General features: G+C 47.3%; 42 protein-coding genes (1 of these 42 running past the window's edge). 3 read left to right on the forward strand and 39 right to left on the reverse strand.

Translation table 11 applies throughout. The annotated features are described in order from the left end of the window. The 6 genes from ABC831_RS17625 to ABC831_RS17650 form a co-directional block, all read right to left on the reverse strand. Positions 1 to 815, reverse strand: the 5' portion of a protein-coding gene (locus tag ABC831_RS17625) for a hypothetical protein (RefSeq protein ID WP_343249404.1). Its footprint begins 736 nt before the window's first position; the window shows 815 of its 1,551 coding nt (coding positions 1-815); it begins with the start codon at positions 813 to 815; its stop codon lies off the left edge, out of view. A gap of 16 nt (positions 816 to 831) precedes the next feature. Beyond that, positions 832 to 1,293, reverse strand: coding sequence for an RNA polymerase sigma factor (locus tag ABC831_RS17630; RefSeq protein WP_343249405.1), 462 nt, complete (start codon positions 1,291 to 1,293; stop codon positions 832 to 834). A gap of 187 nt (positions 1,294 to 1,480) precedes the next feature. Next, the gene (locus ABC831_RS17635) at positions 1,481 to 2,953 is read right to left on the reverse strand and encodes a hypothetical protein (RefSeq protein WP_343249406.1); all 1,473 of its coding nucleotides are present in this window, start codon (positions 2,951 to 2,953) and stop codon (positions 1,481 to 1,483) included. A 36-nt stretch (positions 2,954 to 2,989) separates the two neighbouring features. Then, a complete protein-coding gene (bcp, locus tag ABC831_RS17640) occupies positions 2,990 to 3,454 on the reverse strand; it encodes a thioredoxin-dependent thiol peroxidase (protein WP_343249407.1) in 465 nt (154 codons plus the stop codon). A 192-nt stretch (positions 3,455 to 3,646) separates the two neighbouring features. Next, positions 3,647 to 4,543: a helix-turn-helix transcriptional regulator gene (locus ABC831_RS17645; RefSeq protein ID WP_343249408.1), complete on the reverse strand. Its 897-nt coding sequence runs from the start codon at positions 4,541 to 4,543 to the stop codon at positions 3,647 to 3,649. A 915-nt stretch (positions 4,544 to 5,458) separates the two neighbouring features. Further along, the gene (locus ABC831_RS17650; protein WP_343249409.1) at positions 5,459 to 6,325 is read right to left on the reverse strand and encodes a DegV family protein; all 867 of its coding nucleotides are present in this window, start codon (positions 6,323 to 6,325) and stop codon (positions 5,459 to 5,461) included. Between the two features lie 160 nt (positions 6,326 to 6,485). On the opposite strand from ABC831_RS17650, the gene ABC831_RS17655 reads away from it, so the two are divergent. Beyond that, the gene (locus ABC831_RS17655; protein WP_343249410.1) at positions 6,486 to 7,040 is read left to right on the forward strand and encodes a TetR/AcrR family transcriptional regulator; all 555 of its coding nucleotides are present in this window, start codon (positions 6,486 to 6,488) and stop codon (positions 7,038 to 7,040) included. Between the two features lie 15 nt (positions 7,041 to 7,055). On the opposite strand, the gene ABC831_RS17660 is transcribed toward ABC831_RS17655, so the two are convergent. The 5 genes from ABC831_RS17660 to ABC831_RS17680 form a co-directional block, all read right to left on the reverse strand. After that, positions 7,056 to 7,739, reverse strand: a complete 684-nt coding sequence (locus tag ABC831_RS17660) for a YoaK family protein (protein ID WP_343249411.1) — start codon at positions 7,737 to 7,739, stop codon at positions 7,056 to 7,058. A 76-nt stretch (positions 7,740 to 7,815) separates the two neighbouring features. Further along, positions 7,816 to 9,354: a phytoene desaturase family protein gene (locus tag ABC831_RS17665; protein WP_343249412.1), complete on the reverse strand. Its 1,539-nt coding sequence runs from the start codon at positions 9,352 to 9,354 to the stop codon at positions 7,816 to 7,818. Further along, the gene (locus ABC831_RS17670) at positions 9,351 to 9,779 is read right to left on the reverse strand and encodes a helix-turn-helix domain-containing protein (protein ID WP_343249413.1); all 429 of its coding nucleotides are present in this window, start codon (positions 9,777 to 9,779) and stop codon (positions 9,351 to 9,353) included. The genes ABC831_RS17665 and ABC831_RS17670 overlap by 4 nt, the downstream gene beginning before the upstream one ends. Before the next feature lie 168 nt (positions 9,780 to 9,947). Continuing rightward, positions 9,948 to 11,729 carry a glycerophosphodiester phosphodiesterase family protein gene (locus tag ABC831_RS17675; protein WP_343249414.1) on the reverse strand — a complete coding sequence of 594 codons (1,782 nt, stop codon included), beginning with the start codon at positions 11,727 to 11,729 and terminating at the stop codon, positions 9,948 to 9,950. Between the two features lie 197 nt (positions 11,730 to 11,926). Further along, on the reverse strand, positions 11,927 to 13,114 hold the full coding sequence (locus ABC831_RS17680; protein WP_343249415.1) for a winged helix DNA-binding domain-containing protein: 1,188 nt from the start codon (positions 13,112 to 13,114) through the stop codon (positions 11,927 to 11,929). A 501-nt stretch (positions 13,115 to 13,615) separates the two neighbouring features. Here ABC831_RS17680 and ABC831_RS17685 point away from each other — a divergent pair. Further along, a complete protein-coding gene (locus ABC831_RS17685; RefSeq protein ID WP_343249416.1) occupies positions 13,616 to 14,257 on the forward strand; it encodes a hypothetical protein in 642 nt (213 codons plus the stop codon). Between the two features lie 173 nt (positions 14,258 to 14,430). Here ABC831_RS17685 and ABC831_RS17690 read toward each other — a convergent pair whose 3' ends face one another. The 17 genes from ABC831_RS17690 to spoIIID all read right to left on the reverse strand — a co-directional run bounded on the left by ABC831_RS17690 (position 14,431) and on the right by spoIIID (position 33,483). Further along, positions 14,431 to 15,702 carry an L-cysteine desulfidase family protein gene (locus ABC831_RS17690; RefSeq protein WP_343249417.1) on the reverse strand — a complete coding sequence of 424 codons (1,272 nt, stop codon included), beginning with the start codon at positions 15,700 to 15,702 and terminating at the stop codon, positions 14,431 to 14,433. Between the two features lie 134 nt (positions 15,703 to 15,836). Beyond that, entirely contained in the window at positions 15,837 to 16,808 is a 972-nt protein-coding gene (locus ABC831_RS17695; protein WP_343249418.1) for an aldo/keto reductase, read from the reverse strand. Positions 16,809 to 16,817: 9 nt separating this feature from the next. Beyond that, entirely contained in the window at positions 16,818 to 17,894 is a 1,077-nt protein-coding gene (locus ABC831_RS17700; protein WP_343249419.1) for a LacI family DNA-binding transcriptional regulator, read from the reverse strand. Between the two features lie 213 nt (positions 17,895 to 18,107). Next, positions 18,108 to 18,647 (reverse strand): hypothetical protein, encoded by a 540-nt coding sequence (locus ABC831_RS17705; RefSeq protein ID WP_343249420.1) that lies wholly within the window; start codon positions 18,645 to 18,647, stop codon positions 18,108 to 18,110. A gap of 87 nt (positions 18,648 to 18,734) precedes the next feature. Further along, complete coding sequence (locus ABC831_RS17710) at positions 18,735 to 19,442, reverse strand: ABC transporter ATP-binding protein (protein ID WP_343249445.1); 708 nt, start codon at positions 19,440 to 19,442, stop codon at positions 18,735 to 18,737. Continuing rightward, entirely contained in the window at positions 19,435 to 20,223 is a 789-nt protein-coding gene (locus tag ABC831_RS17715; RefSeq protein ID WP_343249446.1) for an ABC transporter ATP-binding protein, read from the reverse strand. The genes ABC831_RS17710 and ABC831_RS17715 overlap by 8 nt, the downstream gene beginning before the upstream one ends. Next, positions 20,223 to 21,269, reverse strand: coding sequence for a branched-chain amino acid ABC transporter permease (locus ABC831_RS17720; protein WP_343249421.1), 1,047 nt, complete (start codon positions 21,267 to 21,269; stop codon positions 20,223 to 20,225). Before ABC831_RS17720 ends, ABC831_RS17715 begins: the two co-directional genes overlap by 1 nt. Positions 21,270 to 21,281: 12 nt before the next feature. Then, the gene (locus tag ABC831_RS17725) at positions 21,282 to 22,157 is read right to left on the reverse strand and encodes a branched-chain amino acid ABC transporter permease (protein WP_343249422.1); all 876 of its coding nucleotides are present in this window, start codon (positions 22,155 to 22,157) and stop codon (positions 21,282 to 21,284) included. 82 nt (positions 22,158 to 22,239) lie between these two features. Beyond that, on the reverse strand, positions 22,240 to 23,484 hold the full coding sequence (locus ABC831_RS17730) for an ABC transporter substrate-binding protein (protein ID WP_343249423.1): 1,245 nt from the start codon (positions 23,482 to 23,484) through the stop codon (positions 22,240 to 22,242). 1,316 nt (positions 23,485 to 24,800) lie between these two features. Continuing rightward, positions 24,801 to 25,265, reverse strand: a complete 465-nt coding sequence (locus ABC831_RS17735; protein ID WP_343249424.1) for a C-GCAxxG-C-C family protein — start codon at positions 25,263 to 25,265, stop codon at positions 24,801 to 24,803. 72 nt (positions 25,266 to 25,337) lie between these two features. Further along, a complete protein-coding gene (locus tag ABC831_RS17740; RefSeq protein ID WP_343249425.1) occupies positions 25,338 to 26,942 on the reverse strand; it encodes a DNA/RNA helicase domain-containing protein in 1,605 nt (534 codons plus the stop codon). A gap of 599 nt (positions 26,943 to 27,541) precedes the next feature. Continuing rightward, on the reverse strand, positions 27,542 to 27,922 hold the full coding sequence (locus ABC831_RS17745; protein WP_343249426.1) for a helix-turn-helix domain-containing protein: 381 nt from the start codon (positions 27,920 to 27,922) through the stop codon (positions 27,542 to 27,544). Positions 27,923 to 28,422: 500 nt separating this feature from the next. Next, positions 28,423 to 28,755 carry a hypothetical protein gene (locus ABC831_RS17750; protein ID WP_343249427.1) on the reverse strand — a complete coding sequence of 111 codons (333 nt, stop codon included), beginning with the start codon at positions 28,753 to 28,755 and terminating at the stop codon, positions 28,423 to 28,425. Between the two features lie 470 nt (positions 28,756 to 29,225). Continuing rightward, entirely contained in the window at positions 29,226 to 29,390 is a 165-nt protein-coding gene (locus ABC831_RS17755; protein WP_343249428.1) for a putative holin-like toxin, read from the reverse strand. Positions 29,391 to 29,606: 216 nt separating this feature from the next. Further along, on the reverse strand, positions 29,607 to 31,148 hold the full coding sequence (gene guaA / locus ABC831_RS17760) for a glutamine-hydrolyzing GMP synthase (RefSeq protein WP_343249429.1): 1,542 nt from the start codon (positions 31,146 to 31,148) through the stop codon (positions 29,607 to 29,609). A 255-nt stretch (positions 31,149 to 31,403) separates the two neighbouring features. Continuing rightward, positions 31,404 to 32,780 (reverse strand): MATE family efflux transporter, encoded by a 1,377-nt coding sequence (locus tag ABC831_RS17765; protein ID WP_343249430.1) that lies wholly within the window; start codon positions 32,778 to 32,780, stop codon positions 31,404 to 31,406. Between the two features lie 430 nt (positions 32,781 to 33,210). Next, on the reverse strand, positions 33,211 to 33,483 hold the full coding sequence (spoIIID, locus tag ABC831_RS17770; RefSeq protein WP_343249431.1) for a sporulation transcriptional regulator SpoIIID: 273 nt from the start codon (positions 33,481 to 33,483) through the stop codon (positions 33,211 to 33,213). Between the two features lie 259 nt (positions 33,484 to 33,742). Between spoIIID and nox the strand changes: the two genes are divergently transcribed. Further along, positions 33,743 to 35,077, forward strand: a complete 1,335-nt coding sequence (gene nox, locus ABC831_RS17775) for a H2O-forming NADH oxidase (protein ID WP_343249432.1) — start codon at positions 33,743 to 33,745, stop codon at positions 35,075 to 35,077. Between the two features lie 358 nt (positions 35,078 to 35,435). Here nox and ABC831_RS17780 read toward each other — a convergent pair whose 3' ends face one another. The 11 genes from ABC831_RS17780 to ABC831_RS17830 form a co-directional block, all read right to left on the reverse strand. Continuing rightward, on the reverse strand, positions 35,436 to 36,386 hold the full coding sequence (locus ABC831_RS17780) for a sensor histidine kinase (RefSeq protein WP_343249433.1): 951 nt from the start codon (positions 36,384 to 36,386) through the stop codon (positions 35,436 to 35,438). Positions 36,387 to 36,798: 412 nt separating this feature from the next. After that, positions 36,799 to 37,527: a response regulator transcription factor gene (locus tag ABC831_RS17785; protein ID WP_343249434.1), complete on the reverse strand. Its 729-nt coding sequence runs from the start codon at positions 37,525 to 37,527 to the stop codon at positions 36,799 to 36,801. A 36-nt stretch (positions 37,528 to 37,563) separates the two neighbouring features. Further along, positions 37,564 to 38,199 carry an ABC transporter ATP-binding protein gene (locus ABC831_RS17790; RefSeq protein ID WP_343249435.1) on the reverse strand — a complete coding sequence of 212 codons (636 nt, stop codon included), beginning with the start codon at positions 38,197 to 38,199 and terminating at the stop codon, positions 37,564 to 37,566. Positions 38,200 to 38,211: 12 nt separating this feature from the next. After that, on the reverse strand, positions 38,212 to 39,528 hold the full coding sequence (locus ABC831_RS17795; protein WP_343249436.1) for an FtsX-like permease family protein: 1,317 nt from the start codon (positions 39,526 to 39,528) through the stop codon (positions 38,212 to 38,214). 71 nt (positions 39,529 to 39,599) lie between these two features. Further along, entirely contained in the window at positions 39,600 to 40,877 is a 1,278-nt protein-coding gene (locus ABC831_RS17800) for an ABC transporter permease (protein ID WP_343249437.1), read from the reverse strand. 325 nt (positions 40,878 to 41,202) lie between these two features. Then, positions 41,203 to 41,838 carry a GNAT family N-acetyltransferase gene (locus ABC831_RS17805; RefSeq protein ID WP_343249438.1) on the reverse strand — a complete coding sequence of 212 codons (636 nt, stop codon included), beginning with the start codon at positions 41,836 to 41,838 and terminating at the stop codon, positions 41,203 to 41,205. Between the two features lie 23 nt (positions 41,839 to 41,861). Next, positions 41,862 to 42,380, reverse strand: a complete 519-nt coding sequence (locus ABC831_RS17810; protein ID WP_343249439.1) for a P-loop NTPase family protein — start codon at positions 42,378 to 42,380, stop codon at positions 41,862 to 41,864. A 435-nt stretch (positions 42,381 to 42,815) separates the two neighbouring features. After that, positions 42,816 to 43,493: a VanW family protein gene (locus ABC831_RS17815; protein ID WP_425524603.1), complete on the reverse strand. Its 678-nt coding sequence runs from the start codon at positions 43,491 to 43,493 to the stop codon at positions 42,816 to 42,818. Then, complete coding sequence (locus ABC831_RS17820; RefSeq protein WP_343249440.1) at positions 43,490 to 44,941, reverse strand: Na+/H+ antiporter NhaC family protein; 1,452 nt, start codon at positions 44,939 to 44,941, stop codon at positions 43,490 to 43,492. Before ABC831_RS17820 ends, ABC831_RS17815 begins: the two co-directional genes overlap by 4 nt. 12 nt (positions 44,942 to 44,953) lie before the next feature. Then, positions 44,954 to 45,721, reverse strand: coding sequence for a D-alanyl-D-alanine carboxypeptidase family protein (locus ABC831_RS17825; protein WP_343249441.1), 768 nt, complete (start codon positions 45,719 to 45,721; stop codon positions 44,954 to 44,956). Continuing rightward, entirely contained in the window at positions 45,722 to 46,669 is a 948-nt protein-coding gene (locus ABC831_RS17830) for a D-alanine--D-alanine ligase family protein (protein WP_343249442.1), read from the reverse strand. Positions 46,670 to 46,855: the final 186 nt, after the last annotated feature.

A 46,855-nucleotide genomic window follows, 5' to 3' on the forward strand; every position in this document is an offset into this window, starting at 1 on the left:
CCATCGGGTCCTTCCGACTCTGTACCGCCCCACTCCAGATAATCATCCGGTGTAACCTCACTGAAATTTTTACTCAGGGCAGCCAGATCCTCCATTTCGAATACTTTCAGGGAATTATCCGATACCCTCAGATCGTTAATACTGATCTTTAACTGGTGCCCCGCCACCGAATCGACCCCTTCAAATCTCAGGGTCTCCTTGATCAGGAAGGTCGCCTTTCCGGGTACGCTGCCGTCATCGATTCTGGTAGCCCCGCAATATTGACCCATGGCAGCGCCGTCCAGCTGCAGATATATTTCCCCGAACTGGAACTGTTTTAACTCCTCCGCGGTTTCTCCCGCAAAAGGCTGCCCGTCAAGCGTCTCCACGTCAAAAGCCAGATATAGGGAATTTCCATCGCCGACGATTCCTCTCGCCGTAAAGGATAACCCTGCGTTCTCCGCTTTCTGGAACAGAATACTTCCCGCCTGAGTAAGGAACGGATGATCCGCCTCCACCGGTTCCATCGCCGGAGCGGGGGAACCGCCTGCCGTGTCCGGAGCCGGATTCTGCCCTTCTGACGGCTTCATAAATATATTTTTAAATATTTGATTGAGATTAATCTGTTCCGCCACCACAGGGATAGACAGGCAGAGAACCAATACCGCAGCCAAAACCACCGCGGCCCTTAGCGGGAATCTCCTCTTCTTTTGACCCTGCCGTTCCTGCGGAAGGCTCACTTTGATCCGCTCCATGCGCTCATCAAATCCCTCAGGAACCCGTATGGATTCCCTGGACGCCATATCCTTTATCTTTTTATCTATACTATCCTGCATGAGAACCTCTCCTTTCTTAAATAAGGTGTTTCAGCTTTGCTCTGGCTCTGGTCAGACGTGATTTCACAGTTCCAATGGGAATATCCAGGATCATACTGATCTCCTTTAAGCTCAGGTCTTCGTAGTAAAAGAGGATGGTAACCACCCGGAACTCATCATCCAGAGTATTTACCAGGTCCCACAGCTCATAATGGGAATCCTCGGTAGGGATATCGGTACCGGGCGCATCCTCCAGATAATCGGTCCTCCCCCGTTTCCTGGCAATTCTGTATGACTCATGAACGACGATTTTCATAATCCACGGCCGGAATTTATCAGGATTCTTTAATTGATTCCTCTTTTCATAAGCCTTCAGTATGCTTTCCCCTACCGCATCCTCAGCATCTTCATCATGGTATAAGATTCCTCTGGCTACCCGGAACATGCGCCGCTGGTATTGTTCGATATAATTGCAGAATGTTTCTTTTCCTATATCCATTGGCCCTATCCTTTCCTCTTTGATCTAAGCCTTGTACAATGCTTATACTATATAGACACCCCTGCCATTAGAAAGGTTCCCGCAAGTTATGAATATCTTATTGTATAAATAAATCCGAAAAAAGCCATGGATCTATTCCACAGCTCTTTCCTCTCATCCTTTCAGCACCACCTGCATGAATCAGGTTTTATCCCGGACTGTAATAATTCCAGTGGAGAGGTTCTTTCGTCACCGGATGTTTTCCTGTATGTCCGTAGATCTTACGCAGACACTTACTGATCGCGGACGGGTCCCCGCCGCACCATGCAGCGGCCTTCACCGTACTCTCAAAGATCCGGTCCGGCTCCTCCAGACAGACAATGGGCCTCTGCTTGCAGAATGCGTCGATCCCTCGGCGGATCTCTTCTCTTTCTGCGGCAGACATTCTCTGCCAGCCTTCATAGTCCTGCCAGTGCAGCAGCCGGCCGGTACCCGGGTCTTTTCCTGCCGCCTTCGTGGTGTTCAGGATCTCGCCCAGGTTCCCCGAACTGATACCGCAGAATCTGGCTGCCTCCGCCATAGACGGGAAAACCTGTCCTGTCTCCACGCAGATGATCTGCACCTGCTCATGCCTGACAGGCTGATAATCGCAGATCCCGGCCGCTGTCCCCCGCTTCAGATAGCGGGGCACCGTACATTTTCCAAGCTTCATCTGTTCCGCGATCCGGGCCAGCGGATAACCCTGTGCGTATAGCGCGCACACCTGTTTCACATAAGAATCCAGCGCCTGCCGTTCGCATTTTTCCCAGTCGATCCGTTTCAGATCAAACCGGGCACCCAGCGGGCTCTTGCTTATCATCTCCACCATGTGATCCATTCTGGACTCCCTGCAGTTGACCGTCAGATAAGTCTGGTCGGTAAAGCCGTACCGGTAGGCCAGCTTCCGTTTCAGCCGGTCATTATCGATTTCTTCTTGTTTGGATCTTCCGAACTTTTTGGAAAAATCCCGCTTATCCTCCGCCAGATGCTGCCCGCCGTGGAATTCCACCAGCATGTCCACTCTGCCCGGTTCTGAAAGCGACAGACCAAAATCATAACTCCTGTTGATCTTAACCGGAAACAGATCCGCAGCAGCAACTTCCCTTCTAAAGTCAATAATCTGGCCCTGAACTGCCAGCTGGGCAAAAAACGCGGCTCCGAACTTATTCGGATAGCTCACGCCGTCCTCCAGCTGGTTTAACCGATCCTCCCGCTCCCCTTCCGGCAGCGCTTCCCACGCATCCGCCGCCATCCAGTGCAGCACCTCCCCGGTCACCGGATGAACTCCGGCGCTGTGCTGCAGCCCATGGATACAGCAGCAGATATTCCCGGACTTGATTCCGGCCCATCTGGATGCCTCCATGATAGACTCGAAGACCTTTCCGGGTTCTTCCATGCACACAACAGCCCGTACATGTCCCGTGCGCCCGGCCGCATCCCACACCATCCCGTGCGCATTCAGCCATTGCTCCATTTCATCCGACAGCGCGCGTCCCTCCCGGCCTTTTTTGGCTACCCGGTAGGCGCTGATCTTTCTGCCCAGCCGGTAGCCGTCGATGACCGTATCCATCTTCACATACAGGTCCCCATGTTCCTGATAATAAATCATAGCATAATGCTTAAACTTTTCATCGGGTGTCATGAAAACTCCTTTTTCTTTCGTAATATCCACTGTGTGTCACAAGCTCTCAGAAAGTGTCCCCAGCATCTGTCCAGCATTTTCCGCCGCTTTTACCTTGGTAAATGCCTTCTCTATGATCCCGTTTTCATCTATCAGATAAGTAGTGCGAACCACGCCCATCACTTTTTTTCCATACATGTTCTTCTCTTTCCATACATCGTACAGCTGAACCGCCTGCAGATTTGGATCTGCCAGCAGAGTAAAGGGCAGCTGATATTTCTCAGCAAATCTTTTATGGGAAGCCGCCGTGTCCTTGCTGATACCGATCACCACCGCATTCTTCTCCATAAATTGCGGATACATTTCCGCAAAAGAGCAGGCCTGCTTCGTGCAGCCCGCAGTATTATCCTTACTGTAAAAATACAGTACTACTTTCTTACCACGAAAATCTTTCAGAGACACCTCCTGCCCATCCTGGTCCTGTAACGTAAACTCCGGCGCCTGAATTCCTGTCTCCAGCATAACATATATCTCCTTTCGTCCCGGTGGTGGATAGCATCCCCACTCTTAGGACTATTATAACTTAGGACCTCTATAATTCAAATAAATTTCTAATTTCGACCCGCTCTGCATTTTCCAAAATCGCTCTGTCAAACACAAGCCGGGGCCGCATCCAATATCTCAAGGATGCGCCCCCGGCACTATTCCCACATCTCAGCCTTTTCTTACGGGTCTTAATACTTCATAACCGATCGTCTCAGGAAGCATTCTCTGGTAGTCCTGGCACTCTGTCTCGTTCCAGGAGAAGCCCATCGCAGCCGGGTCAAAATTCCAGGCCAGGTCCTCCACACGGGTCAGCACTTTTTCGCAATCCTGCAGGAAATCGAATGCAGGATGATAAAAGACCAGATAGTAGCTTCCGGGATATTCCCGTATCTCGAATCCTTCCGGGACAGGTCCGGTATAATCATCCGGCACCCCCAGACCGTAGGTATATCCCCTGCTGCCGTTCTCTAAGAACCAACCTCCTGTGTGGCAGGTAACCACCGGATGCATGACGTGGGTCATACTCTCGATCGTTCCGCAGATCTCATCGCAGTTGTGGCTCTCGAAGAATGGGAAATAGGCCTGAACCTTTGCATCCCGGATGGCGATGTATTTGTGGGCGGGGATATACTCGACTCTAACTTTCGCTTCTGTTAAGATTGTTTTTTCCATATCTCTGTCTCCTTGTTCATAATATTCCGGGAAAAGGACTTCTTTTTTCATGGATACGGGAATGGGACCAGGGTTTCTCCGGTATGCGGCCGGTGTACATCCGAACGCATATACAAAGGCTCTCGTCAGAGCTTGCTGGGAGGAGAATCCGTAGTTCAGAGCGATTTCCAGGATGCGCCCATCGGTGTCCCTTAAGGCTTTGGCCGCCAAGCTCAAACGGCGGGCCGCCATATAGTTCTTCAGCGTGACACCTGTGATAGCGTGGAACTGGCTGGAACAGTAATATGGGGAATACCCAATCTGCTTTGACATTTCCATAAGTGTCGGTGTCTCCGTGATGTGCGCGTCCAGCCAATCAATCATCCGCTGTACCGCTTCGTTCCATTCGTACATGTCCGTCCTTCTCCTTTCCTGGAAAGTATAACAAAATACAGAAGCACTTGTTTTATCATAAGTTGTAATATTTAGTTACTATAATTCAGACTTTATTGACTTAGGGCCGGGATTAGAGGGAAGCGGCGGGGGCTTTGGAGCTGTCCGGCTCATTTCGCGGGGGCATATTACTTCGACCGGACCTAAGAACGGCTAACTCCGAAGGCGGGAGAACCTCTTATTGGCAGGGCCCGGAACAAACTCGCCCAAAAACGGCTCGAACAGTGTTCCGGGGGTTCTTTCTGAGAGTTGGGTATAGCCTGGTAACCGGAATGCCCGCAACCGGCTTAATGTATAAGTATGCGGACATTCCGGCTACCAGGCTATACCCAACTCTCAGAAAGAACCTTTCCGGGCCCTGCGAGGTTCTCCCACCTTCTGCGTAAGCCGTTCTAAGGCCCGCTCTCAAGTAATATGCCCCCGCGAGATGAGCCGGACAGCTCCAAAGCCCCCGCCGCTTCCCTCTAATCCCTACTTTATTAACGGCCTTTTTAATTCTTGAACAGTTTACGGAATGCTCCCCATTCACCAAAGCAGGGAAGAACCCTGGGAGACGGGGCGAGCGCTTCTGTTTTTGGGACCCGGGGCGGATACCTGTCCGTTCGCGGGCATCGGGCGGCTGAGCAGCAGCTTAGTGACATCCCGCCGGCAGGCTCAGGATGCGCGGCGGACTTCACGTCCGACGTGCAAGGGCCACTGAACCGGGAACGCGTCATGCGTTCCTGGTGAATTGGCCCGGTTCCTGAGCCTGCAGGCGGGATGTCACTTAGCTGCTGCCAGCGTACAGCCCGCCGCCCGCGAACGGACAGGTATCCGCCCCGGGTCCCAAAAACAGAAGCGCTCGCCCCGTCTCCCAGGGTTCTTCCCGTCCCCCTATTACAGCAAATTACAAGTCACCGCGATTCCCAACGCCCCTTTTCCCACGTGGGTACATATATTCAATGATAACTCATCCATATCAATGGTATAACCGGGGAAGATCTCTTTAAGCTGCTGCTTCCACTCCATGGCTTCCTCCGGAATTCCGGCATAGGCCGCGTGCAGCTTGATTCCCCTGCCTTTTTGCGCCTCGCTGAAGCGTTGTTCCATATCTTTTTGGATCGCGTCCGCCAGGACCTGCTTGGATTTTTTTCTGCCTCTTACCTTGGCGTAGGCGTCTATCTTGCCTCCCTGGATCTGGAGGACCGGCCGGATGTTCAGGATATCTCCGATAGCTGCGGCAGCCGGCGTGATTCTTCCGCCTTTTTTCAGATAACTTAAGGTGTCTACGGTAAGATAAATACTGGATTCCAATGCGGCGGCCTCCAGAATCGTCTGGATTTCTCTCCCGCTCTTTCCCTCTTTTGCCAGCCGCCTGGCATCCCACACGGACTGTTTCTGGGTGACGGAAATGCGCTGGTTATCCACCACATGTACTCTGCCCTCGTATTCACGGCTCAGCGCCAGCGACGTATCGTAGGAACCGCTCAGCGCTTTTGTCATGGGGATGTGAACTATTTCGTCGTATTCTTTCAGCAGGGAATCCCACAGCTCCAGGACGCTTCCCACCGTTGGCTGCGCGGATTTGATATCCCTTCCCTGTTCCTGGTACATGAAAAAATCCTGGCTTTTGAGGGAAACCCCTTCCAGATATTCCTTTCCGTCAATGGTAAAAAGCATCGGGACGATATATACCCCCTCCCGCTCCGCCACTTCTCTTGTAATTCCACTGTTACTGTCTGCAGTAACTGCTATTTTTCCCACGCTGTGTACCTGCCTTTTATCATAAGAATCATTTTTTGTTGCCCGAATTTGGTATTAGGTATATAATATTTTTATCATATGCTGTTACAAATTGTAACATTATGTATAATCAAAATCAAGGCGTTTCGCTTGAACTGTTACATATAAGGGGATTCTGTTTATGAAAGCGAAAAGAAACCAGGCAAATGTTCTGGCAAAGGAATGTATGGTATCCGCGCTCATGCAATTGTTAGAAACCAAACCCCTGTCTGCCGTTTCCGTAACCGAACTGACGGAGAAGGCCGGCGTGTCCCGCATGACCTATTACAGGAATTACCAGTCAAAAGAGGAGATTTTCCAGGACTATCTGGATGATATAGTAGATTCTTACCGGAGTGATGTGGCTTCCTGGCCGTCCAGAGGGAATTATAACGATTACCGGAATCTGCTGCACTGTTTCCGGTATTTTAAGAAATATAAGGATTTTATCCGCGGGCTGATCGACAGCGGGATGGGGGACATGGTTCTGAAAGCGTTGACGGATTACATCGATGAGACTTACTACCAGGAGGAGCTGGGGCAGAAATTCTATTATTCCCTTCAGTCCTTCTCCGGTGCTCTGTACAATATATACCGGGCTTGGATTGAGCGTAACACAATGGAGGAGCCTGAGGAAATGGCGCTGGTTCTATGCGGGATGTTTCAGAATCAGACCGCCGATTCTACAGGTGTTTAAAATTTGCAGGGCGGCTTACAGGTTTTCCGGGATATCTTCTTTGATGAACATCAGGATAAATCCGGCCAATAACAGCACTGCCGCCAGCCAGATCGAACGCTCTCCCAGCCGTATGCTCATAAGTGCGCCCGCAGCCGCCCCTGCGGCAAATATCAGGATTACGAGATAGTAATGCATACTTTTTTTCCTCAGGTTTTTATCCCGTGTGATGTGGTATTTACAGAGCATTTCCGTGGCGCTTCGCATATTTCCGATACACATGGTGGTGGCACAGGGGATACCCCTGAATTTCCGGAAGCTGTTCACCTGCATGGCGCAGGCGAATGACATCATCATATTCGCCATGCCGTTCAAAGACTGAGGAAGGAAGCCGACGGTCAGAAGAAGAAGGATCTCGACCACCAGTACGATCTGGCGCCAGTGTATGCGGCTGTAGTCTTTATACCGGTGATGTACCCATTCGGTAATATAGACTCCGGCCAGGAACGCAGCCAGAGGAACCAGATAGCGAAGGACCAGATCCCAGTTTCCCTGGGCCAGGTTCTGGCCCAGCAGCACGATATTCCCGGTCTGGGCGTTGGCAAATACTTTTCCCCGGCAATTGTAGGAATAGGCGTCCTGAAAACCGCCGGCCAGCGTCAGAAATACTGCCAGAGTCATGGACTCCGACATCTGCTTATGCTTTTTTTCTTCTGTCATAATGTCCTCCTGCGGCGCATTTACTGCGCCGGTTATTTCGGGTATGGGTGCGTCTTGGCTGGATTTTACTTCCTTCTTATTTTGCCTCAATTCTTTGGACTGCAAACTTGCCGGAGATAGCGGCGCCGGGCAGACCGCCCGGAGGATTGATCCATTGGCCCGCTAATATTACATTTTCCAGGCCATTGACCGCTGCCGGGGGATAAGGTTGTTTCGCACTCTTTTTTGTTATGGTAAAGGACTGATAGAATCCCTTATAAGCTCCGCAGTATCTCTCATAAGTAAGCGGGGTCCAAGCGTCCAGCAGCATTAACCGGCCCTTACAGGCCGGGAACCGTTGTTCCAGTTCCAGCCGGATTGCCTCTGATAACTTTGCTTTCTTATCCTGATAGGCCCTACGGTCAAGCGCCAGCTCTTTCCAGTAATCATATAGCTGTTCCGGGCCGCCCATCAGTGTCTGCACGATCTGCTTTCCCGGAGGCGCGAATGACGGCTCATAGGCATATGTCTTAACTGTCAGACGTGTTTTCACTCCCGGCGCAAAACACAGGTTATCACAGTCCAGGATCTGATCGGCCCCGATCGGGTCCTGTTCACAATCCAGCGCAAAGGCGGTCTGAAACGTACTGTATACCGGGTATGCCTCTCTGTCCGCGTACATGCTGCGCATCAGCTCACCCATATAAGTCTCCGGCAGCAGCTTGCCAAAGGTAATACTGGTGTCACAGGCCGGTATGATATAGTCTCCGTATTCTGAGGTACCGTCTGCGAACCGGATACCAACGGCTCTGGCCGTTTTTTTGTTCTCCGCTGCGCCTGTATTTTCCGGCTTTCCCGAAATCCCATTCCCTGCTTTTGTATCCAGAAGAATCCGTTCCGCCTCCATGCCTTCCCGCAGAGTGCCTCCAAGCTCCTGAAACCGCTCTTTCATACGCATTGCCGTGGCCCTGGAACCTCCCTCGGGAATCCCGCCGTCCCCGCCCGCGAAATTACCGTAAGCCATGGGAAAGGAATGTGCCAGGGATTCTTCCGTACAAAAATCCGACAGCATGCAGCGGATCAACGGATGCCGGAACTGGGCAGCCAGGTCCCGGGTATCCATTCCCTTATAGCGGCTGAACAGTTTCAGGGCCGGTGACATGGACTTCATCATTTTGATCCCATCCAGCGCCCGGAACTGTTCCGGAGGTTTATCCGCCGGTATCTGTACTTTTTTCGCCAGCCTGCAGGAATCCATCAGTTTGCTGATGGCGGCCGCGTCTTCGGGTGACAGGGCTTTCATCTCCTGTTCCGTACGGTCAATATCCTGCCACAGGGTCAGCCGCTGGTCATTCAGCCAAGATGTATACATGCGGTCGCTTCTGTGGATTTTTATATGATCTCCCACCGCTCCCACTGTTTTCCATATTTCGTACAAATCGGTTCCGGGCGTGGTTCCCATAAGCCAGTGGATGCAGTTGTCAATATGGTACCCCTTCCGGTCCCAGCCGGTACACTCCCCGCCGGCTATCGTATGTTTTTCGAAGAGGATAACCTCATATCCTGCTTTCGCTGCGTAGATCCCGGCTGTCAGTCCGCTGATTCCGGCGCCGATAATCAGTATTTTTTCTCTCATTTGCCATCCCCGCCTTTCTCCAGGATCTCACGGGCCAGGCTTAAAAAGGCTTCCGCCTTCACCAGCGCGATTCCCTGTCCCTCATCTCCCATCACCATAAGGCTGTCTCCTGATTGGATATCGAAGATTTCACGGGCTTTTTTGGGTATCACGATCTGGCCCCGCTCCCCAACCGTGACTGTTCCGAAGATGTGTTTTCCTTTCGGCGGGATTGGCACCGATTCCTTTTCGGAATCGTGGTTCACCAAATTATCCAGCGTTACCTGATACAGGTTTGCCAGCAGCACGCTGTTGGACAGATCCGGCACCGTCTCGCCGCTCTCCCATTTCGCCACCGCCTGCCGGGATACCCCGACCTTTTCCGCCACCTGTTCCTGGGAATAGCCATGAGCCTTTCGCAGGAAAGTGAGATTTTCTGAAATCATACTTTTCACACCTCCTGCCTTAAGTCTAACACCTTTTCCCGGATTTGCCACCAACAAAAAATACCAGGTTCTGTTAACTTTGGTTGCGTTCCTAAGGATCGCAGAAGCATCTTACCGCAGGGTGGCTGCGCAGCAGTTATGAGGCCTGACCAAACGGACGGGATCTTATCAATATAAAATGTCTGTCAGGAGCTGCAGCATCATGTTCTCTCCTGCAAAGTCCTGATAGTACCTGGCAAGCTCCGGGTTATCCGTCACCAGCCCATCGGCGCCCATGCGGAGGATTTTCTCAATGTTTTTTTCCTTATTCGCCGTCCAGGCGTAGACCTTTTTCCCCTCCATATGCGCCTGGAACAGCATAATGGAAGTCAGGGAGGTCGTCTCCACGCTGTATCCGTCCACGTAACTCAGATCATACAGATCGGAATACAGCAGTGCGGTGATATAAACCGTTCTGATCTCAGGCGCCAGCTCTTTACTTCTCTTCAGCAGTTCCTGATCCATCGACGCAATGATACACGACTCTTCCATATGAGCGGATCTGATCTGTTCCACCGTTTCCTCCACCAGCCCGCGCTCATGGCCAGTGGATTTCAGTTCGATCATAAGCTGTATCCGGCCCTTTGCAGCCTCCAGCATTTCCTTCAGGGTGGGGACCGGTTCGCCCCGGAAATCACTGGAAAATGAGGCTCCCGCATCCAGCCCCCGCACGGTCTTCTCATCCACCTCCCATATATTGGCATCCAGCCCCGTCGTACGCTTCAGATTCGCGTCGTGCAGAATCACCAGCGCGCCATCCCTGGTCTGCTGCACGTCGATCTCCGCCATGTCAGCGCCCGAAGCGGCAGCCGTACGCAGCGCCGCCAGCGTATTCTCCGGCGCGAATACGGCTCCCGCCCGGTGGGCGACAATCTCTGTCTTTCCATCTGTGGGATAATTCATATTTCCTCCCAGTTCCGTCTCGCTGTAGAAGGTCAGCAGAACCAGCGTGGCCGCTATCACTACAGTACGGCGCAGCACGCTTTTTACCGTATGTTCCGTCTTATGGGGCTGCGGCTGTATATCTTCCCGGTAATCGTGATAGAGCGTGATCACCGTGGAACATAGCGCCACTGAGCCGAGCATGCTCAACGCCACAGAACCCATCGCGCTCCATTTCAGATATAGGAATTCAAACAGGCTCTGTCCGCCTCCAGGGGAAGCTTCCAGATAACTCACTCCCCACAGGATCAGAACCATAAGGATAAAACCTATGAGAGCAGCCAGCAGGAAAGCCAGGATACAGGCCAGCAGCCATAACGCCGTCCTGCATTTTCTCTTCTTCATGAGACGGGCATTCCGGTGCCAGGAACCGATGAAACACTCACCGTTCAGAACCACAGCCGGGAAGCTGAACAGTGTAAAGAACAGCAGTATATTAAGCAGCGCCAGAACCAGGACAAACACCGGCAGCAATATAAAGCTGCTCTGGATATAATCCATAATGAACTCCGGAATCCGGAACCCTTTTAGCAGGCTGTTCGTCAGCGGAAATACCGAGAGCCCGATCACCGGCAGCAGAACCAGGACAACCGGCAGGTTTTTATAATGGAACACACGGAGAGAGCGCAGAAACGCCTGTTTCCAGAGGTTCCATACACTCAGATATTCCCCTCTCCAGCCCGCCTCGCAGTATATAATCAGCGCCGTGATCTCGAAATACACATAATACGTGAACAAGATGAGTCCAGCCAGGAGAATCACAAGATTCCAGGGCCGGCTGATCACAGAACCGATATTCTCCTGACTGATAAACGTCACGTTTCCTATTTTAAGAACGAGATTCAGAAGCTCCTCTGTGAGATTCCCCACAAGACTGAAGCCTATAGTTTTGTATAGGATTTCAAAACACAGCAGTGTACTCCAATTTTTAATTCCTGCCCGCAGGCCTGTCTTTATAGTATATTTCATGATTATCCTCACTCTGAATGTTTAACGGTTTTCTTTCAGGACATTTTATTAAGTAGGCCATTTAATCTGGAAGTCATTTATTCCGGTTGATCTTTTATTCCGGCAGCTCTTTTATTCTTATAATGGTCAGAGACACCTGCGTATATTCCATGTTTTTGAAAACACATCAAAGACTGTATGCCCCGCTCCGATTATCTTCATGCTGTGAATGTAATACTGTTTAGCTTAAGCTGCTGAAACAAAGCGTATTTTTCAGCCAAACTCTCTATTTCCTTTATATGTCCATCCTGCTGATCCCATAGGGTGATTACAATATCCAGTCCTTTTCCCTTTTTCCTGGATTTCCACATACCCGCTATTTTCCCCTGGCATAACACAGCGCCGGGATTAGATACGGTCTGCCATATCTGTTTTTGCCGGGTCCTGTCCTCCAGAATCACTTCGCGGTCCTGCAGACCCAGATATGGGTCGTGCCCTCCCAGCAGATGTATTTTCCTATCCGGTTCCGGCGGCGACAAAAGAAGCGCCCTGTCTTCCGACAATATAAACCGTTCTTTCCCCGACAGGCTGACCGGCTCAGTTTCATCTTTAACCGTTTTCCATAACCGCGCTGCCTGCGCCGGGGAACATCCCAGCCAATCCGCGAAGCCTCCCTGTGTGGCCGGCCCGAAGCAGTGGAGATATTTCCTCACAAGCTTATGTCCTGGATCGCCTGCCCCTTCCACGGAATGACCGGTCCAACGCTTGTACGAAGTAAAAGTAGGACTGATTCCTTCTCTTTTTCCAAAAACCACCAGGCCCTTAAAGGCGCAGGGACGAAGCAAAAACGACACTACAGCCCCGCCTACGGTCTGTTTATCAGGGTTTCCATACGGGGAAGGTTGGTTCCACAGTTCCTTTTTTCCCCTGGGCAGAAGCGGCTGCACCCATTCCGCCAAAGTTTGGTCCAGTGCAGTTTTACTTTTCACCACTTCGGCGTCCATTCCAGGCATCACCTGTTCCAACAGCGCCAGCACCTCTCCAAAAGACATCTCTAAAAAATCCAGCGCCAGCTGTATCCCCCGTGTATAAATCCACGGTTCATTCTCCTCCGGAACCAGCCCTGACAAAAAAACGTCACTTTCCAAAGCAGGGAATACCACCGGTGCGCCCCGAAAACTCCATGCCTGCAAAAGTGTTTTTTCAACTTCCAGCATCTGATTCATATCATGTAAAGTACACTCCGCCATCCGGTTATACAGCGCATTTTCCCACGCGCCGGGCGGTGAGTTCTGAAAGCCACAGGCACCAGCAATGTTACGTATATCCTTTTTCGGATACCAGGTGTCCAGATGGTGCGTATGAAGGCGGAATCGACGTATCTGCTCTTTTGTGACTGGGTTCATGAATATACCTCTTTATCCTTTTTCAACTTTTTTTGTTCCAGTAAAGTGATTTATATTTTTTTCCGGGAGCGATCCATAGTGAGGCAGGTGATATTTCACTTCTACATGATAGTTCCATTCTAATTGTTATTTTATCTTCTGCCGTTAAATAGTCATAAATGATCACCGTTTGAACGAATTTTATATTGAAATGAAAAAAATTAATATAAAATGTGAAAGGAATTATTTTGATTTGATTATATATTATATTGTTTTTGACCGCAATACAGCTGTGAACAGGAACATATTTAATTTACCTTTTCATCCAGTTCAATATTAAATTTAAGACTTTTGGAATTAAGTTTTCAGACTTTTGGAATTGTCTCCTAAAACCTCCTAAGGCATGTTATAATAAAAATAAATTTTCTATACATCCGGTTGACATTCTATTTCTATCTATCAGAAAAAATTCTTTACACTCCCGTCAATTCCAATTCTTATCAATCAAACAGGAGGATATGTATGAAAAAAAGTCTACTAATTATTGTCTGCTTCGCCGTAGTAATATTAGCTGGAATCTTTACCGTAACGATCAAAAATAGAAACCGGTTACTGGAACCCGTTCCACAGTTAGTCACTTCGCAAAACCGGAACATGATAGGAAAAATAAACAAGGTGAAAGCAGACACCGGTTATGTCATTAAAGATCCGGAAGGTACGATCGTGGAATCGGAAGGCCAGACCGGCCGGCCGGAAATGAAAAGTAATTTGATCTGCACTTATTATGATGAAGACTTTGAACCATCCGCAATTACAAATATTGAGACAACAAAGGAAGATAATATTTATCAAATACCGGAACTCATGTTTTTCAATTCTAACATCGTAATATTTACACAAAATAACGCGGGTTGGAATTTACAAAAAGGAGATCAGATAAATCTTTCATTTGAAAAATACCCATCTGAAATTGAAAATCAAGCAATTGAGATCGGCGTCCTATATAATAAAGCTTTAAATAAAGGGGAAGTCTTACGGGATTTAGAGGGAACCTATACCTATACTGCGGAAGAACCCGGGGAATATTATTTATATATGATTGGCGGTAGTACGGAATCTATCACACTAAAATCTGGTGAAATAGCTGTTCTTGCCCAAAAATAGCTTCTGTTTTAAATAAAGTAAGGATTATCCTGCACCTGTATCATCAGATCACTTCGATTTGCGCCTTTCCAAACCGGCCGATAGAACCCTTATCCTCATAATCATATCATTCAGCCATACAGAAAGCGGGTGCTGCCCTTCCTCAGGTTACAGCACCCGCACGTCTACCGGTCTCAGGAATTAATCATCACATCCAGAATCACTTCATCTGTAATCCTCATACCCTCCCGGGCAATCATAGCGACCCCTTCCACCGTATCATTCACATCTTCCTTCACGATCCCTTCTCCTGGACTGAACGTCCTGCCGCCGAATGTAAGGTTAATCGCCATCAGAGCCGCTTCCACACTGGACGCAATCTTGGCAGCGCAGGAGGCTTTCGCTCCGTCGCACACGATACCTGCCACATTGGCCAGGGTATTCGTAACCACCGCGCCGATCTCCTCCACACCGCCGCCTAACAGATAGGCGATACCGGCTCCTGCTCCCGCCCCGGCGCTTACCGCTCCGCAGTAGGCGGAAAGCCTTCCGATCTCCTTTTTCTGATATACAGCGGTCAGATTGCTGATGCACAGGGCGCGGTACAGCTGTTCTTCCGTAGCCTTCAGTTCTCTGGCATAGACGATAACCGGCAGCGAGACGGTCATTCCCTGGTTCCCGCTTCCCGAATTGATTACCACCGGCAGTTCACATCCGCCCATTCTGGCGTCGGACCCGGCGGCCGGCATGGCTTTTGCCAGAGCGCTGACATTATCCCCATACATCTTTATCAGCATGGCGCCCACATTGGCTCCATAGGTATGTTTTAACCCGTATTCCGCAATCGTGGTGTTATATTCTATCTGACGTTCCAGTACCGGCTTTACGTCTTCGATCCGCACGTTCTGCGCGAATTCATAGATGGCCGGGATGTTCAGGAAATCCATCGCCACTTCCGCTTCCATCTCTTCCTCGTCGTGAGGTACATCCAGCAGGATTTCCCCATTTTTTTCTATCCGGACGATACCGGTATGGGTATGAATCACTTCCACTTTAGAGGTCTGATCCCCTTTTTGCATTTCCACTACAATATGCAGCTTAGCCGTGGAACTCAGCAGGGCGGCGGTACAGATCCCCTCCTCCATCAGCTCTTTGGTCCGTCTTCTGTGTTCTTCCGTCACATTACTTAACACTTCCAGCTCCAGGGAGGAGTCCCCTCCCACGGCTCCGATCAGGGCGGCCGCCTCGATCCCTTTTAACCCGCCTGTGGCCGGGACTACCACGCCCTTCACATTTTTCACGATATTACCGCTGCTGGAGACGGTGATCTTCTCAGGAAAAGTGCCCAATACTTCCCTGGCCTTCGCTGACGCATAGGCAATGGCTATAGGCTCCGTACACCCAAGTGCCGGAATCAGTTCCGCCTCCAATATTTCAATACACCCATGATAAATTCCCTGTTTCATATTTCCTCCAGTGCCGCATTTACTGCGGCTTATTTCAGGTATGCGTTCTACGCATTTCCTCCAGTGCCGCATTTACTGCGGCTTATTTCAGGTATGCGTTCTACGCGTTCCTCCAGTGCCGCATTTACTGCGGCTTATTTTGCCGGTTTCTGATTGGAATTACCCAGCTGCACTCTTCCCTCATCGGTCAAGGTCGCCCGATAGAGCTCATACCACTCTTCCCGGCTCAGCTCCACATTGCTGGCCGTACAGATATCTTTCAGCCTCTCCTTATTCGTGGTTCCGATCAACGGCTGTATTTTCGCCGGATGCCTGAGTATCCAGGCGATCGCCACTGCGGAAGGGGAAGCGTTCTTTTCTTCACACAACCGATTTACTACCTGGTTCAGAGTCGGATAATTGGGATCACCCATAAAGACTCCGCCGTAGAATCCTACCTGGAACGGGGACCACGCCTGTGCTGTGATACCATTCATCCGCATATAGGTAAGCACCGATCCGTTCCTGTCGATATTATGTTCTTCGTTAAGTTTGATGGAATTCGTGGAATCGATCAATTCCGTATGAGCAACACTGAGCTGCATCTGATTGATGATAAGTTTCTGCTTCAGACAGGACTGCAGATATGCAAGATCCATCATTTTAAAATTACTGACGCCGAAGTACCGCACTTTACCGCTGGCCTGCAGGATATCAAAAGCCTCCGCGACTTCCTCCGGCTCGATCAGAGTATCCGGGTGATGCAGCATATAGGTATCCAGATAATCCGTGTGAAGCCGCTGAAGGCTTGCGTCTACCGACTCCAGAATATGTTTCTTCGTGGTATCCAGATACAGGGTTTTTTCTGCGTCCCGGATCAGTGTACATTTCGATTGAATGCGGATGCGGTTTCTAAGGCCGGGGTTCCTGTCCAGTATCTTTCCAAACACCAGTTCCGCGTCTCCGAAACCGTATACATCCGCATGGTCAAAATAGTTGATTCCTTCTTCTACCGCCGTTAACACCAGGCTTTCCGCCTCTTCAAAGGGTATCCGGCAGTCTCTCATACATCCGAGCGCCAGCTCGGACGCACTCATGGCACCATTTCCTATCGATATCTGTTTCATCTTAGCCTCCTACTCGATGATCATAGTGCCCAGACTTTTTTTAGCTGATTTCAAGGTGGATTCACGGATCACCACTTCCGTCTGTATCGGTAAGACTTCTCCTTTCACCGATTCTTCCTTTGGATTCCGGATGCGTTCCAGCAAAAGTTCAGCCGCAGCCCTGCCATATTCATATTTCGGCATACTGATAGTGGAAATCGCGGGGGATGACACCGCAGACAAGGCGACACAGTCATTTCCGATCAAAGCGATATCCTCAGGAATCCGAATCCCCGCTTCCTTGCAGGCATAGAGCGCTCCCACTGCCATCTGGTCATTGGAAGCGAATACAGCGTCGATCTCTTTTCGCTTCATCAGCAGTTCCTTCATGCAGCGATACCCTTCCAGCACCTCGAAGCGCCCGCAGATGATCAGTTCTTCATCGACGGCCAGTCCCTCCTGCTGCAGCGCCCGTTTATAACCGTTCATCCGCTGACAGGCCATGGGGGAATTCTCCGGCACCGATATATAGGCAATGTGCTTTCTGCCGATTTCCGTCAGATGCATAACCGCCTGGTAAGCCAGCTCATCGTGATCCACCACGACGCTGTCCACATACGGATTCAGGCACGGGACTTCCAGCTGTACCACAGGGATATTGATATCCTTCTTCTTAAGCCTGCTCAGAGATTTCAGATACCCTTCTGTTTTCTTATCCGCACGGGATACGGAAGGAACCAGGATAATGCCGTCGATCCATTGATGAACCAGCGTTTTTACCATCTTCATCTCTTCCTCCACACTGTCCTCGCTTTCCAGTACGTGGACACTGTAGCTGTTTTCCTTGCAGACGTCGCTGACCCCTTTTATCAAATCAATGTAAAAGTTACGTTTTAAAGAAGTAACGATCAGCGCGATCGTATCGGTCTTGGCATTTTTCAGTGTACGGGCAATGGGGTTCGTCGTATACCCGATCTGATGTGCCGCGTCCAGCACCCGTTCCTTCAGTTCATCGCTGACTCCGGCCGAATTATTTAGTACCCTTGAAACTGTCGCGATTCCGACATTAGCCAGTCTGGCCACATCTTTGATTCCTACTTCACTCATTTGTATGTACTCCCTATTTCCATCATTTTCCCCAATCTCTCCTTAAGATCCGTTATCCTCATCAATTCTAAGACAGCCATTCTTCTCCCAAGATTTTGGCCCGATTATACTATTATAGCATATTCTTCTGTTTGGGAATAGCGGTGCACATATTTCTTCCATCCGCTCTGCGAAAGGAGTTAACCCCTTTCGCAGCCGCTTCAGATGATAAATTTAGACAATCGTTTTTTCTTTTAACTTCTCAATCCGGAAATCGCAGTATTCACAGCCTTTTTTCGCGCTGGTGCACAGCCAGTTTCCCTGTAAATCTAACGCATTGGCATGGCCGTAGTCGCCGTAGCTTGCGATATCACACAGATATTCCACTTCTTCGGGCTCAAGTCCCATGTTTTCCCACCCCTGAACCAGGGCGCATTTGCCTGCCATGCGGACGGTAGCATATTCGTCGGTCTCATCGCAGATACAGTTCCCAACTGCCAGAGTGTTGGACACGCCATTGCAGGATACCAGAAATTCAGCCATACCTTTGGGATTGCCGTCGCTGCCGGCTCCGCAGCCGGATGCCGCTTTGTGCTCGCCGTACGCGTATAACGCTTTTTTGGCATACAGGTCAAAAAGCTCTCTGGGCATTACTTTGTAGAAAAATCCCAGATATCTGGCCCTGTCTTCCAGGGCGGATTCGATCATCTGACGCACTTCTTCGTATGTATAGTTATCCTTTTTGTTGTACTGTACCTTTTCTTCGTTTGTCATGGTTTATTCTCCTCTTTTCATTAATTTTGCCTGTTTTTCAAGGCATACAGGTATACATTTATATGCAAATCCGTGATACTGCCGCTGTTATGCGGAGCCCAGATAAGCTTTCCGTACATCATCATTGGTCTGCAGTGCTTTCGCGGAGTCGCTTAAGGTCACCCTTCCGGTTTCCAGCACATAACCTCTGTCCGCGATCTGCAGGGCCATATTGGCGTTCTGTTCGATCAGCAGGATCGTCACGCCGGTTTTATTTATCTTTAATATCAATTCAAAAATCATTTCCACCAGATTCGGCGCCAGTCCCATGGACGGCTCATCTAACAGAAGCAGTTTCGGCTTACTCATCAATGCCCTGCCGATGGCCAGCATCTGCTGTTCTCCGCCTGAAAGGGTGCCGGCGGACTGTTTTCTTCTTTCCTTGAGCCTGGGGAACAGATCAAATACCTCTTCATAGGAAGCGGCGATCTCTTTTTTATTTTTACGGGTGAAAGCCCCGATCTGGAGGTTATCCTGAACGCTCAAACCGCCGAATACTTCACGGCCTTCCGGGGATACCCCAATGCCCATACGGGTAATGCTGCAGGATTTCGTCTTCGTTATATCCTGACCGCTGAAGATAATACTGCCGCTGGACGCGGGGGCCGTGCCGGTAATACTGCTGACCGTAGTGCTCTTGCCGGCACCATTACTGCCGATCAGCGTTACGATCTCGCCTTCCAGCACTTCCAGGCTGACGCCTTTGAGCGCGTGGATACTTCCGTAATACGTATGTATGTCATGAATCTCAAGCATCTTGTTCGGCATCTTTTTCTACACCTCCACTCCCGAGATAAGCGCGGATTACCTGCTCATCCCTTGCGATTTCTGCGGGAAGCCCTTCTGCGATCTTTCTGCCGTGGTCGATTACATAGATCCGGTCGGATATGTTCATGACCACGCTCATATCATGTTCGATCAGCAGTATGGTATGCCCGTTCCGGCGGAGTTTCAGAATAAAATTCATCAGCTCCTCGGATTCCTGAGGATTCATGCCCGCAGCCGGTTCATCCAGGATGATCAGCTTCGCGTTGGTGGCAATCGCCCGGGCGATCTCCAGTTTCCTCTGCATTCCGTAGGGAAGATTCTTCGCGTAGTTGTTGATCTGGTCTCCCAGCTCCAGGGACTCTAACAGATCAATGGCTTTCCGGGCCGCTTCTTTTTCCGCATTCCGGAATCTCTTCGTTCGGAAAAGCAGGTCTATGAAATTATAATTAATGTTAATATGGTCGCCCACCAGAACATTCTCAATCACCCGCATGGTTGGGAACAGACGGATATTCTGGAAGGTACGGGCCATTCCGGCCTTGACGATCTCCCGGGGGGCCTTGTTCTGAATCTCTTTTTCTTCGAATTCGACGGTACCCTTGTTTACTTTATAGACACCGGTCAGCATGTTAAAAATCGTGGTCTTACCGGCGCCGTTAGGGCCTATGATACTGACAATCTCACCTTTGTTTACTTCAAAGCTGACGTCCTCAACAGCAATCAGACCGCCGAATACCTTTGTAATCTCATTTACTTTTAACAACGCCATCATCCCACCTGCTTTCCTTTGCTGCCTTCCTTCCGAACCTGTAGCTGCTTCGGAAGTGTCACTCCCCTAGGAAGCTTATAGGGCTTTTTGCTTAAGCCGCCCATAAGTCCCTGGGGCCGGAAGCGCATCATCAGGATCAGCAGCAGTCCGTATACTACAAACCGGTAATCCGCCAGCGCACGCAGCACCTCGGGGAACGAGATCAGCAGAATCGAGCCGACGATCATACCCGGTATGGAACCCAGGCCTCCGAAGATCACGATACACAGAATCGTCATGGAAATATCAAAATTGAAGGAGTTGGCGTCGATATAGCGGTTCATGGACGCGTAAAACGCTCCGGCCATACCTGCCATAGCACCGGACAGGATAATTGTCTGTACCCGGTATTTGGCTGTATTTACTCCCATCAGTTTCGCGGCCAGCTCATCTTCCTTGATGGCGATCACCGCGCGTCCGAACTTGGACTTTAACACTGCCAGGCTTACCAGCACTGCTACGGTAACCAGCACCAGCATCAGCCAGTAGAAGCCGCCGTTGGAGGTGGTGAATTCCCAGCCGAACAGGCTTGGCCGCGGAATATTCCGCACGCCCAGAGGTCCGTTGGTGACACTGTTGAAGTTGAGGATAATCATCTCCACTACTTCGCCGAAGGCCAGAGTGATCACGGCCAGATAAGAACCGGAGAGCCGCATCGTGGCGATACCCAGGACCAGCCCGCCGATGGCTCCTCCGATAATTCCAAAAATAAGCGTGATCCAGAAGGGCCATCCCAATTTTGATCCCAAAAGGCCCGAGAAATATCCGCCCAGACAATAAAGCGCCGCATGTCCCATAGAAGTCTGTCCCATATAGCCCGCGATCAGGTTCAGGCTCATGGTCAGGATCGCGTAGATTCCGATCAGGCACAGCACTCTTAAAAAATACTGGCTTTTGAATAAGAACGGAACCAGGATCAGGACCAGATAAAGCGCCGGGATCACTATTTTTTTCTTCGCATCCAGGAAATCCGTAAACTTCGCATAGATTTCACCTAGTATTTTCATAGCTTTCCTCCCTTAGACTTTATCAATATTATCTTTGCCAAACAGCCCCGACGGGCGGATCAGCAGTACCAGGAACAATACGACATACGCGATGGCGCTTCGAAAGCTTCCGCCCAGGAACGCTACGGCCAGAGCTTCCGCCACACCTACGACGATACCGCCGACCACCGAGCCATAGAGCACTCCGATTCCTCCCAGAACCGCAGCTGAGAAGCCTTTGAGCCCCGCATCCGTACCCATGGTGCAGTAGACCATCTGATAATAACCGGACACCAGTACGCCGGCTACCGCCGCGCACATACCGCTGAGGAAGAAGGTGAAGGTAACGACCTTCTTCACGTCGATTCCCATCAGGTTGGCGGCTTTTGAATTTTCCCTGGATGCCCTCATGGCCAGCCCGATCTTGGTCTTATTTACAATGACGGTCAGGATGATCAGGAACACCAGCGCGATTAAAAACATCATAATCTGCGCGCTTGTAAGCGTTACGCCGAATATCTCCACATTTCCGAAGTCGAAAAGCTTGGGAAAGGTTTTTTTCGTACTGTCGAAGCAAATCATTAACATGTTCTGTATTATATAGGATACGCCGATGACTGAGATCAGGCAGGTAATATTGGGCGCGTTTTTCGCCCGCAGCGGTGCCAGGATCACCCGGTCCATCGCCATACCCAGCAAGCCGGTCATAAGAATCGAGAATATAAATGCCGCCGGCATTCCCCACTGCATGGCCACCGCGAACAAGGCCATATGCGCTCCGAACGCGAAGATCGATCCGTGTGCCATATTCAAAAGTCTGAGGATACCGAATACCAGGGAATAACCAACCGCGATCAGCGCATATACCATCCCCAGCATAACACCGTTTAAAATCTGTTCGAGTAGCAAGCTGCCACCTCCATATCTTACTTATTCCCTGCCCGGCGGCGGTTGCAGCGGCACACCGCCGGACAGCTGCTGTCATACCGGGTTATTTGATATTTTCTGCTTCCCAGTCTGCCTGGCTCTTCAGGACGCCCGGGATTTCCACGTATTTTCCGTCTTTGATCTCCAGAAGGACCTGTTCTTTCAGGCAGTTTCCTTCCTCATCGAAAGTGATCTTTCCGGTTACGCCCTGGAAATCCGTGTTGGGGAGATTTTTCACAATATCTGCTCTTTCCGCTGAGTTTCCTGCTTCAATGGCGTACAGGATCGCATTGGCAGCGTCATATACCTGCGCCGCGAAGGTGCTGGGGTTGGAACCGTAAGCTTCGGTATATTTCTTGGCAAAGGACTGGATGGCGGGATCATCGCTCTCATAGAAGAAGCTGGTTCCCAATACAACGCCGTTGGCATCTTTGCCGGCCAGTTCGATGAATTCCTGGGAGAAACAGGCTGCGGACATTACGAATTTTACGTCCTTATCTTTTTCTCTGTACTGCTGGATGAACGGCGCGGTCGCGGAGTAAGGGCCGGAGGAATAGATGGCTTCCACGCCAGCCTGCTGGAACTTAGCTACGGTGGCGGTAAAGTCTACGGTTCCGTCTTCATAAAGCTCTGCCAACACCAGTTCCCCGCTGTACTGATCGCCGTAGCGCTCTAACATGTCCTGGATGGCGGTGGTAACGGCTACACCTGCGTCGTTGTTGGGGTTAATGGTACCGATCTTCTTCACGCCCAGATAGTCCATGATCTGAAGCATGGTGTTGGCGTCTGTGGTGTAGATGGCATTGTTACGGAAGATGCAGTCGCCGACTTTCGCGAAATCCATGTGGGCTGCGGAACCGTTGATTAATGCGATTCCCGCTTCCTGGTAAACCTCTCCGGCCGTCATGCCGACACCGCTTGAGAAATGTCCGAGTACCGCGCTGATGGAGCTGTCACCTACGATCTTTTCCGCTATGGAGGCCGCCTGCTCGCTGGAGTTAGCATCGTCAAAGTCTACCAGTTTGATCTTTCTGCCGATGACTCCGCCTTTTTCATTCCATTCGTCAACCGCGATCTGCGCGGCGGTTTTCATGCTCTTACCGTACTCCGCGTTGTCTCCGGTCTGGGGGCCTACGAAAGCCAGGGTGATGTCTTCACCGCTGTTGTCCGCGGCCTGGGTGGTTTCTGCATCTTTACTGCTGCTGCCGGCTTCCGCCTGGGCGCTTTCTGCTTTTTTGTCACCGCAGCCTGTTAATATGGAGGCAGCCATGACCAGGGTAAGTAATAGGCACATACTCTTCTTTTTCATCGTTTGTTCTCCTTCTCCTGAAATGGGGTTTCGTGGTTTGAATTTTGGTTGTCTCTTGGTGAGTTGCTTAGTTCTTTTTAGTTTGTTGCTTAGTTCTTTTTGGTGTGTTGCTTAGTTTTTTTCTTGGCTGTTATTTAGTTTTCGTAGAAATTAGTACTTGGCGGCTGATTACAGGCCATTTATGTGTGATGTATGAAAAATAGTCTGCGGAAGTTTTCGTACGCTGCTATTTTCCATTAAGCTTCGGCTATGTGATATTCGGCGGTAGGTTTTGCTCGGAAACGTTTTCAGCAGTGGGCAAAAAAATTTAGATATTAGCCTTATTTTTTTGGTATAAAGCCTTAGCAAAATATTTTTTTATACTTTTACAACACTTTTTTACTCTGTTATACAGAAAACTGTCCATTATTTCTACCTGATACGGCTTATTTGCCGTGTTTTTCCGGAAATACATAGCTCTTTCGCTGATGTTGTTATTATATAATTATTGAAAACGATTGTCAATATACATATATGATTTAATTGCCATTTCTTGCATTTTTAACGAATTTATTGTACTATTTTTGTACATTATGCTTATATTTTTTTGTTTTTGCTTGGATTTGACTTTGTTTTTAAGAAAACGTTTCCCATTTTTGAAATTAATATAATTTGTTTCTTACTTATTAAGAACAGCCGTCACTCTTTATACTTTCATTATAATTAAGAAATGGGTATCAAAAGGTATATTTTTGAAAAATATTGAAATATCGCTCAAGAAAATGTACGCAAATTGGCATTTCAAGCCCTTAACGCTTGGGAATGTTTAAAGTACACTATCGTATTTTGCAAGCATATCTTTTGTCACCCAACCTATTTAAAAAACATTATAACTAATAACAAGCAGGAGATTTTTAAAAATCCAAACTTATGAGATAGTTTATCAGATAGTTCTTTAGATTATATAGCAGAAAGCCCTTTAGACAACTCATCAGTTAACACATATAGCAGCTCATCCGATATAGCTGGGGTTCCTTCTAAGAGTTGGGTATAGCCTGATAACCGGAATGCCCGCATACTTATACATTAAGCCGGTTGCGGACATTCCAATTACTAGGCTATACCAAACTCTCAGAAAGAACCATAGCTGGCCTATTAAACTTTGATATCTGCGGAGACAGCTTGATGTCCCCCAATATTAAAAAAGCCGTAACAGTTATCCGATTCGTCAAAAATCATGTTCCAGAACATTGAGTTTGGCGGCTGCTTCAGCCTCGTCGAAATATGCTTTATATGAAGTTCCTTTTCCTACGTAAAATATTATAAAATCCACCATTTTATTTTATCGTATTAATATAGGTGTACGTAAATGCGATAGCTCTGCAGGTTAGGTCTTCGCATAAATGCGGCGGATCTGTTTCAGTAAAACCTCCCGGTCGCAGTTCGGAACAGCGCAGAGAACCAAAATGTGCTATGAACTCATCTGCATAGCGATAGCATAAGCTGATAATTTCTTCTTCCGTTTTCGAATGGGCTGTAAGATAAATACCCAGAAACATCAGGCCGCCTTCAACCAGACCGCATTGCGCCCGATATCCGCCGGCGCCGTGCAGGCCGATGGCGGACTGGAGAGTCTGCGGATGGACCTTTATATTGTAAAGGTCGGATAGGACCAGAAGTGTTGTCCTAGCACAGTTGATGTTTAAATCCCAATAATGGTGGTGAACTTGGCTGCGGACTATTTCATGAATGCTATGATAGTCCGTAGTATGGTTATTTGGGGTGGTGACTTCCGTTTTCATTTTTTCCTCCATGGGGCGTTTCCACGCACATATCGTTTTGGGTGAACATCTTTTTGTTCAGCCTTCTCCTCATCAGAACCATTTATCTATGTATTGTTCCATGTATTTCTTTAAATGCGGGTCGCAAATATAGAGATAGGTTCCCAGAATGCCACGGGTCATCAGTACGTAATATATATTCTTAATATAAGTATCCAGCTCTTCCTCCGTGGCTGTCGCTTTTCCATTTCTATCGTAGTAGTTTGCTTTGTCGATTACAACCATTTTGCTTTCGGGATCGTATTTGATATCATTTCCCAGGATTACAAACGCATAGTTCAGGTCATAGCCCTGGATGGAATGGATGCAGCCGACCTCGTCCAGGGCAGTTTCACTGTGAACCCAGTTTTTGGTGCGGTTGTTCCACATACGCTCGGAATTTTCAATCCTGATATCTTTTATGGTCTTATCTTTTTTACTTTTCCAGGGCCATGCGTAACCGGCTACCATTCTGCACAGGTTTACTGCTGTTTCCTTTTCTGTCAGCAGCTGCTCGAAGTCAGCAAAAGAGTCTACGATCTTCAAATCGTAGTCCGGAAAGGACTGTTTTTCTGTCAGGTCATTATGCAGTAGATCTTTGATATATTTGATGTAATTACTGCCGCCTTTGACACGCATCTGGCTGGTCAGTGTGTGGTATGTCACCATTCTGTTCTGGAATCTTTGCTTCATCGTGCTGCTCATGAGTTCTATATTGATACCGGAGGGACCCACTACCTGATCTCTGTCGTAGAATAGAATCGGACAATCTGTCTGGTGTAATATCCAGTCTAATTCTGTGGCGTTTTGCGGCAGATTTAATTTCTGGTTGTTGCCGTCGTGGGCGTGCATGTTGGTAATATTCTTACGCTGGTGCAGGCGATGGGCCTCATCTACCAGCAGGATGTCGTATCTTTCTTTTGTTACATCGGACGGGCCGATGACTTCGGACGCTTTCAATCCCTGGATATGGCTGAATAAGGTTTTTATGGTAGCACGCAAGGAAGTTTGAGGGATGACAACGCCTATCTTTTTATGACGATAAGGGGTATTTCCCTGCTCATCGGTATAGTCTCTCAGGTATTTAAACAGGAATACCGCGACGATTGTCTTACCGCTGCCGGGCATGCCTTCTACCATGATCGGATGGCGGCAGTCGTTCTGGAGGCTGGTAAATATCGCGTCTACCGCTTTGCGCTGGTCGTCGGTGAGTTCTTTGTAGGGCGAATATTTGAAAAGGTCTGAGTTTTTTATTTCGGCAATATTCTTACGGACCAGATTTTTGGCACGGAGCTGGTTCCACAGGTTTGGGAAAAAATTGTCGTAGTATTCTTTGTTGTAGTAATCTTTGTTAGCTATTCCACGGTTGTCGTTGGTCAGGATGAACTTCTCGTCTGCGGCCATTAATTGGATGAGCTGGGATTCAAAGTCCAAGGTTACGGATTTGTTGAATTTGTTGGAATAAATGAAGTGAACGTCTTTGAATATCTTTTTGTCCGATGTGCTCTTGTGCTGGGACATGCGGGTGGTGACGTCGTTGGATTCCCCTATGTAGGCTTTTTTGCCGTTTTCTAAGATGTAGAGCATGGGCCAGTTGTGATAGTGATGCTGGGGGCCGTAGGTATCGGCACTGAATTGTTTGTCGGTTATTTGAAACATATTTTTTTCATCTCCGTGGATAGTGGGTTAGGTGAAGTTATCTTACTGTAATTCGTATTTATTTATCTTATACTTTGGAAAATATGGGGAAATAATTTTATTAATACTTAATTTCAAATGCATAGCAACGCCTTGCACTGATACTGTTATAGGTATTGGATGAGTTTTTCTTTTCATATGAGTGTTAATGCTGGATATGCTTTGGTCAAATACCTTTTCATCAGATATATTCATATAATTAAATTTTTATATGATTAATTTCTCAAATAGTTTTTATATTTTTGTAAATCTTAGATCATCTAATATAATCAATTATACTTTTCTCCCATTATATTGTAAAGCATATCCGCATAGGCAAACTTCACCTGCTTTATTTCCCGTTTGAAAATTATATTAGTTATCCTAAATTATATTTTATAAGTTAATCTGAAGAAAGTTATATTATTTACTCCAGTTACTCTTAACAGGCATAGTTAAAGCCTACATACCCATTTTTATATTGGTTTTGCAGGCTGATTTGTTGGCTTCATTAATTGATTTGAATTCTGTGTGTACTTTATCATTCTTCCTTTTTGATGACGTATGCCATTCATCAGTGGTTATTTTATCAAAAAGATAAGAGCAATCATAATGATGATGACCGCTAATAAAACGCCCCCTCCAATAAAATACCTTTTTGTTGTATTCATTTGATGTATGTTATCTAATATTTCAGTTACTTCTGATGACATATCCGTACCTGACTTCGAATTGTGCTGAGAATAAATATCCATAGGATCTGTTTCTTTTCCTTTCAGCAAATAGTCGGTCGTGACTCCAAAGATCTCACTCAGGCGGATGATTTTTTCACAGTCCGGCAAAGTCTGGCCCGTTTCCCACTTTGACACTGCCTGCCTTGTTACATTCATTAAAGAAGCCAGTTCTTCTTGTGATATTCCTTTTACATTTCTTAAATGGATTAGTTGTTTGGATACGCTCATTTATTTGTCCTCCTTATATTTCAGTCGTTTTGGACTGTATCTAAATAGTATCTTTTCTAAGGGTTGCATACTACCTACTTTAGGAGCTCAATTCAGCAACTTCTAGTTGCAGCCTATTAAAACATGGCATTTTTAGAGAATATTTCAGGAAATTTTTCATAGACAATGTTAGCATATAGAAATTATAGGTTCAAAAATTATCAATTAATTGATTTCGCATAATTATTAATGAATTAATTTTTGTAGAAATATATACTTTTAAAACAGGTATCACGCCTCACGCAAAGAACCGGAAAGTCCGCTTTTTAAGCGGCTTCCCGACTCCCTTTCTACTATTCCATTTTTCCTAAATTGTTGTTTAGTATTTTTATTGGTATTTTGTATAATTACATTTCAATATCTAACGGTTTTATATGTAGTATACATTTCTGTGACTTTGTATTACTGTAATCTTACCTTGCTTAATGGCTACATCAACATTTACTGTCTCTGGATTTTACCTATAAAATTTTTTTCTTCAGTTCACTAATTGCTTTATCTAAAGCATGTTCTAAGTCCCTTTTCAAAGGATTTGTTATTTCATCCATATCAGGAAAAATTGTAACATTTGAAAAATATATACTGTACTTGTTTTTTACCATTAAATAATTTGATATATTAGATGCCGTAATAACACCTGATTCCCCTAAAGAAAAAATAACTGAATCATGGTCGAAAGGTGCACTTCTCATATTATGATATACTGCATTATTCTCCATTGTTTGATTTCCCGGAAACCACTTAGGGCATATTTTCTTGAAAGCCTCATCAGCTATTATATTTTTAAGTAACATTCCCGGTATGTATTCTCCAATAGAATCCTTGCAAATTCCTCTTGATTCTTTTTTCTACAATTATCTCTTTTCTGTATTATCTCGCATGTTAAAACATACAAAATTATAACCACCAAAATATTCCACAAATCCAAATTAATATTGTTAAATGGTATAGTTAATATACTAGAAATATTAATGGCATCTAAAATCAATATGATTAATATGGCAACCATGCCAATTCTACTATACTTATGTAAGTCTCTTCTGTGCATATAGTTTTCCTTTGTTAAATTAAAATATAAATTAACCATTACTGGCTTGCAGGTCATCCGCAAATTTTAGCGAAAATCTCTTGAAACATTTCACATACAATGGTATTATAACAATATAAAGGGAAAGCACCCACTCCAAAGTGGATGCTCCGAGTTTAGGCTAACGAATGTCCATAAGGACACCGCCTATCCTGTTGGCAGACAGGATAGGCATTTTTATTTTCGCTTGTTGTTTCTCTTATCGAGAAAGGCAAGCAACGCAACAATTAAGCTACCAAAGGACATCAGTAATGCTAATATTCCAATGAAAATCGAAATGATTTCAAAAGCTGTCATCGGCGCCACCTCCCTTCCTATGTATTCCGGCATGCCGGTTTTCATAAACTCGGGAGGCTACCACCCTGTCATGGGTACTTTCCGTAGACGTATTTTAACACGAAGATATATGAATGGCAATTAGTTCTTTAGATTTCGTGCGGTATCATGATACCCGCCCCAAATCCAGTAATCATCAACTAAATAGAGTCATTTTAGAGCCAAGCGCAAAAAACAACCCCGGAAATGCCCATTTTATCAGCATTTCCGGGGTTCTGTCCGTCATTCCATTTCAATCGTAGCCGGCGGCTTCCCCGTACAATCATACAGCACCCGGTTCACATGCATAACCTCATTCACAATCCTGCTAGACACCTTCCCAATCACATCCCAAGGCAGCTCCGCCGCATCCGCCGTCATAAAATCCGTAGTATTCACAGCCCGCAATGCTATCGCATAGTCATAAGTCCTCTCATCCCCCATAACTCCAACAGACCGCATATTCGTAAGCGCCGCAAAATATTGTCCAACCGTTTTATCCAGCCCGGCGTTGGCCATCTCCTCACGGAAGATCGCATCCGCCTCCTGCAGAATCTGTATCTTTTCCTCCGACACATCCCCGATAATCCGGATCGCCAGCCCCGGCCCCGGGAACGGCTGACGGAACACCAGCTTCTCCGGGATTCCCAGCTCTAACCCAGCTTTCCTGACTTCATCCTTAAACAAATCCCGTAACGGTTCGATAATCTCCTTGAAATCCACATAATCCGGCAGCCCTCCAACGTTGTGGTGAGACTTGATCACCGCCGAATCCCCCAGACCGCTCTCAATCACATCCGGGTAAATCGTCCCCTGCACCAGAAAATCCACAGCTCCGATCTTCTTTGCCTCTTCCTCAAACACCCGGATAAACTCTTCCCCGATAATCTTCCGTTTTCGCTCAGGCTCCGCGACCCCAGCCAGCTTCACATAAAATCTCTGCTGTGCGTTCACCCGGATAAAGTTAAGGTCATAAGGCCCGTTCGGTCCGAACACCTCTTCCACTTCATCCCCTTCATCCTTGCGAAGCAGACCGTGATCCACGAACACGCAAGTCAGCTGTTTTCCAACCGCCTTAGACAGCAGCACCGCAGCCACCGAAGAATCCACGCCGCCGGACAGAGCCAACAGCACCTTCCCATTCCCCACCTTCTCGCGAAGCGCCCGGATCGTAGTCTCCACGAAGGAATCCATCTTCCAGTCTCCGGCGCAGCCGCAGACTTCGAACAGGAAATTCGCCAGCATTTTCATGCCTTCCTGTGTGTGCACCACTTCAGGATGGAACTGCACGGCATATAACCGTTCCGCCACATTCTCCACCGCCGCCACCGGGCAGGACTCCGTAACTGCACAGATCCGGAAACCATCCGCCGGTTTCTCTATATAATCCGTATGACTCATCCAGCAAATCGAACTTTTCAACACATTCCCAAATAATTTAGATGAGTTATCCACATTTACTTCCATTTTTCCATATTCCCGTACTGGAGCCTGAGCCACTTTACCGCCCAGCTGATGCATCATCATCTGCGCCCCATAGCAGATTCCCAGGATCGGGATTCCAAGTTTAAAGATCTCCGGATCGCACAGCGGAGAATCCTCCCCATAGACGCTATTCGGTCCGCCGGTAAATATAATTCCCTTCGGATTCATTTCCTTGATCTTGTCCAAACTTAAGCGGTAAGGATGAACCTCACAGTACACATGACACTCTCTAACCCGTCTGGCTATCAACTGGTTATACTGTCCTCCAAAATCCAACACGATTACTAATTCTCTATCCACGTTTTTCCTCCTGTATGTTCGATTTACCCTGAGCCCCTTCTTCCAAAGTATCCCGGGAAATATCCCGATTCCACTTGCAGAATACACATCATTCAGCCACTATTTGAAATTTCCAGCAGTAAAACTTCCTTTTTTACTCACATGATTATATCTTTGCAAATAGTTTCTCTACATTATAAAATATGATACCTCTAATTGACAAGTATTGATTTTTCACACCTTAATCCAATCTCAATCCTACCACATACATAGTTTCTATATCCTCTGCAGCTTCCACTTCCCGCGCGCAAACCGCACCACAAAGCAAACCGCCCGGCACAACCAGTCAATTGTCATAGCCACCCAGACGCCAAACACTCCCCAACCCAAAAACTTCGCCAAAACATAACTAAACCCTATCCTGCACACCCACATAGATACGATGGCCACGATCATTGTAAACTTCACATCATTCGAAGCCCTTAATGCGTTCGGCAGTGTAAACGAAGACGGCCAGATCACCATACAGCACACCGCATGATAAATCAATATCTCCGTCGTCAGCTTCCCAGTCTCCGGTGTCAGATTATACGCCATTACGATCAGCGGGCACCCCAGCACCACCACCAGGTTCGTCACAACCATAAACACATGCGTCAGAAACATTAATTTCTTCGTATAATAAGTAACCTGTCCATAATCCCCAGCCCCAACGCACTGAGACACCACCGTCACCACTGCCAGGCTCAGTGCCGATCCCGGCAATATCTGGAATAACCCTACACTATTGCACACCGCATTTGCTGCGATAGCCGTAGTCCCAAATGAAGTAACGAGACTCAGCACCAGTATTTTCCCCAGCTGGAACATACTGTTCTCCAACCCATTCGGTATTCCGATATGCAGTATCTTCTTCACCAGATGCCTGTTAAACCGCCATTCGAACTTCTTGCTCAGATGAATCTGCCGCTTCTCCTGACGCAGCAGCACCAGAATCACCACCGAAGCCACGATTCTGGAGATCAGCGTCGCGATCGCCGCTCCCGCCACACCGATCCCGGCGCCATAGATCAGAATCGCATTCCCGGTAATATTAATCACGTTCATCAGCAGAGAGATCATCATAGAAATCCTGGAATTCCCCATCGCCCGGAACAGCGCTGCGCAGGCATTATACACAGACAGAAATGGCAGCGACGCACCCGTGATCAGCAGATAAATCTTCGCGTTCTCCATAACATTCCCATCGATCCGTCCAAACACATGACTTAAAATGAACTGGTGTGCCACCAATAAAACCATCATAATAACAAAAGAAGAGACTAAGGTAAATAAAACAAGCTGATCCGCCGCTTTACATGCCCTCTCTTCTCTCTTCTGCCCGATATAATGTCCGGAGACCACAGCTCCGCCAGTCGCCATCGCCGTAAATACATTGATCAGCAGCACGGTAACCGTATCCACCAGGGATACCCCGGAGACAGCCGCTTCTCCAACGCCGGAAATCATGATCGTATCCGCCATACCGACCATGACAACCAATAGCTGTTCTATAATTAATGGTATGATTAACTTTCTGAGATCTACATTTGTAAATAGTCTCTTTTGTTCTGTCTGCTCTTCCATCTCGATCCCCCTTATTGCAATTTTCATTGTAAACGATTGGTTAAGAAAGTCAATCTCTTTTCCCTACAAAATTTTACACGATCCTTCATGAAAAATGACAATTTCCCCAAATAGCCGATCCAATACTTTCGATTAGACACACACCCAAAAATCTGCAAAATAACATTCCAATAATATTAGGTTGGATAATTCCCCAGCTGCCACAGATTTGCATTCCTAAACATTCAAAATAGACATGTCCCAAATTGTCCATCGGCAATCATCTGCCCCTTAAAACCATCCAAATGGACATGTCCCAAAGCCGGGAAAAACAAAACGACAGATTCGGGATGCGTGGCGGCATTCGCCGCCGGCACACAGGGGCCCATGAACCGGGAACGCGTAACGCGCCCCTGCGGAACAGGCCTCCACCCGGAGTCCGTCGTTTCTGTTTTTGTTTTGCAGCCGAAGAGGCGGACTACTCCTGAACCCCTTCACTCTCATGCTGATGAAGATATTTCTCCCGAGTAGCTAAGCCGCCCCTTATATGGCGTTCTGACTTATTGACATCCAATACTTTACGAGCCTGCCGGGCCAATGCGGGATTGATTTGGAGCAGGCGATCCGTTACATCCTTGTGCACGGTCGACTTGGATATGCCAAACTTTTTCGCGGTTTGACGCACTGTGGCATTGTAGTCGATTATGTAATTGGCGATGTCAATCGCGCGTTCTTCTATATAGCCTTTCAAGGAAATCCCCCTACAATTTCGATGTTTTTACATTGTATGCAGGGAGATGAATGGTTAGTACCGATTTTCCCAGGGAATTCACATTTAAAATCCACTCCAAATTACTGACATAATTTGTAATTTCTTAAACTTTTTTAATATTTCTAATATTCCTTTACATTTTCCCGGACAATTTTCATAATAATAAGAGAAAGACTCTCAACCACTTCAGTCTGGAATCAAATGCTGAAAAAAATCAGGAAATCAGGAGGAACAAGCAATGGAAAAAATCGTTGTGATAGGTGCAAATCATGCCGGAACTGCCGCGTTAAACACGATTCTCGATAACTATAAAGGAAAAGAGGTCGTCGCGTTCGATGCGAATTCCAACATCAGCTTTCTGGGATGCGGAATGGCACTCTGGATCGGGAATCAGATAGACGGACCGGAAGGCCTCTTCTATTCCAATAAGGAAACGCTGGAATCAAAGGGAGCCAGAATCTATATGGAGACCCCCGTGGACACAATCGATTTTGATCACCGCATCGTCCACGCCACCGGAAAAGATGGTACAAAATATGACCAGCCTTACGACCGCCTGATCCTGGCTACCGGCTCTCTGCCCATCGCTCCGGCCATGGAGGGCATCACCCTTCAGAACGTCCAGTATGTGAAGCTATACCAGAATGCCCAGGATGTTATCGATAAATTAAAGGACCCGTCGATCCGCAAAGTTACCATAGTAGGCGGCGGCTATATCGGTGTCGAACTGGCCGAAGCCTTCGTCCGCAATGGCAGGGATGTCACACTGATCGACTGCGCCCCGCATGTATTGGGAAATTATTATGATGTGGAATATTGCAGACGTATGGAGGAGACGCTCAGTAACCATGGGATTCATCTGGTTCTGAATACAGGTGTAGAGGCGTTCGAAGGCTCAGGAAAGGTAGAACGGGTCGTAACCGGCAGCGGTACCTTTGATACGGACATGGTAGTACTCGCCATCGGATTCCGTCCCAATAATGTTCTGGGGAAAGATCATCTGGCACTGTTTAAAAACGGTGCCTATCAGGTAAACCGCCGTCAGCAGACCAGCCTTCCCGATGTTTACGCCGTCGGGGACTGTGCCACGGTTTACGACAATTCCATACAGGATACCAGTTATATCGCTTTGGCTACGAACGCTGTGCGAAGCGGGATCATCGCCGCACACAATGCCTGCGGCACTCATCTGGAGTCTCCCGGCGTGCAGGGTTCCAATGCGATCCGTATTTTCGGCCTGAATATGGTGTCAACCGGGATGACACTGGCCAGGGCGGAGAAATTGGGCTATGATGCCGCTGTGTCGGATTTTGAGGATTTGCAGAAACCAGCATTTATCCGGGAGGATAACTATAAGGTAAATATCCGTATTGTCTATGACCGTAAGACACGGCAGATCCTGGGGGCACAGATGTGTTCCGATTATGATATTTCGATGGGGATTCATATGTTTTCACTCGCCATTCAGGAGCAGGTTACGATTGACCGGCTGAAACTGCTGGATGTGTTCTTCCTGCCGCACTTTAACCAGCCTTATAACTATATTACGATGGCCGCTTTAGGGGCAGTTTAAGTGATTCTTCTGCTATTGCCATAAATATGTGCCTTACCTGTCTTACCGGGATTTAATCGGCCTGTTTTTATGGTAGTACCCTAACAGAAACTTAAGCGCGCACAGTTTATACAGAATAATGTATTCCATGTCCCGGTATCGTTTAACGGCGTCTGTAAGAGGATCTGTATTATTGGTTCCGCTCCGCATGCTATAGGAGTCATAATATAGAATGAAACGTCCCGGCATAAGTTTGAAAGTACTTCATCTCGTGCCGGGATGATTTTATGTAAATATAATGGCTTTAGGGCCAAATTATATAGTAGTTATCCCGGGCGGGCTGAACAAGCAAGGGCGTTTATACTCTAATGTAAAAATATTAAACAGTTAACGGCATAACTATCGTAAAGATCACGCTGTTTTCCTGATTTGCAATACCATACCGGAAACCATGATATTCCAAAAAAGTTTTTACAATATACAGTCCTAAGCCGGTTCCGTTCCCCGAGCGGGATTTATCAACTTTGTAGAAAGGCTCAAACACATGCTGGATTTCATCGTCCGGTATCGAACTGTTACTATTTTTCACTGTCAAAACACACTCTGCGCCTGATTGTCCGGCTGTGATATAAATAGAAGAATCCTCCGCAGAATGGATGATAGCATTATTGATTACGTTAGCAAGCGCCTTGCTGAACAGCTCTTGCTCTAGGAGAACAAACAAATCCTGTTCCAATGCCATATGGATGTGGATATTTTTTGATTTTGCCAACTCATCTTGATTCTGAATAATATCCATAATTATTTTTCCAATGTCTGCAGAACGCATTACCCCCTTACCATGAATCAGCTGTGTTCGCGCCGCTGCTAAAATATCTTTTATCATTTTTTCCATTGTTTCTATGACTTGCATGGAATGCAAAAGATATTTATCCCGGTTGTCGAAAGGAGCTAAATTCTGCAGCATCCCTTCCGTCTCACCTTTCAGAATGGTGAGGGGCGTTTTTAACTCATGTGAAATAGACATAAAAAAGTCAGAACGCTGCTTAGCCTGCGCCCTTTCCTTTTCCATATCCTTCTTAAGCTGGATATTCGCACCCTCCAGCTCTTTCAGTGTTTTGTCCAGCTGTAATGCCATATTATTCAGACTGCATGCCAGCACTCCTATTTCATCCGTCCGGCCGCTCTCACACTTCCATGTCATGTCGAGTTTTTCCATTCGTCGGGCAATATTACTGATTTCGACGATCGGCTTGGCGATATGCTTTGCATAGATAACCGCTATGACAGCAGAAACGATGAAAATCACAATCAATAGCAAGGGGTACATTTCCTTTATAGCTTCTGTAACCTCCGCGCCTTGATTATGGGAAATGGATATGTCCAGAGTATAATTTTGATAATCAGTGATAAAGGAGGCGGCCAGGCTCCTGCTATATACCGGGTTTTCCGCCAGTATGCTTTGGGACAAATCTACTTTGTAAATGCTGTTTTCGTTCTTATCAAACAATTCCGCCGCTGTTCCGTTCTGCAGACAAAACGCCAGAATATAATCCTGCATTTCTGTTTCCGTAAACGGCTTGCTTTCCAGTATCTCTACAAATTCCTTCGCCCGCGTATCCAATTCATATTTCATTTTCTCTGTATAATGAATGGGTAAGTAAAATTGCAGGAGCAATATAATCCCGGTGCACGACAAAAACAGTATGGCGAATAATTGCAGAAAAAGTTTCAGCCCCAGGTTACTTTGAATTTTTGCTGCTGATTTTGTAACCCATGCCCCAAACGGTCTGGATAAGTTCGCAATCCAGTTTTTTTCTGATGTTTTTGATGTGGTTGTCGATGATTTTCTCGTTCCCATAATATTCCTCTCCCCATAGAATATCCAACAAATGGTTTCGTGTGAACACATGGTCTTGATGCTCCAGCATGAATTTGATCAATTCATATTCCTTGGGGGTAAAGTCGATCACTTCATCACGAACTAGTATTTCACAGCTTTTTTTTCGTAATTGTACCTCTCCAAGCCTGATGATATCGTCAGGCGGATTGTCCGGCTTGTTCCGCCTCAGCACCGCCTCTATCCGTTTAATCAAAATCGTATGTGAAAAGGGTTTTACAATATAATCGTCCGCCTGTAAGTCGAATCCGCGTGCCTGCTCCTGCTCTTTGCCCAACGCAGTCAGCAGGATAACCGGCGTATCCGATATCTCCCTTATTTTCGTCAACAAATCATAGCCGTTCATGCGGGGCATCATAATGTCAAGAATTACCAATTGGGGAGCCTCCCGGACAAACAAATCATATCCCGCCATACCATCGGCAGCGGATATAACCAGATATCCATTTTGCTGTATAAACGCCTGCAATATATCACGGATGCTTTCGTCATCCTCAACGACCAGTATTTTAGTTTTCTGATCCAATACACCTGCCCCCTTGCCGTTTGAAATACCATTTTGGTTTACCATTCTGGAAATTCATTCCATTACGTTCGCAAATGTTGTTTATAGGGAATCCGTTTCCTTAAGAACACCGCCCTCCAACTTTAACACAACATCGGCCTTATTGGCAAATACGGGTGAATGTGTAACAGCAATAACGCATCCCTGCCGCGGGCCATGGGCATATTGTATCAGTAAGTCAAAAATCACGCGGGCATTATCATCGTCAAGATTTGCCGTCGGCTCGTCCGCCAATAATAACGAGGAATCGGAAATTAGCGCGCGAGCTATCGCCACCCTTTGCTGTTGTCCGCCCGACAGCTTCCGAACATTGCGCTTGGCGGTCTCACTATTCAATCCAACCTTTTTTAGAACAGGCAGCGGGCTAAGTGGAGATACCATCTTTAGGTTTTCCTCCGCGCTCAGGTAGTCAATCAGGTTATAGCTTTGAAAAATAAAAGATACGTCCTTTTTCCGATATTCAGGCAGGCCTTTTTTTATCAGAGGTTTCCCATTAAACAGGACGCGCCCCGAACCGGGTATGGCCAATCCTCCCATAATGGAAAGCAGAGTAGACTTTCCGCAGCCCGAACTACCTGCTATAGCATAGACACAGCCCGGATGGAATGTAGCGTTTAGGTTTTTCAATATAAAAACTCCCGGTTGGTAGGAATAATTGATATTCTGTAATTCCAGCATTTTATAATTCTCCTAACTGATAGATTTTAAGTTTTCGTTTGGCTCTTTTCGGAAAACAGGTAACTCCGCTGTTATCATCGAAGCGGGGATCAGAAAGAATCCAAAGCCCAGCATGATTCCCGCTGCGTCCGCTGAAACAGAAGCTCCTCTTTGTTCCCTTTCGTTTTTCCCCGGGCTGCGATCGGTTTGCTCTGTTGCCGACTGCTCTGGTCCGCTATTTTGATTAACGGCTGCTGAAACAATATGCTCTCCGGCCCAGTGTACGATTCCTCCGCTTATCACAAGGGCAATTACCATCGCTGCAGCGGCGGCAATCAGCACCTCAGCAATATGCTGCATCAAAACACGGCACTTCGGCAGCCCCAAGCTCATCATAATGCCGATTTCTTGCTTTCGCTGTTTTACTCCATGTAAAACCAGAAAGTAAATCAGGGTAATACTCACGAGTATAACAGCGACCCATATGATTTTAAGCAGGTTTGACAGAGAACTAAGCGACCCGATCATAACCGCATAATTATCCAAATCAGAGACAATCCCATCCGGCTGCCCTGCGGGCCAATCCAGATTTTTGATCTCATTTGTCACAACAGCTAAATCTGATGATGAGGAAGCACTGAAAGCTGCTTGAAAGAAAAAGCGCTGTGATTTCGGATGAAATGCCGAAGAATAGGTCTCTAAATCAAGATAGCAGTAATTTTCATATAACTGATGCGAAAGGTGCAGCCCTTTATTCTGTTTGTTATCCCGCGAATCAAAAATTCCTATGATTTCCGCTTGTATCATATCCGTATTCACATGGCTGGTATCATATCCCATGCTTTCCATGTCCTCAAGGATTGGCTGCGAAAAACGCATCTGTATTGTATCGCCAAGGTGCAGAGAATTTTTATTTGCCAATTCTTTGTGTATTAAAACTTTGCGTTCATCGCTTTCCCTGATATGCCTGCCTGAAATAACCGTTAGTATCCCTTCAGAAAACAGCTCGTCGCTATCTGACGTCACATTGCTAACAAGCGTGCCTGCGTGTTCAAAGCCGGGGCTGACGAAGCAGCCATCGCCATCCGTTTTTACAGATAGAGGCGTTCCGTGATCACTTGCGAATTCCACCGGAACAGCGTTTGAGATCAAGCGGTAAGCGGCAATATCATCCCTGGCTGAAATCTCGGTGATTCTATCAAGCGTCAGTGATCCCGGCGCATTATACGCGTTTACAATAAATTCCCTGCTAAAATCATTCTTCATTTGCTCAATGCTAGTATTCGCTTGCGCGGCAACGGAAACAACGGTCAGTATCAGTATAAATACAGTGGTTAGCAGCAGAATCAAAAGAATACTCCTGCTTTTTTTCCTTAAAACATATCGGCTTGCACATTGAATAAAGTTCATAGATACTTCCCTCAATTCGTTTTTTCAAAAATCGTTTTTGGCGGTGCGTACAAAAGCAAGGCGTCGGATACGCATATCGATGCAGCCAGCAAACAGAGATTCGTGACAATGATCTGAACTACCGTCACTGTTTGGATATCATTTACAGTGATATGGATCGCTTGAAATAGTTTGCTGGATATTAAGTAATTACCTGTAAAATATGCGGCGGCTATGGATATACCTGCCGGTATCATGACCTCTATGATGTGCTGCAATACGATTCTGTTTTTCGTAAATCCGAGCGAAAGTAATATTGCTATTTCGTTTTCCCGCATTTTAGTTTGAAGCATTAAGATAAGGGTGATAACCAGGAATCCTGCGAAAATGATTACCGCGTTCAAAACAAAAAACTGATTTGATACGGCCTTGACTGAATCAGCGTCGATCAATGATGTATCCGCTTCATTAAACAGCACATATTTGTTCCAATCGATATCCAGCCTTTGGGCTTGCGCGAAAATCGCTGTCATCTGATCCGGCCGGTCAACAAAAAATTTTACGCTGACGATTCCCTGTTTCCCATCATCCAGAGCAAGCGCCGTACCGCAATCCACATAAATGAAATTTTCGCTTAATTCTGATGGGAATAATTCAGTTTCACCTGCTTCATCCGGTTCAACCGTATTTTCATATATACCGGATAGGACAACCTCCGTTCCGGACGTATCGCCCGGCGTTGTAATTGTCAGCCTATCTCCTATATTCAGATTGTTCTGCTTTGCGAATTGGGCATTTACCATTGCTTCACGCTGTGAATCTGGTGTAATGTGTTTGCCTGCCGTTAAATTTATTATTGAACCTAAGTATAGGTCAGAATCAGATACCCCTCTTATGGAAGCTGCGTCATCCTCCTCCGCCGGAACATTATAAGCAGCTAATTCCAGCGGGCTGCCGTTATGATCGGATATTTTTCCCGATAAAAAGGCATAATGGGCTGCATATGTTTTTATTCCATCGATGATCATAATTTTTTCAATTACTTCGTCGGTAATCAAATGTGGTACAGACATAAAGCTGATCGTACTTCCTTCAACCTCGACGGTTTCCTGGTCTGTCTCATATTGCGAATCAAGATAAAAATAATCCAGCGGTTTTTGTTCCAGATCCGCCAAAGCATCATCTGCGGCTTCCCGAATGGAAATGATAGTGAACGCCATCACATTTATTGCAAAAAATACAATCAGAATCAAAAACGCACGTGATTTTTTGCGTGTTAAGTATTTAACCGCTAACGATATTCTGTTCATGTATCCGCTCCTTTTTCATATAAATTATTATGAGATAACAATAGCAAGAAAAAGTATGGAAAAAATATGGAAGTGGTATGATTTTGGTATTTATTTTCATTTTCTGATGATAAGTATTCCTTCTTACCCGATGTGGTTTATGAATCACTTAGTCCATGGCATAAAAAAAAGAACGTCCAACTCAGAACGTCCTTTTGAATCCTGTCTGCTTATACTGGCATGGTTCCAACCCCAGAAGTGAGGTGAATCAAGGTTTTCCATATAAACAATTCAACAGAAAATGATTTTGAATACATGAATGCAACAGAAAATGATTCTGAATACATTAATGCAGCAGAGAATGGCTGTGAATATAAAACTCCTCCTGGCTCGGCTGGTATTTCTTTTCCATTTTTTCCAGCTTATCGTCAAAGCGCTGTGCTTCCTCTTCGTCAAAATGCATGAGCGGACTATCGTAGTAGAACCATTTTCTTCCGTCTAAAGCACCCTCTCGGAGCTCTTTTACCAACATCGCAGCCGGATACGATCCGTCCTCAAGACAGACATTGTATTTTTTACAGCTCTTAAATCCACGGCTGACATAATTGCCCGGATTTCCGAATATTACAATCACATCGTAACCAAGTGCAGCCGCCTGTTCTAAAGAATACTCGATTAACATTTTTCCATATCCCATCCTTTGGCAGCCGGGCAAAATGCTGACCGGGCCAAACGTGAGGATTTCCTTTTCTTCTCCGGTTTCATCAACCAGTTTCGCTTTCGTATACATGATATTTCCTATCATTTGACCGTCTAATTCAATCACAAAATCTAATTCCGGCAGAAAATCTTCATGCTGCCGCATGATATGAACCAGATAATGTTCTGCACATCCCGGAATATATAGGTTATAAAAAGCTTTTCTGGTGATTTCCTCCACTTTTGTGTAATCTGCTTCCCGCTCATTTCTGATCTTTATCATAGATAATTCTCCTTTTATACTATTTATAGCCCTTCAGTTAAAGCAGACAAAATATCTGTTATCTCATAATTTTTACTTTCGACATGAATGCAGCATCCTTCCGGCATCAACCTTATGACCCTATTTTCCAATTCCATTCTGCGTTTAAAATGTGTGATAATGTCATCAAAATTTGAAACACCATGCTTTTTACCATAATTTGAGCTGCTTAGATAACTCATCAAGAGAGGATACCACACTTCCTCCCCTTGTTCATTTACCCGTTCCGCCCTTATATTTTTAATGCAATTTTCAATATCCCTAGGTATCATGCGGACCAATTTGAATTTCGGCATATCAAGCATCGATATTATTTCTTTATAAAATTCCTCAATTTGCTGTTCGCTATACATGGCAAACAGCATCAATTCTTCCATTATATTTTGAAAAAAAGAGTATTCGAATAGATTTCCGCACGAACGAAAATCATGGATTCTTTGCATCACAATGCTTTTGAATTCCAAAGGATTTTTTCTTCCGCCGTAAATTTCGTATTTTTCCATGTATTGATAAAATTGATAATTTTCAGTACAGACTTTTAACAGCCACAGCGCTCCCCCAGACCACCAGATCGTAGCCAGACTCTGTCTTGACCGTCTCCTTGACATCTCCGGCAGTGAACATGCATAGATACATCCGATTCATACGGTATCTCGCATATGAATATCGAATTTCACTATTGTTTCATTATACCGTTTTATAAAAAATAGAACAACATTAAGATATATAAATAATTATATTCTTCACATCCCCCTTCGCGGTACCTCGTATGTACTTTGTACGTAACCGATCACGGGACTGGCATACAAACGTCGCAGGACTGGGACACTGTCTGAGCCGAATGGCAAGTAGTGTCCCGGTCCTGCGACTAATAGCTTCGCACCCCTTCAGGGTGATCCATTCTCAGGTCCGCCGATGCAATTTGAATCCCATTATCTTTAAGCCTGATCTCCGGTATCCGTCGGTCCCCCGCACAGTTCCGGCACCGGAACCGGGCGGTCCGCCAGGATACATCCATAGAGATATTCCTCATCAAAGGAAAAGTCCAGCTGAAACGTGGCATTGGTTTCATTTTTTACCTTCAGGTCCAGCCAGCCCTCGCTGACCGTAGCATCCACCCAGCTGGGGACCCCTGATTCCGGTACCGGGAAGCTGTGTTTCGCATGGTTATGATGCTCCACCACAGATAGAGGCGTGTGCTGGAAAAGCCAGTAGAGCAGATTACTCAGCTGGCACAGCCCTCCCCCGTAGACCCCCTGGATCTCGCCGTGCACCAGGCAGAGGCCGTCTTTATAGCGCTCCTGCCTGTCCGCGTACCGGGCCAGCTGCCAGAATGAAAAGGTCTCGCCCGGGCGGATCAGGATGCGGTCCATGGTTTTCACAGCCAGCTTCAGATTATGGACCTTGTTATATTGATACTGGATATCATATCCTGTATTCGGATTGATCAGCAGCGAATGCGTCTCGAAGATCAGATGGGGCAGCAGGCCTTCTTCCTTCGTATGACTATAAACTGCCTTGTCGAATCTCATTTTCAGGTAGAACAGGAATTTTCTCTGTTTCTGCCGCAGGGGCAGAAGGAAGGGAAATAGCTCCGTCAGCCGTTTTCTTTTCATGATACAGCGCCTCCCTTTTCCTGCTCCTTCCGGTTCAGGGCCTGCATGCCGTCCTGACGTCCGACGCCGAATAGAATACTGACTGCCATAACCACCAGCATGGCGAAGGAGTAGAATACGAACGGGGTAATCTGCCCTGCCGTCAGCGGAGCCGAGCTGTCAGCCGCGAATCCCAGGGTATAGATAATCGCCGGTGTCCATGGCATACAGTATACAAGTGTATTGGACTGAGCATCCAGCAGATTTGCTGTCCGGTACGGGCTGATTCCGAATTTCTGGGAGATGGGCTTCGCGAAAGAAGCGCCTACCGCCAGGATCGCCGGGGCGTTTAGCCCCATGATGGCCGACAGGCCGATCACCATCAGGGAAATCACGACTTCCGCAGCCGCCGGACCTTTGGCGATACGGCTGATGACACCCAGAAGCTTCAGATCCCCGTGTCCGGCCCGCATGATCGAGGTCGCCCCGAAGAGCAGCAGTGCCAGCACACAGACCTGGATCATACTGCTAAGCCCCGTATACAGCACACCTCCCACCGTCCGGTCCAGCCCTTCCCCTGACACAGAGAACAACGCAGGTATGGACGCCTGGGCTGCGTCGATCTGCACGATATCGATCAGCCCCGCCGCCACAGCGACCGCCCCGGCAGCCACGATTCCGATACTGGTGGCGATGATAATATTTCCCGTCCTGGCCGCTATGATAATCGTCAGGATTACCGGAAGGAACATGAACAAGGTTTTTGGATCATAAGCATAAGAACCCGCTGGCGCACCGGACTGGTTCAGCACGATTCCAGCCACCGTGATCGCCAGAATCGTAAGGGCCGCAGCCGCCAGCGCGTATTTAAGCCTCGAGCGCACGACTCCCGGCACATCCACGCCCTGGGAAGCGGCGGAGCAGATCGTCGTATCTGAGATGGGGGCCAGATTATCCCCAAATGCCGCTCCCGAGATGATCGCGCCGGCCAGAATTCCCGGATGAGCTCCAAGAGCCAGGCCAGCCGGATAAAGAACTCCCATACCTGCGGCGATAGTCCCGAACCCGGTACCAGACGCCGTGGCAAAGACCGCGGAGGCGATAAATGCGATCACAGCGAAGAGAATTCCATTGACACCAATCCCCGCTGCCAGACCTGCCACTCCCGCTGCCAGGCCGGATTCCCGAAGGATTCTGGAGAATACTCCCGCGAACAGCCAGCAGACCACCGGCACGATGGCTTCTTTGCTGGCCATCCCATCGATCATGGCGTCCGCATAATGCTTTTTATCCTTAGCCAGAAAGAAGGAGAGCAGAAGGCCCAGAAACGCGGGCAGCCACAGCGCCCCGTCTGAAATCGACCCAAAGTAAAATGTCGTAATGACAATACACACAATGAAGATGACGAACGGCAGAAAGGAGACCCATTCTCCGCCGTAAAATTCTAGTTTTTCCCTCTCATTTGTCATAAATATCCCCCTCTAATCAATGATGTTCTGCCAGAACATAGTGATAATAAACCCATCCGCGTTGTTACCGGATACCGTACAGCTGCAAAGCTCCGGGCACGGTATTTTAACCGGCTCACCGCCCGCTTCCACAGTGAAAATCTCGTAATGTTTTCCATGAAGATCGATGAGCAGGTGATTTCCGTCATATGGAAACTTTTTCAGGTAGGCCAGATATTCCTCCAGTGTAAAATTATGCATCTGCATCAGGGATGCGTGGGGCCTTCCTACATAGCGGAAATGCCAGGGCTCCTGCGCCACGCCGGTAATCGTTTCCTTGCGCTTCTGGTAGCGCTCCACGAAGCCATATCTGGGGGCCAGCTGCCGAAAGAGCTGGCAGATTCCCGTATAGGGAAATTCCGGCGCTATAAAATCAATGTCCGGCAGATTCTCCGCCAGGTCAATGGCCAGGCCGGTCTGATGCTCACTGCCGTCGGGAGGTGCCACGTATTTTACCGTGTATTCTTTCCCATTTTCCTCCATGGAACTGCGGTATATGTCTTCCTGGTCCTCTCTGGTCCGGAATCCGCTGACCGGTACGATCTGCGCTTCCGCCTCCAGATCCCGCAGCAGTTTCCCAAGGCTTTCCACCGCTTCTTTTTCCAGCAGAATATCGGGATAATCCGGGCGGACCGGCTTTAAGGATACTTCCTTGCGCTCCGGCGATACCGGAAAGCTTCTGTTGACCAGGATCAGACTGCCTTCTGTTATATTTTCCTTTTTTAATGTGATTGTTTTCATTTATACCTCCAGCGCCAGCCCGGCCAACCGGTCCAGCATCTCTTCGAAGGAAATACCCACGTCCTTTAACATGCTCGGATATCTGCTGACGGCAGTCAGTCCGGGTATGGTGTTTACTTCATTGAATACCACGTCACCATCCGGGGTCAGGAACATATCCACTCTTGCAAAACCTTTGCAGTTAAGCGCCCGGTAGATGATCGCGGCGGTTTCCCTGATCTTAGCGGCGGTCTCGGCGTCGATTCTGGCAGGCATATGGATCTTAGCCTCTTTGCGGTGGTATTTTTCCTGAAAATCGAAGAAGCCTCCGGGGCATTCGATCTCATCCACCGTTCCGATCACCAGCTTCAGGTTGCCCAGAACGGAACATCCGACTTCAAAGCCGGGGATCTCTTCCTCGATCACCACTTTATCATCCACCCGGAAAGCATTTTGAACCGCTTCGTACAGGCAGGCAGCATCGGTTACTCTGGTAATTCCGAAGGAGGAACCGGCTTTCACCGGTTTGACATACAGAGGATAGCGGAAGGTCGATGTACAGTGGGTCAATTTTTCATGTTCTAATTCTTCATAAAGAACCACGGAGCGGGGTACCTTTACTCCAGCCGCCTGTACTACCGTATGGGCAATGTCTTTATCCATGCCAATCGCGGAGCTTAAGGTATCGCAGCCAACCAGCGGAATGCCAGCCAGCTGGATCAGCCCCTGCACGGTGCCGTCCTCCCCATTTTTACCATGGAGAACCGGAAAGGCCAGATCCAGAGGGGTCTTCAGCGTGCTTCCCTTGCGGAATTCAATGAGGCAGTGCTGTGTCCGGTCCGGAGAAATGATCGCCGGTGTACAGTCCTGCCCATTGCACCAGGTGTCTTCCAGGATTTTCTCCGCATCTCCCCTGAAACGGTACCAGCCGCCCTGCCGGGTAATTCCCACCGGGATAACCAATGTCATTTAGTTAAGACATTATAAAAAGCAGAACCTTTTTAAACATCAAATAATGAATACGAACGTTCAAATTAAGTACTCTATTATGCATCACAATAAGACAGATTGCTATCTGTCTCAAAAAGGTGTATATATTAGATGATGTTTATACAGCTCTGTATAGAAAACTAACGGAAGTCTTATGGCTGACAT

Source organism: Diplocloster hominis (assembly GCF_032380655.1).
Taxonomy (GTDB): Bacteria; Bacillota; Clostridia; order Lachnospirales; family Lachnospiraceae; genus Diplocloster; species Diplocloster hominis.

Coding starts and splice junctions, on each gene's coding strand:
- ABC831_RS17630 (WP_343249405.1), bottom strand. CDS start 1,293: ATGGATATAGGAAAAGAAACATTCTGCAATTATATCGAACAATACCAG.
- ABC831_RS17635 (WP_343249406.1), bottom strand. CDS start 2,953: ATGACACCCGATGAAAAGTTTAAGCATTATGCTATGATTTATTATCAG.
- bcp (WP_343249407.1), bottom strand. CDS start 3,454: ATGCTGGAGACAGGAATTCAGGCGCCGGAGTTTACGTTACAGGACCAG.
- ABC831_RS17645 (WP_343249408.1), bottom strand. CDS start 4,543: ATGTACGAATGGAACGAAGCGGTACAGCGGATGATTGATTGGCTGGAC.
- ABC831_RS17655 (WP_343249410.1), top strand. CDS start 6,486: ATGAAAGCGAAAAGAAACCAGGCAAATGTTCTGGCAAAGGAATGTATG.
- ABC831_RS17660 (WP_343249411.1), bottom strand. CDS start 7,739: ATGACAGAAGAAAAAAAGCATAAGCAGATGTCGGAGTCCATGACTCTG.
- ABC831_RS17665 (WP_343249412.1), bottom strand. CDS start 9,354: ATGAGAGAAAAAATACTGATTATCGGCGCCGGAATCAGCGGACTGACA.
- ABC831_RS17670 (WP_343249413.1), bottom strand. CDS start 9,779: ATGATTTCAGAAAATCTCACTTTCCTGCGAAAGGCTCATGGCTATTCC.
- ABC831_RS17675 (WP_343249414.1), bottom strand. CDS start 11,729: ATGAAATATACTATAAAGACAGGCCTGCGGGCAGGAATTAAAAATTGG.
- ABC831_RS17680 (WP_343249415.1), bottom strand. CDS start 13,114: ATGAACCCAGTCACAAAAGAGCAGATACGTCGATTCCGCCTTCATACG.
- ABC831_RS17685 (WP_343249416.1), top strand. CDS start 13,616: ATGAAAAAAAGTCTACTAATTATTGTCTGCTTCGCCGTAGTAATATTA.
- ABC831_RS17690 (WP_343249417.1), bottom strand. CDS start 15,702: ATGAAACAGGGAATTTATCATGGGTGTATTGAAATATTGGAGGCGGAA.
- ABC831_RS17695 (WP_343249418.1), bottom strand. CDS start 16,808: ATGAAACAGATATCGATAGGAAATGGTGCCATGAGTGCGTCCGAGCTG.
- ABC831_RS17700 (WP_343249419.1), bottom strand. CDS start 17,894: ATGAGTGAAGTAGGAATCAAAGATGTGGCCAGACTGGCTAATGTCGGA.
- ABC831_RS17705 (WP_343249420.1), bottom strand. CDS start 18,647: ATGACAAACGAAGAAAAGGTACAGTACAACAAAAAGGATAACTATACA.
- ABC831_RS17710 (WP_343249445.1), bottom strand. CDS start 19,442: ATGCTTGAGATTCATGACATACATACGTATTACGGAAGTATCCACGCG.
- ABC831_RS17715 (WP_343249446.1), bottom strand. CDS start 20,223: ATGGCGTTGTTAAAAGTAAATGAGATTACAAAGGTATTCGGCGGTCTG.
- ABC831_RS17720 (WP_343249421.1), bottom strand. CDS start 21,269: ATGAAAATACTAGGTGAAATCTATGCGAAGTTTACGGATTTCCTGGAT.
- ABC831_RS17730 (WP_343249423.1), bottom strand. CDS start 23,484: ATGAAAAAGAAGAGTATGTGCCTATTACTTACCCTGGTCATGGCTGCC.
- ABC831_RS17735 (WP_343249424.1), bottom strand. CDS start 25,265: ATGAAAACGGAAGTCACCACCCCAAATAACCATACTACGGACTATCAT.
- ABC831_RS17740 (WP_343249425.1), bottom strand. CDS start 26,942: ATGTTTCAAATAACCGACAAACAATTCAGTGCCGATACCTACGGCCCC.
- ABC831_RS17745 (WP_343249426.1), bottom strand. CDS start 27,922: ATGAGCGTATCCAAACAACTAATCCATTTAAGAAATGTAAAAGGAATA.
- ABC831_RS17750 (WP_343249427.1), bottom strand. CDS start 28,755: ATGTTACTTAAAAATATAATAGCTGATGAGGCTTTCAAGAAAATATGC.
- ABC831_RS17755 (WP_343249428.1), bottom strand. CDS start 29,390: ATGAAAACCGGCATGCCGGAATACATAGGAAGGGAGGTGGCGCCGATG.
- ABC831_RS17765 (WP_343249430.1), bottom strand. CDS start 32,780: ATGAAAATTGCAATAAGGGGGATCGAGATGGAAGAGCAGACAGAACAA.
- nox (WP_343249432.1), top strand. CDS start 33,743: ATGGAAAAAATCGTTGTGATAGGTGCAAATCATGCCGGAACTGCCGCG.
- ABC831_RS17780 (WP_343249433.1), bottom strand. CDS start 36,386: ATGTACCCCTTGCTATTGATTGTGATTTTCATCGTTTCTGCTGTCATA.
- ABC831_RS17785 (WP_343249434.1), bottom strand. CDS start 37,527: ATGGTAAACCAAAATGGTATTTCAAACGGCAAGGGGGCAGGTGTATTG.
- ABC831_RS17790 (WP_343249435.1), bottom strand. CDS start 38,199: ATGCTGGAATTACAGAATATCAATTATTCCTACCAACCGGGAGTTTTT.
- ABC831_RS17800 (WP_343249437.1), bottom strand. CDS start 40,877: ATGAACAGAATATCGTTAGCGGTTAAATACTTAACACGCAAAAAATCA.
- ABC831_RS17805 (WP_343249438.1), bottom strand. CDS start 41,838: ATGATAAAGATCAGAAATGAGCGGGAAGCAGATTACACAAAAGTGGAG.
- ABC831_RS17810 (WP_343249439.1), bottom strand. CDS start 42,380: ATGGAAAAATACGAAATTTACGGCGGAAGAAAAAATCCTTTGGAATTC.
- ABC831_RS17815 (WP_425524603.1), bottom strand. CDS start 43,493: ATGAAAAGAAAACGGCTGACGGAGCTATTTCCCTTCCTTCTGCCCCTG.
- ABC831_RS17820 (WP_343249440.1), bottom strand. CDS start 44,941: ATGACAAATGAGAGGGAAAAACTAGAATTTTACGGCGGAGAATGGGTC.
- ABC831_RS17825 (WP_343249441.1), bottom strand. CDS start 45,721: ATGAAAACAATCACATTAAAAAAGGAAAATATAACAGAAGGCAGTCTG.
- ABC831_RS17830 (WP_343249442.1), bottom strand. CDS start 46,669: ATGACATTGGTTATCCCGGTGGGAATTACCCGGCAGGGCGGCTGGTAC.